Annotated in this window: 50 protein-coding genes (2 of these 50 cut by a window edge); 19 read left to right on the top strand and 31 right to left on the bottom strand. The window is 62.3% G+C overall.

What is annotated here, in order from left to right; all coding sequences use genetic code 11:
* Positions 1-378 carry the 5' portion of a calcium-binding protein gene (locus MHY87_RS16770; protein WP_239353715.1) on the bottom strand. Its footprint begins 1389 nt before the window's first position, so only the first 378 of its 1767 coding nucleotides appear in the window; it begins with the start codon at positions 376-378; the stop codon falls past the left edge of the window.
* Positions 379-717: 339 nt separating this feature from the next.
* Here MHY87_RS16770 and MHY87_RS16765 point away from each other — a divergent pair, with 339 nt between their 5' ends.
* On the top strand, positions 718-2091 hold the full coding sequence (locus MHY87_RS16765; RefSeq protein ID WP_239353714.1) for a calcium-binding protein: 1374 nt from the start codon (positions 718-720) through the stop codon (positions 2089-2091).
* Between the two features lie 64 nt (positions 2092-2155).
* On the opposite strand, the gene MHY87_RS16760 is transcribed toward MHY87_RS16765, so the two are convergent.
* Positions 2156-4063, bottom strand: a complete 1908-nt coding sequence (locus MHY87_RS16760; protein ID WP_239353713.1) for a calcium-binding protein — start codon at positions 4061-4063, stop codon at positions 2156-2158.
* A 207-nt stretch (positions 4064-4270) separates the two neighbouring features.
* On the opposite strand from MHY87_RS16760, the gene uvrA reads away from it, so the two are divergent.
* Positions 4271-7237 (top strand): excinuclease ABC subunit UvrA, encoded by a 2967-nt coding sequence (uvrA, locus tag MHY87_RS16755; RefSeq protein ID WP_239353712.1) that lies wholly within the window; start codon positions 4271-4273, stop codon positions 7235-7237.
* Positions 7238-7258: 21 nt separating this feature from the next.
* Here uvrA and MHY87_RS16750 read toward each other — a convergent pair whose 3' ends face one another.
* On the bottom strand, positions 7259-8335 hold the full coding sequence (locus MHY87_RS16750) for a nitronate monooxygenase family protein (RefSeq protein WP_239353711.1): 1077 nt from the start codon (positions 8333-8335) through the stop codon (positions 7259-7261).
* Positions 8336-8533: 198 nt separating this feature from the next.
* Between MHY87_RS16750 and MHY87_RS16745 the strand changes: the two genes are divergently transcribed.
* Positions 8534-9343, top strand: a complete 810-nt coding sequence (locus MHY87_RS16745) for a class I SAM-dependent methyltransferase (RefSeq protein WP_239353710.1) — start codon at positions 8534-8536, stop codon at positions 9341-9343.
* 17 nt (positions 9344-9360) lie between these two features.
* On the opposite strand, the gene MHY87_RS16740 is transcribed toward MHY87_RS16745, so the two are convergent.
* Positions 9361-10227 carry a GGDEF domain-containing protein gene (locus MHY87_RS16740; protein ID WP_239353709.1) on the bottom strand — a complete coding sequence of 289 codons (867 nt, stop codon included), beginning with the start codon at positions 10225-10227 and terminating at the stop codon, positions 9361-9363.
* Between the two features lie 499 nt (positions 10228-10726).
* Between MHY87_RS16740 and MHY87_RS16735 the strand changes: the two genes are divergently transcribed.
* From MHY87_RS16735 to MHY87_RS16720, 4 genes are all read left to right on the top strand, one after another.
* The gene (locus MHY87_RS16735) at positions 10727-11278 is read left to right on the top strand and encodes a DUF2231 domain-containing protein (protein ID WP_239353708.1); all 552 of its coding nucleotides are present in this window, start codon (positions 10727-10729) and stop codon (positions 11276-11278) included.
* Between the two features lie 47 nt (positions 11279-11325).
* Positions 11326-11607, top strand: a complete 282-nt coding sequence (locus MHY87_RS16730) for a porin (RefSeq protein ID WP_239353707.1) — start codon at positions 11326-11328, stop codon at positions 11605-11607.
* Between the two features lie 158 nt (positions 11608-11765).
* Entirely contained in the window at positions 11766-12650 is an 885-nt protein-coding gene (locus tag MHY87_RS16725) for a calcium-binding protein (protein ID WP_239353706.1), read from the top strand.
* A gap of 365 nt (positions 12651-13015) precedes the next feature.
* Positions 13016-13171 carry a DUF1127 domain-containing protein gene (locus MHY87_RS16720; RefSeq protein ID WP_239353705.1) on the top strand — a complete coding sequence of 52 codons (156 nt, stop codon included), beginning with the start codon at positions 13016-13018 and terminating at the stop codon, positions 13169-13171.
* Between the two features lie 124 nt (positions 13172-13295).
* Here MHY87_RS16720 and MHY87_RS16715 read toward each other — a convergent pair whose 3' ends face one another.
* Positions 13296-14054: a glucose 1-dehydrogenase gene (locus MHY87_RS16715; RefSeq protein WP_239353704.1), complete on the bottom strand. Its 759-nt coding sequence runs from the start codon at positions 14052-14054 to the stop codon at positions 13296-13298.
* A 216-nt stretch (positions 14055-14270) separates the two neighbouring features.
* Here MHY87_RS16715 and trmFO point away from each other — a divergent pair, with 216 nt between their 5' ends.
* Positions 14271-15689 carry a methylenetetrahydrofolate--tRNA-(uracil(54)-C(5))-methyltransferase (FADH(2)-oxidizing) TrmFO gene (gene trmFO, locus MHY87_RS16710; protein ID WP_239353703.1) on the top strand — a complete coding sequence of 473 codons (1419 nt, stop codon included), beginning with the start codon at positions 14271-14273 and terminating at the stop codon, positions 15687-15689.
* Between the two features lie 211 nt (positions 15690-15900).
* On the opposite strand, the gene MHY87_RS16705 is transcribed toward trmFO, so the two are convergent.
* The 5 genes from MHY87_RS16705 to yajC form a co-directional block, all read right to left on the bottom strand.
* Positions 15901-16743 carry a phytoene/squalene synthase family protein gene (locus MHY87_RS16705; RefSeq protein ID WP_239353702.1) on the bottom strand — a complete coding sequence of 281 codons (843 nt, stop codon included), beginning with the start codon at positions 16741-16743 and terminating at the stop codon, positions 15901-15903.
* Between the two features lies 1 nt (position 16744).
* On the bottom strand, positions 16745-17131 hold the full coding sequence (locus MHY87_RS16700) for an Mth938-like domain-containing protein (RefSeq protein WP_239353701.1): 387 nt from the start codon (positions 17129-17131) through the stop codon (positions 16745-16747).
* Between the two features lie 4 nt (positions 17132-17135).
* Positions 17136-18074: a protein translocase subunit SecF gene (gene secF, locus MHY87_RS16695; protein WP_239353700.1), complete on the bottom strand. Its 939-nt coding sequence runs from the start codon at positions 18072-18074 to the stop codon at positions 17136-17138.
* A gap of 12 nt (positions 18075-18086) precedes the next feature.
* Complete coding sequence (gene secD / locus MHY87_RS16690) at positions 18087-19694, bottom strand: protein translocase subunit SecD (protein ID WP_239353699.1); 1608 nt, start codon at positions 19692-19694, stop codon at positions 18087-18089.
* 90 nt (positions 19695-19784) lie between these two features.
* Positions 19785-20120: a preprotein translocase subunit YajC gene (yajC, locus tag MHY87_RS16685; protein ID WP_239353698.1), complete on the bottom strand. Its 336-nt coding sequence runs from the start codon at positions 20118-20120 to the stop codon at positions 19785-19787.
* A 224-nt stretch (positions 20121-20344) separates the two neighbouring features.
* On the opposite strand from yajC, the gene MHY87_RS16680 reads away from it, so the two are divergent.
* The gene (locus MHY87_RS16680) at positions 20345-21220 is read left to right on the top strand and encodes an ATP-binding protein (RefSeq protein ID WP_239353697.1); all 876 of its coding nucleotides are present in this window, start codon (positions 20345-20347) and stop codon (positions 21218-21220) included.
* Positions 21221-21318: 98 nt separating this feature from the next.
* Here MHY87_RS16680 and MHY87_RS16675 read toward each other — a convergent pair whose 3' ends face one another.
* The 14 genes from MHY87_RS16675 to MHY87_RS16610 form a co-directional block, all read right to left on the bottom strand.
* A complete protein-coding gene (locus MHY87_RS16675) occupies positions 21319-22344 on the bottom strand; it encodes a peptidoglycan DD-metalloendopeptidase family protein (RefSeq protein ID WP_370644969.1) in 1026 nt (341 codons plus the stop codon).
* A gap of 124 nt (positions 22345-22468) precedes the next feature.
* On the bottom strand, positions 22469-23149 hold the full coding sequence (locus MHY87_RS16670) for a protein-L-isoaspartate O-methyltransferase (protein ID WP_239353695.1): 681 nt from the start codon (positions 23147-23149) through the stop codon (positions 22469-22471).
* A gap of 10 nt (positions 23150-23159) precedes the next feature.
* A complete protein-coding gene (gene surE / locus MHY87_RS16665; RefSeq protein ID WP_239353694.1) occupies positions 23160-23921 on the bottom strand; it encodes a 5'/3'-nucleotidase SurE in 762 nt (253 codons plus the stop codon).
* A 1-nt stretch (position 23922) separates the two neighbouring features.
* Positions 23923-25284, bottom strand: coding sequence for a serine--tRNA ligase (gene serS / locus MHY87_RS16660; RefSeq protein WP_239353693.1), 1362 nt, complete (start codon positions 25282-25284; stop codon positions 23923-23925).
* A 105-nt stretch (positions 25285-25389) separates the two neighbouring features.
* Positions 25390-26196, bottom strand: a complete 807-nt coding sequence (gene tatC / locus MHY87_RS16655) for a twin-arginine translocase subunit TatC (RefSeq protein WP_239353692.1) — start codon at positions 26194-26196, stop codon at positions 25390-25392.
* Positions 26196-26726: a Sec-independent protein translocase protein TatB gene (gene tatB / locus MHY87_RS16650; protein ID WP_239353691.1), complete on the bottom strand. Its 531-nt coding sequence runs from the start codon at positions 26724-26726 to the stop codon at positions 26196-26198. The genes tatC and tatB overlap by 1 nt, the downstream gene beginning before the upstream one ends.
* Positions 26727-26786: 60 nt before the next feature.
* Positions 26787-27035 (bottom strand): twin-arginine translocase TatA/TatE family subunit, encoded by a 249-nt coding sequence (locus MHY87_RS16645; RefSeq protein ID WP_239353690.1) that lies wholly within the window; start codon positions 27033-27035, stop codon positions 26787-26789.
* Positions 27036-27092: 57 nt separating this feature from the next.
* Positions 27093-28217 carry an ABC transporter ATP-binding protein gene (locus MHY87_RS16640; protein ID WP_239353689.1) on the bottom strand — a complete coding sequence of 375 codons (1125 nt, stop codon included), beginning with the start codon at positions 28215-28217 and terminating at the stop codon, positions 27093-27095.
* Entirely contained in the window at positions 28214-28948 is a 735-nt protein-coding gene (gene scpB, locus MHY87_RS16635; protein ID WP_239353688.1) for an SMC-Scp complex subunit ScpB, read from the bottom strand. Before scpB ends, MHY87_RS16640 begins: the two co-directional genes overlap by 4 nt.
* Positions 28945-29754, bottom strand: a complete 810-nt coding sequence (locus tag MHY87_RS16630; protein WP_239353687.1) for a ScpA family protein — start codon at positions 29752-29754, stop codon at positions 28945-28947. The genes scpB and MHY87_RS16630 overlap by 4 nt, the downstream gene beginning before the upstream one ends.
* 39 nt (positions 29755-29793) lie before the next feature.
* A complete protein-coding gene (gene nagZ, locus MHY87_RS16625; protein ID WP_239353686.1) occupies positions 29794-30813 on the bottom strand; it encodes a beta-N-acetylhexosaminidase in 1020 nt (339 codons plus the stop codon).
* 71 nt (positions 30814-30884) lie between these two features.
* Positions 30885-32366 carry an SPOR domain-containing protein gene (locus tag MHY87_RS16620; protein ID WP_239353685.1) on the bottom strand — a complete coding sequence of 494 codons (1482 nt, stop codon included), beginning with the start codon at positions 32364-32366 and terminating at the stop codon, positions 30885-30887.
* 107 nt (positions 32367-32473) lie between these two features.
* The gene (gene argS / locus MHY87_RS16615) at positions 32474-34234 is read right to left on the bottom strand and encodes an arginine--tRNA ligase (RefSeq protein ID WP_239353684.1); all 1761 of its coding nucleotides are present in this window, start codon (positions 34232-34234) and stop codon (positions 32474-32476) included.
* Between the two features lie 47 nt (positions 34235-34281).
* Positions 34282-35490, bottom strand: coding sequence for a deoxyguanosinetriphosphate triphosphohydrolase (locus MHY87_RS16610; RefSeq protein WP_239353683.1), 1209 nt, complete (start codon positions 35488-35490; stop codon positions 34282-34284).
* A gap of 95 nt (positions 35491-35585) precedes the next feature.
* Between MHY87_RS16610 and erpA the strand changes: the two genes are divergently transcribed.
* Both erpA and MHY87_RS16600 read left to right on the top strand, forming a co-directional pair.
* Positions 35586-35912, top strand: coding sequence for an iron-sulfur cluster insertion protein ErpA (erpA, locus tag MHY87_RS16605; protein ID WP_239353682.1), 327 nt, complete (start codon positions 35586-35588; stop codon positions 35910-35912).
* An 88-nt stretch (positions 35913-36000) separates the two neighbouring features.
* Positions 36001-37851, top strand: a complete 1851-nt coding sequence (locus tag MHY87_RS16600; RefSeq protein ID WP_239353681.1) for a hypothetical protein — start codon at positions 36001-36003, stop codon at positions 37849-37851.
* Between the two features lie 211 nt (positions 37852-38062).
* Here MHY87_RS16600 and MHY87_RS16595 read toward each other — a convergent pair whose 3' ends face one another.
* The gene (locus MHY87_RS16595) at positions 38063-40366 is read right to left on the bottom strand and encodes an NADP-dependent malic enzyme (RefSeq protein WP_239353680.1); all 2304 of its coding nucleotides are present in this window, start codon (positions 40364-40366) and stop codon (positions 38063-38065) included.
* Between the two features lie 177 nt (positions 40367-40543).
* The gene (gene aspS, locus MHY87_RS16590; RefSeq protein WP_239353749.1) at positions 40544-42352 is read right to left on the bottom strand and encodes an aspartate--tRNA ligase; all 1809 of its coding nucleotides are present in this window, start codon (positions 42350-42352) and stop codon (positions 40544-40546) included.
* 858 nt (positions 42353-43210) lie between these two features.
* Here aspS and MHY87_RS16585 point away from each other — a divergent pair.
* Entirely contained in the window at positions 43211-43597 is a 387-nt protein-coding gene (locus tag MHY87_RS16585; protein ID WP_239353679.1) for a hypothetical protein, read from the top strand.
* Positions 43598-43641: 44 nt separating this feature from the next.
* Positions 43642-44796 (top strand): ribonuclease D, encoded by a 1155-nt coding sequence (gene rnd, locus MHY87_RS16580; protein WP_239353678.1) that lies wholly within the window; start codon positions 43642-43644, stop codon positions 44794-44796.
* A gap of 6 nt (positions 44797-44802) precedes the next feature.
* On the opposite strand, the gene ppx is transcribed toward rnd, so the two are convergent.
* The 5 genes from ppx to MHY87_RS16555 all read right to left on the bottom strand — a co-directional run bounded on the left by ppx (position 44803) and on the right by MHY87_RS16555 (position 50998).
* Positions 44803-46326 carry an exopolyphosphatase gene (gene ppx, locus MHY87_RS16575; RefSeq protein ID WP_239353677.1) on the bottom strand — a complete coding sequence of 508 codons (1524 nt, stop codon included), beginning with the start codon at positions 46324-46326 and terminating at the stop codon, positions 44803-44805.
* Between the two features lies 1 nt (position 46327).
* The gene (locus MHY87_RS16570) at positions 46328-48547 is read right to left on the bottom strand and encodes an RNA degradosome polyphosphate kinase (protein ID WP_370644975.1); all 2220 of its coding nucleotides are present in this window, start codon (positions 48545-48547) and stop codon (positions 46328-46330) included.
* A 95-nt stretch (positions 48548-48642) separates the two neighbouring features.
* Positions 48643-49335 carry a DnaA ATPase domain-containing protein gene (locus tag MHY87_RS16565; RefSeq protein WP_239353675.1) on the bottom strand — a complete coding sequence of 231 codons (693 nt, stop codon included), beginning with the start codon at positions 49333-49335 and terminating at the stop codon, positions 48643-48645.
* Positions 49328-50440, bottom strand: a complete 1113-nt coding sequence (locus tag MHY87_RS16560) for an AI-2E family transporter (protein WP_239353674.1) — start codon at positions 50438-50440, stop codon at positions 49328-49330. Before MHY87_RS16560 ends, MHY87_RS16565 begins: the two co-directional genes overlap by 8 nt.
* A gap of 27 nt (positions 50441-50467) precedes the next feature.
* Positions 50468-50998 carry a CDP-alcohol phosphatidyltransferase family protein gene (locus MHY87_RS16555; protein ID WP_239353673.1) on the bottom strand — a complete coding sequence of 177 codons (531 nt, stop codon included), beginning with the start codon at positions 50996-50998 and terminating at the stop codon, positions 50468-50470.
* A 366-nt stretch (positions 50999-51364) separates the two neighbouring features.
* Between MHY87_RS16555 and MHY87_RS16550 the strand changes: the two genes are divergently transcribed.
* From MHY87_RS16550 to purM, 6 genes are all read left to right on the top strand, one after another.
* Complete coding sequence (locus tag MHY87_RS16550) at positions 51365-52846, top strand: sulfatase-like hydrolase/transferase (protein ID WP_239353672.1); 1482 nt, start codon at positions 51365-51367, stop codon at positions 52844-52846.
* On the top strand, positions 52833-53042 hold the full coding sequence (locus tag MHY87_RS16545) for a hypothetical protein (protein ID WP_239353671.1): 210 nt from the start codon (positions 52833-52835) through the stop codon (positions 53040-53042). The genes MHY87_RS16550 and MHY87_RS16545 overlap by 14 nt, the downstream gene beginning before the upstream one ends.
* 372 nt (positions 53043-53414) lie before the next feature.
* Positions 53415-54914 carry a hypothetical protein gene (locus tag MHY87_RS16540; protein ID WP_239353670.1) on the top strand — a complete coding sequence of 500 codons (1500 nt, stop codon included), beginning with the start codon at positions 53415-53417 and terminating at the stop codon, positions 54912-54914.
* Positions 54907-55122 (top strand): hypothetical protein, encoded by a 216-nt coding sequence (locus MHY87_RS16535; RefSeq protein WP_239353667.1) that lies wholly within the window; start codon positions 54907-54909, stop codon positions 55120-55122. The genes MHY87_RS16540 and MHY87_RS16535 overlap by 8 nt, the downstream gene beginning before the upstream one ends.
* A complete protein-coding gene (locus tag MHY87_RS16530; RefSeq protein WP_239353666.1) occupies positions 55119-56531 on the top strand; it encodes a class I SAM-dependent methyltransferase in 1413 nt (470 codons plus the stop codon). Before MHY87_RS16535 ends, MHY87_RS16530 begins: the two co-directional genes overlap by 4 nt.
* 156 nt (positions 56532-56687) lie before the next feature.
* Positions 56688-57671, top strand: partial view of a phosphoribosylformylglycinamidine cyclo-ligase gene (purM, locus tag MHY87_RS16525; RefSeq protein ID WP_239353662.1) — the 5' portion only. It continues 93 nt past the right edge of the window; only the first 984 of its 1077 coding nucleotides appear in the window; the start codon lies at positions 56688-56690; its stop codon lies off the right edge, out of view.

The raw sequence follows: 57671 nt of genomic DNA, 5'->3' as shown, positions 1-57671 counted from the left end.
GTTGATGGATGCAACCGTGAAGCCGCCATTCTTGAGAGCCGTCACCTGGGGAAGCGTCTGGCCGGCATCGCCGGAATTGATCTTGAATGCAGTGCCGGCAGGATTGCCCTCTACGTCGAAGATCCGGGCATAGACGCCGTTCTTGGCGCCCTTCTGCTCCCAGACCACCACGAAGCGGCCGTCGTTGAGGCTGGCCGCCTTGAAATTGAGCTTCTCCTCAGCGGAACCGGCGCCGATGACAACCGGCCCACCCTTGTTCGTTCCATCCGCATTGAAGAACTGAGCCGTCGGAGTATTACCTGCACCATTCCAGACAGTTACGAAGGTTCCGTTTGCCAGTCCGGTCAAAGCCTCGCCGCGACCATTACTTAAGGTCATGCCCATAATTCAGCCCCAAAACGTTATAAAGTTTATGGGTTGTTAGTTTCAGCCCGCCCGCAAAGCAACTGGAATCTTTAGCTTAGCCATAAGCTGACCAGGCAAAGCTTTGGCTTCCATCATCATGCCCTGCTCATTCACCTGAGGTCGTGGGGCCAGGGGCCGGACATAACCCACGGAGAGACCTGTGCATATTATATCCCCGCGCATCGCTGCCTGAGCCATTTTGCGCAAGGCAATGGAGGGCGCGCGTTACGCGGCAAGACGCCCAAGTCCCGCAATCACTAATTGTCTATTACGAAATAACGTGACATTGTCGGCGTAGGTTTGGAGGAATGCATGACCACCTATCGCATCACGACAAAGAAGAAGGCCCTTAAGGGGAGCCTCACGGACGATACTTTCTTTGGCTCGAAATTTGCTGACATTTTCGACGGCCGAGCCGGTGACGATTATATCTTCAGCGCCGAAGGCAATGACAACCTGACCGGCGGCGACGGCAACGACACCATCTATTCCGGCATCGGGGCGGATAAGGTGCTTGGCGGCCGGGGCAAGGACGTCGTTTACGGCGGCCTCGGCAACGACAGGCTCTATGGCGGCGACCAGAATGACATTCTCTATGGCGAGGATGGCAACGATACCCTCTATGGCGACGCCGGTCACGATAGCCTTTACGGCGACTTGGGCAACGACAAGCTCTATGGCGGCGCCAATGATGATTATCTCTCGGGAGGCTTCGGCAACGACCGTCTGGACGGCGGCACGGGCGACGATGAACTCTCCGGTGGATACGGCAACGACCGGCTGGACGGCGGTGCAGGCGACGACAATCTGTACGGGGCGAACGGCACTGACTACCTGTCAGGCGGAGCGGGCGACGATACCATCGATGGCCGTGAATCCGGCGCCAGCACACTAGGTGCACCGGGCAAGGACAAGTTGCTGGGCGGTGACGGCAATGACAGGATTTATGCCGACGATGGCGACTACGCCCTCGGTGGCAAAGGCGTGGATACGCTCAGCCTCTCGATTACTTCAATCACGGTTGACCTAGCAAAATATACGCTCAACTTCTCGAAGATCACCGGGCAGAAGGCAGCCGATATCGGTTATGCCGGCATCAAGGCCGGGCAATTCGAGAAGGTTAACCTTTCTGTCTATGACATGGATACCGGAAGCGCCATCACGGGCTCGAAGGGTAACGATACCATCTATGCCAGCGGCAGTTCCGGCGTGGTCAATGGCGGTGCCGGCAACGACAAACTCTCCGCATCTGGCTATTTTTATGGTGATCCTGCCGCCGTGATCACCCTCAATGGCGGTGCTGGGGATGACAAGCTGAGCGGCTCAGGAAAAGTAACCCTCATTGGCGGCAAGGGCGACGATCAGTTTATCCTTTCTCCTTCTGCAAGAACCACGATCGCGGACTTCTCGGGCAAAGACTACTTCCTCGTTAGCCTTGGGGACTTTGAGTACTTCGACTACGTTCAGGACAAGTACGTGACCCCCGTTTTCGATCTGAAGAGCTTCCTCGTGGTCGGAACGGACCCGAAGGCCACCACAACCATGTCGCAGTTCCTCTACGACACGGATGACGGCAAGCTCTATTACGATGCCGACGGCACCGGAGCGGAGTACGACCTCCAACTCGTGACGACCTTGGCCAACAAGGCCGCGCTGAAAGCCTCTCACTTCGTTTTCGTGGATTAAGACAACCTCCACTACGCAAAGGCCCGCCATCCGGCGGGCCTTTTCTTGTGGCAGGATGCCGGATTTAGATAACGATGAAGTCGCCGGCGGTCAGGCTCAAGCCTGCCTTGAGCTGAGCGAACTTGATCATGCCGGCCTTTTTGCCCGAACCGTCGGCGTCGTATGAGAGCGCGCCGGTCTTGTCGTTGTAGATCACGAAGTCGTTCTTATCCCCGGCCTTGGTGCCGATCTTGAAGAACGCCTTGTTGAGCTTGCCCGTCTTCTTCAGCGACTTGAAGATCGCGTTCTCCAGGCGGATCGTGTCGTCGCGCACCGAAAAATCCTTGATCGTGTCGACATTCGCTTTCTTGTTCAAAGCTGTGTTGAACACGAAACTGTCTTTGCCCTTACCGCCATAGAGCACATCGTTGCCGAGCCCTCCATTAAGGACGTCGTTGCCAGCCTGCCCCTTGATCGTGTTCTTGGCCGCGTTGCCGGCGATGGCGTTGCTCAGGCGATTACCTGAGAGGTTGATCGCACCCGAGCCGATGCCCGTGAGCTTCTCCACATAGTTGCTGAGCGTGTAGCTAACGCTGGAATAGACCAGGTCGGAGCCGTCGCGGCTGGAAGTCTCGATCACTCGGTCGGACTTGTCATCGACGTAATAAACGTCGTTGCCGCTGCTGCCGGTCATGGAATCGGCGCCACTACCGCCATCCAGCGTATCATTGCCCCGATTACCGACAATCTCGTTGCTTGAAGCATTCCCGGTCAAACTGAGCGATGCGGAACCATCTGCAGAGAGGTTCTCCATAGCATCTGAAAGAGTGAAATTGATCGACGAGAAGATGGCATCCTTGCCGGACGTATCGAGAACAACATCGGCAACGTTGTCTACGTAGTAGGTATCGTTACCGTTGCCGCCGTTGAGTGTGTCTGCCCCAGCTCCCCCGATAAGAGTATTATTTCCGCCATTTCCGAGAATGACATTGTCCAGATGGTTGCCGGTTCCCGCGATATGATCATTGCCGGTCAGGACAAGTTTTTCGACGTGAGTACGCAGAGTGAAACTTACGGAAGACAGCACCTCGTCAGAGCCTTCGCCGTCGTGCTCGATGACAATGTCGTCCATATTGTCGACAATGTAGACGTCATCGCCACGGCGCCCTTCCATGACGTCCGCGCCCGACAGACCATTGAGGATATTCCTGGCCTCATTTCCCTGGAGCCTGTTGACGGCGGCATTGCCGGTCGCATTGATGGTGTCCGTGCCGAGAAGCGTGATGTTCTCGACATTCACGAGAGTCTGAAGGCTGAAGGTGATGGACGCGATGATCGTGTCCGAGCCTTGATTGGCCTCCTCCACAATGATGTCACCCAGGTAATCTTCGTCGAGATGATAGGTATCGTTACCCTCTCCACCCTTCAGCGTGTCGACACCCGGCATGCCCCATAAGACGTCATCGCCGCGCCCGCCGTCCAGGATGTTGTTGCCTTCATTGCCGACAAGGATGTTGTCGTAGTCATTGCCGGTCGCATTGATGTGGCCGGCACCGGCGACAAGCGACAAGTTTTCGAGATGGTCCCCCAATGTGTAGCTGATTGCCGAGAAGACCTTGTCCCATCCTTCGTTCTCGGCTTCGACAATCACATCACCCACATTGTCGATGTAATAGGTATCCATGCCCTCGCCGCCGACCATGCTGTCGGCATCGATCCCGCCCATGAGGATGTCCGCGCCGAGCCCGCCGATCAAGGTGTCGGAGCCGCTGCCTCCGTTCAGCGTGTCGACGCCGCTCGCCCCATCCAGAAAGTCGTTGCCTCCTCTTCCATCGAGCAAGTTATATCCGGCATTGCCGGTAATCCTATTGCCGAAGAAGTTGCCGATAACGTTGCCGCCGGCTCCAACGTGGCCGCTGTCAGAAAGCTTAAATGCTCCGTCCTCGCCGGCTTCGTATGTGTAGGTATCGGTTATCGGATCATAGACAGGCATGGGGCCTCTGGTGCATTGACTGTTACTTCATAACATTAAATGCGATCCTTTAAGGCGGCCATTCCCCATTGCCCACCGTACCCTTTTTGTTCTAGGATTTCACACCTGGAATCATCCGCCGCATTGCATCGGCGGGTAGGACATCACATATCCCGGAACCGGCCGTTTATGGCCGCTTTCCCCTCATATAAGGCTTGAAGCTAGGCCATGGCTAAACTCGACGATCTGTTCAACCGCGCCAAGGCGGGAGACCCGAATGCGCGCGTGATCTCCGTGCGTGGCGCGCGGGAGCACAACCTCAAGAACGTCGACCTGATGGTGCCCAGGGACCAGTTCGTGGTGTTCACGGGCCTGTCCGGCTCAGGCAAATCCTCGCTCGCCTTCGACACGATCTACGCCGAGGGGCAGCGCCGCTATGTGGAATCCCTGTCGGCCTATGCCCGCCAGTTCCTGGAGATGATGCAGAAGCCGGACGTGGACCAGATCGACGGCCTCTCGCCCGCCATCTCCATCGAGCAGAAGACCACTTCGAAGAACCCGCGCTCGACGGTCGGCACCGTCACCGAGATCTACGACTACATGCGCCTGCTCTGGGCGCGCGTCGGCATTCCCTATTCCCCCGCCACGGGCCTTCCCATCGAAAGCCAGACCGTGAGCCAGATGGTGGACAGGGTGCTGGAGCTTCCCGAGAAGACCCGCCTTTACCTGCTGGCTCCCGTGGTGCGCGGCCGCAAGGGCGAGTACCGCAAGGAGATCGCCGAGTTCCAGAAGAAGGGCTTCCAGCGCCTGAAGATCGACGGCGAGTATTACGCCATCGACGAGGCCCCTGCCCTCGACAAGAAGTTCAAGCACGACATCGACGTGGTGGTGGACCGCATCGTGGTGCGCGCCGACATCGCCGCGCGCCTGTCGGAATCCTTCGAGACCGCGCTCGAGCTGACGGACGGCATCGCCGTCATCGAATACGCCGACGAGAAGGACGAGAAGGGCAAGCCCAAACGCATCGTCTTCTCCTCCAAGTTCGCCTGCCCGGTTTCCGGTTTCACGATCCCCGAGATCGAGCCGCGCCTGTTCTCGTTCAACAACCCCTTCGGCGCCTGCCCCACCTGCGGCGGCATCGGTCATGAAATGCGCATCGACGAGGCGCTCGTGGTGGACGAGACGCTGTCGCTCAAGCGCGGCGCGATCATGCCCTGGGCAAAGTCTTCCTCGCCTTATTACGGCCAGACGCTGGAAGCCATCACCCGTCACTACAAGTCGTCTATGACGAAGCCCTGGGCCGAGTTGTCCGACGAAGTGCGGGAGGCGATCCTCTACGGTACGGAGAAGGCGATACGCTTCGCCTATGACGACGGCATGCGCGCCTATGAGGTCCGCAAGCCTTTCGAGGGCGTGATCCCGAACCTGGAGCGGCGCTATACGGAAACCGAGAGCGATTGGGCGCGCGAGGAAATCGGCCGCTTCATGAGCGAGACGCCGTGCGAGGAATGCGGCGGCAAGCGCCTTAAAGCCGAAGCCCTCGCGGTGAAAATCGCGGGCTCCGACATCGGCGACGCCACCGCGCTTTCCGTGAAGGATGCCCATGAGTGGTTCGGCGGCCTGTCGAAGAAGCTCAACAAGAAGCAGAACGACATCGCAGGCCGCATTCTGAAGGAAATTCGCGACCGCCTCACCTTCCTTGTCGATGTGGGCCTGGAATACCTGACGCTCTCCCGCGCCTCCGGCACCCTGTCGGGCGGCGAGAGCCAACGTATCCGCCTTGCCTCGCAGATCGGCTCCGGCCTCACCGGCGTTCTCTACGTGCTCGATGAGCCGTCAATCGGCCTGCACCAGCGCGACAACGAGCGCCTGCTCGGCACCCTCAAGCGCCTGCGCGATCTCGGCAACACGGTGATCGTGGTGGAGCATGACGAGGATGCGATCCTCCAGGCCGATTACGTGTTCGATATCGGTCCGGGCGCGGGCATCCACGGCGGCAAAATCGTCGCCGAAGGCACGCCCGACGAAGTGATGAAGAACCCGAAATCGCTCACCGGCAAGTATCTCACGGGCGAAATGTCCGTGCGGGTTCCGACGCAGCGTCGCAAGCGCGATCCGAAGCGCATGCTGAAGGTGGTCGGCGCGAAGGGCAACAACCTGAAGAACGTGAAGGCGGACATTCCGCTCGGTACCTTCACCTGCATCACCGGCGTGTCCGGCGGCGGCAAGTCCACGCTCGTCATCGACACGCTCTACAAGGCGGTGGCGCGCAAGCTCAACGGCGCGCTGGAGCACCCTGCCCCGCATGACCGCATCGAGGGCCTGGAGCATCTCGACAAGGTCATCGACATCGATCAATCGCCCATCGGCCGCACGCCGCGTTCGAACCCGGCCACGTATGTCGGCGCCTTCACGCCGATCCGCGAATGGTTCGCCGGTCTCCCCGAAGCAAAAGCACGCGGTTATCAGGCGGGCCGCTTCTCCTTCAACGTGAAGGGCGGACGCTGCGAGGCCTGCTCTGGCGACGGCGTGATCAAGATCGAGATGCACTTCCTGCCCGACGTCTACGTCACCTGCGATGTCTGTAAGGGCAAGCGCTACGACCGCGAGACGCTGGAAGTGAAGTACCGCGACAAATCCATCGCCGACGTGCTCGACATGACGGTGGAGGAAGCCCGTGAGCTGTTCAAGGCCGTGCCTTCGATCCGCGAGAAGATGCAGACGCTCGCCCGCGTCGGCCTCGACTACGTGCATGTGGGCCAGCAGGCCACCACCCTCTCGGGTGGCGAGGCGCAGCGTGTGAAGCTCTCGAAGGAGCTGTCGAAGCGCGCCACGGGCCGCACGCTCTACATCCTGGACGAGCCCACCACGGGCCTGCACTTCCACGACGTCGCCAAGCTCCTCGAAGTGCTGCACGAGCTGGTGGACCAGGGCAACACGGTGGTGGTGATCGAGCACAATCTCGAAGTCATCAAGACCGCCGACTGGGTCATCGACATGGGCCCCGAAGGCGGCAACGGCGGCGGCCAGATCGTCGCCGAGGGCACGCCCGAGGACATCGCCAAGTCCAAGGAAAGCCACACCGGCCGTTTCCTCAAGGAAGTGCTGGAGCGCAGGCCCTTGAAGAAGGAAGCCCCCGCGAAGGAGGCGTCGAAAAAGCCGAAGAAGGTGACAAGGCAGGAAGCGGCTGAGTAAGGCGGCGAGAGCTGCCTTACATCATGCCGAACGCGCTCCGAGTTTATCGAGAGCGTCCTGCGCCAACCGCTTCGTGAGTTCCCCCGCAGGCATCTCACGGCTCAGGCGCGCAGCCTGGCCCGACCAGAGGGGCATGAAATCGCCTGAGCCCTGAGGCTCGGATTTCTGCCGCAGCGGCGCAAGAGCGCCGCCCGCGAGCGGAAACGCAGGTGCGTCCGCCGCGATGGGTCCAGCCTCGCGCATGATGCGGTTGACGACGCCTCGCGCGGGGCGCCCGGTGAAGACATTCGTCAGTGCCGTTGTCTCGGCCTCAGTGCTTTTGAGCGCCTGCCTGTGAACCGGGGAGATCGTGGCTTCCGGCGTGAAGAGATACGCGGTTCCCATCTGCACGGCCGAGGCGCCCAAGGTGATCGCCGCAGCGATGCCGCGTGCATCGGATATTCCGCCGGCCGCAATCACGGGCACCTTCACCGCATCGACCACCTGCGGCACCAGCGCCATGGTGCCGACCTGCGTCGAGAGATCGTCGGTCAGGAAGATACCGCGATGGCCGCCTGCCTCGAAGCCTTGCGCGATGATTGCGTCGCATCCCTCCCCTTCGAGCCAGCGCGCCTCAGCGACCGTGGTTGCGGAGGACCAAACCTTTGCACCCGTATTCTTCACGCGCTTCAGCAGGCGTTGCTCCGGCAATCCGAAATGGAAACTCACGGCCTCCGGCCTGAACTCCTCCACGATCTCCAAAAAAGTCTCGTCGAAAGGCGCGCGCGATGAGGGCGGTGTCGGCATGTCCGGGTCGAGCCCGAATTCGAGATAATAAGTCTTCAACCGCTGCTTCCACGCCGCTTCCCGAGTCTCGTCGAAAACCGGCGCGCGATGGCAGAAGAAATTGACGTTGATGGGCTTAGAAGTCCCGCGCCGAATCTTGGACAATTCCTCGCGCGCCTTCTCCGGGCTCAGCAGAGCGCAAGGCAGGGAACCGAGACCGCCGGCTTCCGAGACGGCAATGACCATATCGGACAGGTTCGCTCCGGCCATCGGCGCCTGGACGATGGGGCATTCGATCTTCAGAAGATCGAGAATTCTCCGATCCTTCCACATACTCTCGCCCCTCCCGTCATGGACGAACTGCGCTCGCGCAACGTCACGAGCGGAAACAAACAACATCTTCTAGCACGGCACTCTAAGCGGTCTTCAATGCCTCTGCGAGCCACATCAGGACGCTAGACTACCCTTTTGAGACTATTGCCTCCCCTTTCCATCGGCATGATCATGCCCGCTTTCGCGGTGGAGGGAAACATGAGCGCCACCGATGCTACCTTTGCCGGCTCGATCCCTATCATCTACGAGCAGCACCTCGGCACGCTTCTCTTTCAACCCTTTGCTGAGGACCTTGCGGCGCGGCTGAGGGATGTCGCCTCCGGCAGGATCCTGGAGACGGCCGCGGGCACGGGTATCGTTACGCGCGCACTCGCCAGGAATCTTCCGTCCGATGTCGAGATCGTCGCGACCGACCTCAATCAGGCGATGCTCGACCTGGCGCAGACCAAGCTGCAAGCTCCCAACGTGACTTGGCGACAGACGGATGCGCAGACGCTTCCCTTCGAGGACAGTTCCTTCGATGCGGTGGTGTGCCAGTTCGGCGTGATGTTCTTCCCTGACAAGCAAGCGGCCTTCCGGGAGGCGCTGCGCGTGCTCAAGCCGGGTGGCCGTTTCCTGTTCAATGTCTGGGACAGACTGGATGCGAACCAGGTCAGCAAGACCGTTTCCGACCAAGCCATCGCCATGTTTCCCGATGATCCGCCACGTTTCTTTGAACGCACGCCCTTCGGCTATTTCGACACGGATCGCCTCTTGGGAGAACTCGAAAGCGCAGGTTTCGAGAACATCGACATCGAGCCGGTCGACAAGGTGAGCAGCGCTCCCAAAGCCGCCAGCGCAGCCATGGGCCTCACTCAGGGAACGCCCCTTCGCGGCGAACTCGAGGCACGCGCTCCCGGACGCCTCGACGAGATTACGGAGAAAGTCGCTCAGGCTCTCGCCAAGCGTTTCGGCGACGGCAAGATCGAGAACCGCATGCGCGCCATCGTCGTGACGGCGCAACGTTGATGCTGCGGCCACGCTCTTCAGATTTGCTGGGGAGCAATCAGCGAGCGGGCTGAGATGACCACATTCCGTCCGTGATCCTTCGCACGATAGAGCGCGAGGTCCGCCTCCTGGAGCAGCGCCTCGATGGTTGCCTGTCTGGAGGTCGAGCATCCCACACTGACGGTCACCTGGGCATGAGGGCCGAGCAGGGTCTTGCCGGCTTTGGAGAGAGCCGATCTCACTGCTTCCGCCAAGTCCGTCGCATCTTCCATGCCCATAGGCAGAATGGCTGCGAATTCCTCGCCACCCAACCGGCCGAAGGATTGCGGTGGCAGATGCTCGCCGAGGATCTGCCCGAAGGCCCGGAGGACTTTGTCCCCCGCCTCGTGGCCATAGCCGTCATTGATGCTCTTGAACCTGTCGAGATCGAAGACGAGGCAGCTGACTGCCCTGCCTTCCACATCCTGGAGCAGTTGGGCTGCATGCTGCATGAAGGCGCGCCTATTAGGGATGCCTGTCAAAGGATCGATGAAGGCGGCCCGCTTGTAGCCGAGCTCCACGCTTTCCTTGGCCATGGACAGGAAAATGAAGGCGAGTGTCGGGGCAAAGACCACCAGGAAAAGCGCCATTTCGGATGACCAGCGCTGAGCCATTGCATCAATCCAGGCAATGGAGGTGAGCGAAAAGCCGAGCCAGGCCCGCATTATGTTCAAGATCGCGAGCAGAACCAGAAGAAAGACGGCAACCCGCTGAGAGGCGAGCCGCTGCGGCGCGTGCCGCCAGAGTTCCCATGCGCACAGCAGCGCATAGATTCCGGTCGTCAGCGAGAACAGGATCAGCCGGTATGCCAGGTCGTCCGCGATAAAAGGATAGGCCGCGCACCAGACCAGTACGCCAGTCATCATGAGCGGGACGAACGCTTTTCGAGCGTTGAAGTCTCTGCAGCCGGCGTAAAGGGCTACATAGGACGACAGCCCGAGGGCATTGCCTACAAGCAGTGCCCAGTAGGTCCCACTGAAGTGGCCTAAATTCGCGACCACGAATCCGCTCGCGAGAAGGCAGAAGGCCACTCCCCACAGGGATAGCGCTCGGACCTTCCTGTTCAATGTCCAGGTAAACAGCAACAACGAGCCGAGAACAACCGCAAGCAAGACAAAGGCAACGCTAAGGGTGGCTGGGTCTAGGGTCATTGGATCGGTTGCAAGATTCGGCTTGGCTGTTGCAGAAGAAAAAAGGGCCTGCAAGGCCATTACCCTAGGGAACTCAATCAGAGCTATCTTCGATTGTCCTTCGCTTGTCCAGTCCCGAGCCGGACAAAACCTAGTCTATGCAACTGGAAGACGCGCAGGAACGAAGTCCCTAACGCAGCATTTTCCTAAGTGTTGCTTCACAGGGAGAGCCCCCATGGGCCGATATCACCGTCACGGTGTCGAGAGCACGGCATCGATTGCCGGGCACCCGCTCCACCATATGCTGATCGCCTTTCCGATTGCTTTCCTGATCGGGGCTTTTGCGACTGACATTGCATTTGTCAGCACCGGCACTCCGTTCTGGGCCGAAGCTTCCTACTGGCTTCTGATGGGAGGCATCATCACGGCCCTCGTTGCCGCCGTGCCGGGCTTCATTGATTTCATGACGATTGACCGGGTGCGCAACCTCTGGATCTCATGGGCGCACATGGTCGCAAACCTAGTGATTGTAGGCATTGCCCTCGTCAATGTCAGTGTCCGCTGGGACAACCCTGCTGCCGGTACCCAAGGCTGGGGCCTCTGGCTGTCAGGCTTGCAGACCCTCTTGCTGCTCTTCAGCGGCTGGCTAGGCGGGGAAATGGCCTATCGCTACGGCGTCGGAGCGATCCAGGACGACAGCCCCGAGGTCGAGCAGTTCCATGTAGAGGTCGAGCGCATGGATACTGCCGACGCCTACAACCGGAGCAGCGGCACGAATTCCCGTTAGATTGCGTCTCCTTTGCTTCATGGCTCCCAGCAGCTAGACTGGGAGCCATGAAGCATCTCGGACTCATCTTCTGGGCACTCGCGCTCCCCATGGGCGCCGCGCAGGCGGCTTCGTCCTGCCCTCCCGGCTTCGCCATGCTTCAGAGCTCGGATACCTGCGTGCGCATCGGCGGCCGGGTTCGCGCCGAGACCATCCTTCGCTCGACGGACAGCCGCAAGAAGGACAACTTCACGAACCAGGCCAGCGGGCGTGTTCAGCTGGATATTCGAAAGCAGACCGAATATGGCCCTGCCCGCGCGTTCATCAGGGTGCAAGGGTTGTCCCGCTGAAGCTTCGCATTTGCTCCATGCGAGAGAAAAGCTGTCGCTTTACACTTCGGTAACCAAGCATCGACGCTGACGAAAACCTGTCGAAGCTGTGCAGCTTAAGTTCAGCTTCACTCCTTCACCCTAAGGTTATCAGGTTACTCAGTGGGGATGCGCCGCAAATGGCAATTTTTCAAGCGTTCAATGCCGCCGGTGTTGGTTTCGACATGTCGAGCACCAGCCCGTCCGGATGGTCGTTCGTAGGGGTCAATCCCTATATCGAGACAGTCAACACTTACGATGACGGAGAGGTCGCCGTCTTTGATGTGAACGGCAGCAGCTTGATCGACCGCTACACCGCCTGGTATTCCAGCAACGGCTACGACATCGTCATCCACGATCTGCTGTATGAGAATTTCGAAGCCGATGTCCTGCTGATCAAGGATCTGAATCTCTACACCAATGTCGATGAGCTCGAAGGCTACGACTGGTACATGGTGCTCAATGCCGGGCACGATACTTTCTACGGCAACGATTACGCAGACCTGATCCGGGGCGGCAAAGGCAACGACCTGATCTATTCCTACGGCGGCAATGACACTCTTTTCGGCGATGCCGGAAACGACAAGATCTACGGCCTCAATGGGGACGACGATCTCTATGGCGGCACGGGCCGCGACGTGCTGAGCGGCGGCAACGGAAGCGATTACTTGAGCGGCGGGCTCGACAGCGACACCCTCACGGGCGGTGCTGGACGCGATTACTTCGTCTTCGACGCCACCCCGTCGCGAAACAATGTCGACACGATCAAGGACTTCAAGCCCGTCGACGACACGATCATGCTCGACAACAAGATCTTCACGAGGCTCGGCCCGGACGGCTGGCTCTCCGGCGCTGCGTTCCGGGTCGGCAAGGCCGCCGCGGATTCGACGGATCGCATCATCTACAACAAAGGCACGGGAGCCCTGCTTTACGATGCCGACGGCAAGGGCGGCGTCGCGGCCATCAAGATCGCCCAGCTCCAGGCAGGGCTGGCCATCACGAAGGCTGACTTCTACGTCCTGTAAAGTCGGCCAGCACCTCAGGACAAAAGCCCCGGTTTTGCTGGGGCTTTTTCCATTTCAGCGTCATGGCCGGGCTTGACCCGGCCATCCACGCCTTCGACCGCGTAAGATGTGGATCCCCGGAACAAGTCCGGGGATGACGGCTGAGCCAGTTTAAGCCACGGCATATGCCTCTGATTGCCCAATCGGAAGGCATTCCCGAGGCTCAGGCTCCGTTAACGTCACATTAGGGCGCTATGCTACTAAAGCATAACAGACCTACATTATTACCACTCCTCTTTCGCAGCGCTCACCCTTATATGCTGCATTGCACACAGCAAGAACAAAGGCCGCCGGTCACAGGGGCCGGCTAACTGAAGGAGTTTCCAATGTTCGTGTCCTACGTCCTCTCTAAAGTCCGCGCCTACATGCGTTATCGCGATACCGTCCGTGAGCTGTCCCTGCTTTCGGACCGCGAGCTCGACGATCTCGGCATCTCCCGCTTCCAGATCGAGAGCATCGCTCGCGAGCATGCTGTCGCCTAAGAATTAGCTGCACTGCAGCATAAGGTTCTCGCCCGCCTCAAGCGGGCGTTTTCTTTTTCAGGGCCCTGTTTTCCGGTGCCTCTAGAATGTGCCTCCCTGCCGAAACGGAAGGCAGGTCAAGAGCCTACCTGCCGCCCGTCACCGGCAAAACGGCCCCGGTGATATAGGATGCGGCGTCCGACATCAGGAACAGCACCGCCTCAGCAATCTCCTGAGGCTCGCCGATCCGCTTCATGGGAATGAAGGGCAACAGGCGCTGCAGACGGCCCGCATCCTGGGTGCTGCGCTCATGGATGTCGGTTCGCGTCATGCCCGGCGACACAGCATTGACCCGCACGCCCTCGGTCGCAAGTTCCCGCGCCAGTCCGATAGTCAGCGAGTCGATGGCTCCCTTCGAGGCCGCATACCAGACATATTCGTTGGGGCTGCCGAGCACGGCCGCCACGGACGAGATGTTGACGATGGAGCCGCCCTGCCCGCCCCGGCTCTGCGACAAGCGCCGCGCCGCTTCGCGCGCCACGAAGATGGCACCCGTGACATTGATGTCGATGCAGGCGCGGATCGTCTCGGCCGAGGTTTCCGCGAGCTTGCCCGACTTGCCCGTGATGCCCGCATTGTTCACCACATGGGAGAGAGGCCCGAGCCGCTCCTCCACCTCATCGAACAGGCGCAGCACGTCCTCTTCCGCTGCAACATCGCCCTGAAAGGCCAAAGCCTCCACGCCTGCAGCGCGGCAAATCTCGACGACCTCGTCCGCAGCCGCGCTCTCGGAGCGGTATGTGATGGCCAGATCATAGCCGCGCGAGGCGGCAAGCTGCGCGATCGAAGCCCCTATGCCCCGGCTGCCGCCTGTAATAAGGACCACGGGCCGCTTCGTTTGCATGGCGCACCTTTTCCAGAAAACACAGGCCCAGCTTGACCAGCGCCCCCATGGGAGTCAACAAGCTCCCGAAGCATCGGACCCAAAAGTGGATTGCACTTTTGGGACTTAATCCGATGCTCCAGTCTTTAAACGGCGCATCGCCTGACGCGAAAAAACGGAGCCACTTTTTGCTAGCGCGGCCCGCTTGGGCCCGCGCGATGTGCTAGGAGAATGACCATGAGCAAGATCGAACCCATTCACGTCATCGGCGGCGGCCTCGCAGGCTCCGAAGCCACCTGGCAGATTGCGCAGGCCGGTGTTCCTGTCATCCTCCACGAGATGCGCCCCGTGCGCGGCACCGACGCGCACAAGACGCAAGGTCTTGCCGAGCTCGTCTGCTCCAACTCCTTCCGCTCGGACGATGCCGATACTAACGCCGTCGGACTGCTGCATCAGGAGATGCGCACGCTGGGCTCGCTCATCATGGCGAAGGGCGACGCCAACCAGGTGCCCGCAGGCGGCGCGCTGGCTGTCGACCGCGACGGCTTTTCCGATGCGGTGACGGCGGCGCTCGAAGCGCATCCGCTCGTCACCATCGAGCGCGGCGAGATTGGTGGCCTTCCGCCGGAGGAATGGTCCTCCGTCATCGTCGCCACCGGCCCCCTCACCTCGCCGGCACTGGCCGAAGCGATCCTCGGGCTCACGGGCGAGACGTCGCTCGCCTTCTTCGACGCCATCGCGCCCATCGTCTATCGCGAGTCCATCAACATGGACGTGGCGTGGTTCCAGTCGCGCTACGACAAGGTCGGCCCCGGCGGCACGGGCAAGGATTACATCAACTGCCCCATGACGAAGGAGCAGTACGACGCCTTCATCGATGCGCTGATCGCAGGCGACAAGACCGAGTTCAAGGAGTGGGAGGCGAACACGCCCTACTTCGACGGCTGCCTGCCCATCGAGGTCATGGCCGAGCGTGGCCGCGAGACCCTGCGCCACGGCCCCATGAAGCCCGTCGGCCTCACCAATCCGCGCAATCCGGAAGTGAAGCCCTATGCCATCGTGCAGCTGCGCCAGGACAATGCGCTCGGCACCCTGTTCAATATGGTGGGCTTCCAGACCAAGCTGAAATACGGCGCGCAGGGCGACATCATCCGCATGATCCCTGGCCTCGAGAACGCCGAGTTCGCGCGTCTGGGCGGCATTCACCGCAACACCTATCTCAACTCTCCCAAGCTCCTCGATCCGACGCTGCGCCTGAAGGCGATGCCGCGCCTGCGCTTCGCGGGCCAGATCACCGGATGCGAGGGCTATGTGGAAAGCGCCGCAGTCGGCCTCATGACAGGCCGCTTCGCTGCAGCCGAGCGTCTCGGCCGCCCGATCCAACCGCTGCCGCACACCACGGCGCTCGGCGCGCTCATCAACCACATCACCGGCGGCCACATCGAGACCATCGATGAAGGTCCACGCTCGTTCCAGCCCATGAACGTGAACTTCGGCCTCTTCCCGCCGCTCGATGCATCGCCGAAATCGGAAGACGGCAAGCGCCTGCGCGGCTCGGCCAAGGCGATGGCGAAGAAGAAGATGCTGACGGATCGCGCGCGCGTCGATCTCGCGGCGTGGCTGTCTGCGGCGAACATGCCGGCGGCTGCGGAGTAGTTTACACTCGTCATCCCGGACGCCATGAGGCGATCCGGGATCGTTATCAGAACAGAGCCCCTGAACCTCCACTGTCATTCCCGCGAGGGCGGGAACCCATAAACACCATGGGCGCTGATTGAAGCGGGTATGTCCCGCTGTGCTTTTCTCTTTCCATCGTGGTTATGGATCCCCGCCTTCGCGGGGATGACACTGAGGGCCGCGCCCGTTCCTAAAACGGCCCGCGCCAGAGTCCCCAAATCTTACGCCATTGCGGGAGGTCGACCGGCGTGTGCAGCGGGTCGTAATCGCGCTTCTCCATCGCCTTCAGGTAAGGCTCCACCAATGCCAGCGGACGGAAGGCAGGCTCCGCCGCTGACGGGATCGTGGAACGCAATGTCCGTACCTGAGCGAGATGGCGGCGTGCGACGGCGCGCATGTCGGCGAGCGCATTTTTAAGCCCAGGCCCACCGCGCCCGGTCACGATGTCATCGCGCACCACGCCGTGATGGGCCAGAATATCGACAGGCATGTAGAGCTGGCCTTGCCGTGCGTGGATCGGGAAGGCGCGAAGCAATCCTGTGACGGCATAGGCCACGCCCGCATGGCCTGCGGCATCCGCCGTGCCGGGGTCCTTGCCGTCGTTGAGGATGATGCTGGAGAGCTGGATCAGGCTAGAGGAGGTCTCTCCGCAATAGCCTTCCAGATCGTTCAAGCTCGGCATGGGATCGTCGTAGAGATCGAACATGCGTGCATCGATCAGATCGACGAAGGATTGCCGGGGCAGACGGAACTTGACGATGGTATCGTCGAGCGCGGCAGCGATGGGATTGGCCCGCACGTCGCCCCTCGCCTCGCCCTGCAGTGCATCGCGCCACCATTGCAGGCGGATCTCGCCCAGCATCGGCTCACGCACGGATTCACGCACGCGCGCGATCTCGAAATTAAAGGCGTAGAGCGCGTGGAGATAAGGCCGCTTGTCAGCGGGCGCGAGAAGGCTCGCGAAATAGCGGTCGGGATCGGCCTCGCGCACAAGCTCGGCGCAATGATCGAAGTTGGATGGATTTTCAGCCATTCTACGCGACGGCAATGAGGGCAGCGGCAACCTTGCGGTTTTCCGCCAGCAGGATGTTGTAGGTGCGCGCGGCAGCCCCCGTCTGCATCACGTCAAGGCCGATACCGGCTTCGCGGAAGCGTTCGCGCAGGCTTGCCGGAATGGCGGCCACATCCACGCCCGTGCCGATGAGCAGCAGTTCTATCTCATCGGCTTCCGCAAAGATCGGCTCCAACACCGCGTCGGTCAGCCCCTTGATGGAGCTGATGGGCCAAGCCTTGATGCCTGACGGCAGCGCGAGGATCGAGCCACGATGGGACATGTCCGCGAAGCGAAAGCCGCCATTGCCGTAGGCATCGATCGGAAAGCGTCCGGGGACGAAACCGTCATACAGGCGGCCATCGCTCATGGTTTTACTCCGCGGCTGCGGCCTTGCCCTCCGGCACCTTCACGGTCTCGGATCCGCGCAGGCCGATATAGATCAGCATGGGCGAGGAGATGCAGATGGCCGAATACGTACAGATCACCACTCCGTAGAGCATGACCTGGGCGAAGCCCTGGATCGCCTGACCGCCGAAGAGCACGAGAGCCAGAAGCGACAAAGCCGTGGTCGCCGCCGTCATGATCGTGCGGGACATGGTGTGGTTGATCGACAGGTTCAGCAGCTCTTCCGCCGGCATGGTCTTGTAGCGGCGCATGAGTTCGCGGGTACGGTCGAACACCACCACGGTTTCGTTGAGCGAGTAGCCCACGATGGTGAGGATCGCCGCAATCGAGGTCATGTTGAACTCGTGACGGGTAATCACGAAGAAGCCGATGGTGAGCACGATGTCGTGGAGCGTACCGATAATCGAGGCCACCGCCAGCTCACGCTCGAAGCGGAACCAGAGATAGAACAGAACCGCGAGCACCGAGAGAACGATGCCGATGGTGCCGGACTGGACAAGCTCGCCCGACACGCGCGGACCCACCGTCTCGACGCGGCGGAAATCGTACTCGTTGCTGAAGGTGTCGCGCGCCTTCTGCACCACGCCTGCCTGAGCGGCTTCGCCACCGGGCTGCGTGGGGAAGCGCAGCGAGACCTCGCCCACTGTCCCGAATTCCTGCACCTCGACCTCGCCGAAGCCGAAGCCTTCGGCGGTCTGGCGGATCTGGGCGACGTTGGCCTGGCCGGACTTGGCCTGAATCTCCATGAGCGTACCGCCCGTGAAGTCGATGCCGAAGTTCAGACCCATGGTCATGAGCATGATCGCTGTGGCGATGGAAATCAGCGCCGACAGCGGGAACGAGAAGCGCCGGAAGCGCATGAAGTCGAAATGGGAGTTTTCGGGCCAGAGGCGAATGAGGCGCACGATACTAACTCCTTAGAACGGAAGGACTTTGGGACGCATCCACTGATACCAGAGCGCAATCATCATGCGCGTCAGGGTAACGGCGGTGATCACCGTCGTGAGGATGCCGAGAATGAACACGACCGCGAAGCCGCGAACGGGACCGGAGCCGAGGAAGAACAGGATCACGGCGGCAATGGCCATGGTGCTGTTCGAGTCCACGATGGTCGCAAACGCCCGGTCGAAACCGGCCTGAACGCCGGAGACGATGGAACGGCCCGACTTCACTTCTTCGCGGATGCGCTCGTAGATCAGCACGTTCGAGTCCACAGCCGTGCCGATGGTGAGCACGATGCCTGCGATACCGGGAAGCGTCAGCGTGGCTTCCAGCACCGACATGAGGCCGAAGATCAGGCCCACATGGACGAGCAGCGCGATGTTGGCGATGAGGCCGAACACGCCGTAGGTGGCGAACATGAAGATGATGACGAAGATGCCGGCCACATAGGTCGCCATCTTGCCCGCCTCGATGGAGTCGCGGCCGAGGCCGGGGCCGACAGTGCGCTCTTCGACGATGGTGAGCTTGGCGGGCAGCGCGCCGGAGCGCAGCAGCACGGCGAGGTTATTCACCTGCTCGATGGTGAAGCTGCCCGAGATCTGTCCCGAGCCGCCGGTGATGGGCGACTGGATCGTGGGCGCGGAGATCACCTCGTTGTCCAGAACGATGGCGAGCTGGCGGCCCAGGTTTTCCGTCGTCGCCTGACCGAAGCGCTGCGCGCCGCGGATGTTGAAGCGGAAGTTCACGATGGGCTGGTTGGTCTGTGAATCGAACGCGGCCTGAGCATCCGTCAGGTCGCCGCCTTCGGCGATCACGCGGCGCTCGACGGGAACACGCTGGCCGCCTGCATCGCGCATGGGCAGCTGATCCACGTCCGTGGCGCCAGCCTGAGCCAGCAGACGGAATTCGAGATTACCCGTCTCGCCCAGAAGCGTCTTGAGCTGTTGCGGGTCCTGAAGGCCGGGAACCTGGACGAGAACGCGGTCCGCGCCCTGACGCTGGATGCTCGGCTCCGTGGTGCCGGTGGCGTCGATACGGCGGCGGATGACTTCGATGGATTGATCGACGGCGCGGCGGACGCGCTCGTTGATGCCCGCATCCGTCAGGGTCAGCGAGATCGCGCCGTCGGGCGTCTCGTTGATGACCATGTTGGCATTGCCGGTCTGGCCGAGAACGGCATTGCCGGTGGGCTGAGCCAGTTGCCGCAGAGCAGGCATCAGGCGCTCGCGGTCGGCTGCGTTCGGCACGCGGATCTGCACGCCGCGCTGGATCGTCTGAATGCCGTTCTGCGAGGCGACGCGGGTATCGCGCAGGATGCGGCGCACGTCGTCGCGCATGAGCGTGACCTGACCGCGCACGAGATCGGCTTCGTCCACCTGGAGGAGGACGTGAGAACCGCCCTGCAGGTCGAGGCCGAGCACGATGGCGCGCGAAGGCACGAGCCAGGACGGCACCCAGCTCGGAACGGAGGCCAGATAAGCCTTGCGCTGCTCAGGCGACATCGCGCTCGGCACCGCCAGCAGCAGGCCGATGATGATGATCGCCATGGTGGTGATGATCTTCGACTTCGAGAAGCGCAGCATCGTCCGCTCAACCTTTCTCAAACACTTGCCGCACATGGAATGCGGCGAACCGGCCCTCAAGGGCTCTCGCCCGAGGGCCGGTCGTTATTTTTAAGCCTTCACCGGCTCGCTCTTGGTGCGAACCTCGGAGATCATGGCGCGAGCCACTTTCACCTTCACGTTGTCCGAGATCTCGACCTCGACGTCGGCCGAATCCTCGAGCACCTTCGTGACCTTGCCGATGATGCCGCCGGAGGTGACGACCACGTCGCCGCGACGCACGTTCTTGATCATCTCCTGGTGAGCCTTCACCCGGCGCTGCTGGGGACGAATGATCAGGAACCACATGATCACGAAGATCAGGATGAACGGGACGAACTGGATGATGGCATCCATGCCGCCACCGGTACCGGTGGTCGCTTGAGCGAAAGCGGGTGAAATGAACAAGCGGCTCTCCATGGATAAAGGCGCGTGGCAGGCGCTCTCTTAAGGCCCACCCGCGCCAGACGGGATTAGAAGTGGGCGGACTATACCCATCGACTCCGCGAAATCAATGAAGTTAGAGGCCTTTCCCAAGGCTCCTTCAGGCCCAAAGGCCGCTCTTTAATGGACCGGAGGCCGAAAAATGCGCTAAGCACGGCTTCATCACCGTTTCTTGAAGCCGGATGCCCATGCCCGCAGACCTCACCTCCCCCGAATCCATGGCCCTGCTGAAGCGCATTGCCGACGCCCTGGAGCGCCTTGCCCCTGCGGGCGACACACAAGCCGACTTCGCGGCGGCGGATGCCTTCGTCTGGTATGCGGCGGGCCGCCGCCTTGCCCCCGTTCCGAAGGTGAACCGGGTCGAGATGAACCTTCTTCGAGGCATCGACCGGGTCCGCGACCAGCTCGCCGAGAATACGAGCCGCTTCGCCAGGGGGCTGCCTGCCAACAACGCCCTGCTCTGGGGCGCCAGGGGCATGGGCAAGTCGTCCTTGGTGAAGGCGGTTCATGCGGAGATCAACGCGACGAAGCCAGCCGACGCCCGTCCCCTGAAGCTCATCGAGATCCATCGTGAGGATATTGAGACCCTGCCCGACCTCATGGGTCTTCTGCGCTCGGACCCGCACCGTTTCATCGTCTTCTGCGACGATCTTTCGTTCGATGCGGACGATACCTCCTACAAGTCCCTGAAGGCTGTGCTGGAAGGCGGCATCGAGGGCCGCCCGGACAACGTGATCTTCTACGCCACGTCGAACCGCCGCCACCTGCTTCCTCGCGACATGATGGATAACGAGCGCTCGACCGCCATCAATCCGGGCGAGGCCATTGAGGAGAAGGTGTCGCTTTCCGACCGCTTCGGCCTCTGGCTCGGCTTCCACAAATGCAGCCAGGACGAATATCTCGACATAATCTTCGGCTATGTGGACCATCTCGGCCTCAAGGCCGACCGCGATACCATCCGCGCCGAAGCTCTCGAATGGGCCACGACCCGCGGCGCGCGTTCAGGCCGCACGGCCTGGCAGTTCATTCAGGATCTGGCGGGGCGGTTGGGGAAAGCGATCTGACAATCGCAAAACGACAAAAGGACGGTGGCTGAGCTCCACCGTCCCCTTGCCTGATCAGCCTCGGGTCTCGAAAGCCAATCTGAACTTGTCCTGCGAACTTAGTCCGCGAGATGCTTCATCGGGTCGACCGGGGTCGCGCCCTTGCGGATCTCGAAGTGGAGCTGCGGCGAGGTCACGTTGCCGGTCTGGCCGGACGTAGCGATCACCTGTCCGCGCTTCACCTGCTCGCCACGCTTCACGCTGAGCGCGCTGTTATGGGCGTAGGCCGAGACGTAACCATTCTCGTGACGGACGAGGATGAGGTTGCCGTAGCCCTTCACCTCACTGCCTGCGTAAGTCACGGTGCCGGCCTCGGCGGCCTTCACGGGCGTGCCTTCGGGAACGGCGATGTTGATGCCTTCGTTGCCGCCATTGGCGCCGAAGCCTGCGATGACGCGGCCACGGGCCGGCCAGCGGAAGTCGCCGCTGGAAAGGCTTGCCGTCTGCTCGGGCTCGGCCACGGGGGCCTTCGCCTCAGGCTGGACAGGCTGCGGAGCGGGAGCCGGAGCGACCGGCTGCGGCGCGACCGGAGCGGGCTTCATCGGCTGGGGCTCAATGGCCGCAACTTTCTGAGGCTCGAGAGGACGGGCGGGCGTCACGAGCGGCTCATTGACGGCGGAGGCAACCTGCTGCGGAGCGGGCTTGGGCTGAAGCGGAGCCTCAGACTGCATGCCGGGACGGACGCGGCTGGGGGTCAGTTGCTCGCCGGTTGCCACCTTGGTCTGGTCGACGAAGCGGACTTTCGGCTGCGCGGGAGCGGGAGCCGCCGCCATGGGGCGCGGCTGCTGGACCGGAGCGGAGACGGGAGCCGATGCCATGCGCGAAGGCTGGGACAGGGGCTGAGCCTGAACCGGGGGAAGAGCCTGCGCCTGAACGGACGGAGTCGGAGCCGCTGCATAAGAGGGAGAAGGCTGAGAAGCCGTGGGTGTGCCGGGAGCAACGCGCTCACTGTTGGCAAAGGGGTTGGAGAACGGGTTCTCGGCAAACCGCGAGCTTTCACCGCTACAAGCGGCAGCCATAGAGCCGATCAATCCCACCAGAGCGATCCGCGACACCGTAGACCAATGCCCGGAACCAACACGCATACGCATAACTCAAATACCCCAACCGCACGCAACTCGATGGGGCCATTAAAACCCTGTTCAGGTTAAGCAACGGTTGACGCCAAGAAAAATGTCGTAACCGTGTCGCGAAAATTTTTCGATTCGATCAGAGTGTCGCCGCAATGCCGGGAACGAGCCGGGTCATGCGCAAAGGCGCGCCCAGGCTCTGGCTGATCTCGCCGTCAGGCTGCCGGTCGATCTGAACGAGACGTGGCCCGTCCGCATGGGGCAGCGCCCCCACGAGCCGTCCGCCGGGTCCGAGCAGGGACAGCAGCGATTGCGGAATATCAGGGCAGGTGCCGTTGAGCAGGATCCGGTCGAACCGTTCGCGCACGCGCACCGCAAGCCCGTCGCCGACCTCCAGCCTTACCTTGCCTGCTTCGACGATCTTGAGATGCTGCGCGGCGCTCTCTGCCAGGGTGTTGAAGCGCTCGACCGTCGTCACCTCCGCGCCGAGATGCGCGAGGAGCGCCGTCACATAGCCGGTGCCGGTGCCCACTTCGAGAACGCGCTGGCCCGGCTCGACATGGAGCGCAAGCAGCATCATCGCCACCGTGCCCGGCGTGGTCATGGTTTGCCCGCAAGGGAGAGGCAGGGCGATGTCCCTGCGCGCGAGATCGCGGAAACGGCGCGGAGCGAACACATCGCGCGGCACGAGTTCCATGGCGCGCAGCAGCGGCGTGTTGCGGATGCCTTTGGCGAGCAGGGAGAGAAGGAACGACGCGACGTCGATGGCCTCCTGCTCGTTGCGTCCTCCCGCTTCTGAGTAGAAAGGCTCCCGTCTCATCGCACCTTCCTCAATCGAAGGCCTGCGCGTAGCGCGTGAGCGTGGGCTCGTCGGTCATGTCGATGCGCAGCGGCGTGACGGAGATGCGCTTGTTGGCGAGCGCCCAAAGATCGGTGCCGTTGCCGGGCGTGAATGGCCCGCGCTCGAATGCGATCCAGTAATAAGGATTGCCGCGCCCGTCGAAACGCGCGTCGAGACGCAACAATTCCTGTGTACGCTGCCCCTGGTTCACCACCGATGTGCCCTGCACGTCTTCCGGCTCGCAATCGGGGAAGTTTATGTTGACGAGGATGCCCTTGTCGATGCCCGCGTCCAGGATCTTACGGATGACCTTCGGGCCGTGATGCTCGGCGCAATGCCATTTGAGCTTATCGCGGCTTCCGGGGCCATAGGCCTGCGACAGCGCGATGGAGGGAATGCCGAGTAGCGTGCCCTCGATAGCGCCAGCAACGGTGCCGGAATAGGTCACGTCCTCTGCCGCGTTCTGCCCGCGATTGACGCCGGACAGAACGAGGTCAGGCTTGTGCTCGCGCATCAATTCGCGAACGCCCATGATCACGCAATCGGTCGGCGTGCCCTTCACTGCGAAATGCCGGTCGGAGACTTCGCGCAGACGCAGCGGATCGTTGAGCGAGAGCGAATGGGCCACGCCGCTCTGATCCGTCTCGGGCGCCACGACCCACACATCGTCGGAGAGCTGGCGCGCGATGGCCTCCAGGGTCTTCAACCCCGGAGCATGGATACCGTCGTCGTTGGTGCACAGAATGCGCATCTTATGCCTGACGCTCGATGCGGGTGACGCCGCCCATATAGGGCTGCAGCACGGCGGGCACGGAGACGCTGCCGTCCGCATTCTGGTAGTTCTCCAGAACGGCGACGAGCGTGCGTCCGACCGCAAGGCCCGAACCGTTGAGCGTATGCACGAAACGCGGCGACTTCTCGGAGGCAGAGCGGTAACGCGCGTTCATGCGGCGCGCCTGGAAATCCGAGCAGACCGAGCAGCTCGAAATCTCGCGATACATCCCCTGCCCTGGCAGCCACACCTCGATGTCGTAGGTCTTGGTCGAAGCAAAGCCCATGTCGCCCGTGCAGAGCGTCATGGTACGGAACGGCAGCTCCAGCTTCTTCAGCACATTCTCCGCGCAGGTGAGCATGCGCTCATGCTCGTCGGCGGAGGTTTCCGGCGTCGTGATCGAGACGAGCTCGCATTTCACGAACTGATGCTGGCGGATCATGCCGCGCGTGTCGCGGCCGGCGGAACCAGCCTCCGCACGGAAGCTCGGGGTGAGTGCGGTGAAGCGCAGGGGCAGCTCTTCCTCCGAGAGGATTTGCTCACGCACGAGATTGGTGAGTGTCACTTCCGCCGTGGGGATCATGCCGTAGCGGCTGTCCTTGATGAGCTTATCGACAGCCTCGCGCGATTGGCCTTCGAACGCAGCGGCGACAGCCTGCTCGAGGGAGTTGCCGGGGAAGGCCCAGAACTGATCGTCCTCGAATTTCGGCAGCTGCGCCGTGCCGAACATGGTCTCGTCGCGCACCAGCAGCGGCGGATTCACTTCCGTGTAGCCGTGCTCATTGATGTGCAGGTCGATCATGAACTGGCCGAGCGCGCGCTCAAGACGGGCAAGTCCGCCTTTCAGCACCACGAAGCGCGAACCGGACAACTTGGCGGCGGCCTCGAAATCCATGAGGCCGAGAGCCTCGCCGATCTCGAAATGCTGCTTGGCGCTGTTCATCGTCGGCGGCGTGCCGAAGCGGTGGCGCTCCACGTTGCCGGTCTCGTCACCGCCGACAGGCACGTCGTCCTTCGGAATGTTCGGAATGGAACTCAGCGCATCGAAGAGAGCCTTCTCGGCGAAGCGCTCGGCTTCTTCCAGAGCCGGCATCGTTTCCTTGATGCTGGCGACCTCGGCCATCAGTTCCTGCGCGCGAGCCTCGTCCTTCTTGGCCTTAGCCTGGCCGATCTCCTTGGACATGGCGTTGCGGCGCTCGGTGGCAGCCTGCAGCGCGGAAATCGCGCTTTTGCGGGCATCGTCGAGGGCGATCAGCTTCGCAGACAGAGGCTCCATGCCCCGGTTCAGGAGGCCTTTGTCGAAAGCCGCGGGGTTTTCGCGGATGGAACGGATGTCGTGCATGGGACTGACTCGGGTCTGCTGGAGTGAAGCGCCCTGCCCTTAGCACAGACCGCCCTTTAGATCATGCCAAGGATATAGCGGCCTTATGGAGCGGCTTTAAGAGCCCTATCCTTCAGCCGCACGCGCGGCCTCGGCTTCCGCGCGCTTCTTCTCGACCATACGGACGGAGAAGATGGACGCCTCGTAAAGAAGCAAGGTGGGGACCGCAAGGGCGAACTGGCTGATCACGTCCGGGGGTGTCAGAACCGCCGCGATGATGAAGACGACCACGATGGCATAGCGCCGCTTGCTCTTCAGGAACTCCGAATCGATGATCCCGGCCCGGGCCAGCAGGGTCAGGATCACCGGCAGCTGGAAGCATATGCCGAAGGCGAAGATCAGGGTCATGATCAGCGATAGGTATTCGCTGACCTTGGGCAGGAACTCGATGGCCGGCGCGTTGTCGGTCGCAAGCTGCTGCATGCCGACAGAGAAGCGCATGAGCAGCGGCATGGCCACGAAATACACGCAGGCCGCGCCGATGGCGAAGAGAACCGGCGTCGCGACGAGATAAGGCAGGAAGGCCCGCCGCTCATTCTTGTAGAGCCCCGGTGCCACGAACTTGTAGATCTGAGCGGCGATTACCGGGAAAGCCAAAAAGCCCGCGCCGAAGGCCGCGACCTGAATCTGCGTGAACAGATATTCGAGGCCGTGCGTATAGACGAGATGCGCCTTCTCGGGTGAGCCAACCGCGAAAACATAGGGCCAGACGAGAATATTGTAGATGTACTTCGCGCCGGCGAAGCAGATGAAGAACATGATCACAAACGCGATCAATGCCTTGATCAGGCGCGAGCGCAGTTCTGTCAGGTGCGCGATCAGAGGCGCGCGCGATGCCTCGACCTCATCCTCTTCAATGGGGGCGGTGGTCATCAGGCCTTCACGTCCGATTTTTCAGGGGCTTCCGCAACGGCGGCAGCATTTTTCTGGGTTTCGATCTCCGCCTCGCGGCGCAGGGATTCGGCAATGGCCTCAGCCGGATCGTCCATCGGTGGAGGCGGCAGCTCGACCAGTGGATCGGCAGGCGCCGGCTCACGTCCTTCCACGACGGCCTGGATCGAGGCATCGCCCATCGGCTGCGGAACAGGTGTTTCAAGCGCGCCCGTCACCGGCTTCTCGACGGCGGTCTTCAACTCGTCCCGAATGGTCTGGATGGGGTTGAAGCCCGTGCTGTTCAGATCGGAAACGGAATCGTTCACGCCCTGAAGCTGCTTCTTCACCTCGTCGAGCTCGGCCTCGCGCATGGCCTCGTTGAACTGGCCCTGGAACTCCGCCGCCATGCGGCGAAGCTTGCCCGTGACTTGTCCAACCGTCCGCAGGGCGCGCGGCAGGTCTTTTGGGCCAATCACGATCAACGCAACGGCGCCGATCACCATGACCTCACCCCAGCTCATGTCCAACATGCTGTGGCCTCGACCCTGCCTTTACTCACCGCAGCCACGAGCGTGGCTGCCCTCAAGAACTCAACCGACCTTGTGGTCCGTCGTCGCGGCGTTCGTCTGAGCGCCCGTCGCGCCAGCCTGATGGTCGATCGTGCGGACCGGCTCCGAAGGCTGCGCGGGCTTTGCCGTCTCGTCCTCGGCCATGCCCTTCTTGAAGGCTTTGATGCCCTTGGCGACATCGCCCATCATGTCGGAGATTTTGCCGCGCCCGAACAATAGGACAACGATCAGACCCACAACGATCCAGTGCCAAATACTTGCGCCACCCATGGCAATCCTCCTGCGCCTCGACAAGGCGCGAACTCGAATTATGAACTCGCGGTCAACCTATGCGTCGGCCGCGGCGAAAACAAGGACATCCTTTGGTTCAACATCGATGCCCACATCCTGCCCCTCTTTCACGTCAACGGGATCGTGAACGCGGGCCTGAAGCGGCCTGTCGAGGCCTTGAACATCGATATGCACCAAATCGACCTCGCCGAGAAAGCGACGTGACACCACACGTCCCGGCAGGCAGAAGCCCGCAGGCTTGAGCTTTACGCCCTGCGGCCGCACGCAGACGACAGCCGGGCCATCCTCCAGGGCGGGCGCGGGGAACACGCCCACCGGGCAGCTCACCTGCCCGTTGCGGACGGTGCCTTCGATCTCGTTGAAGTCGCAGAAGAACCGTGCAGCGAAAAGATTCACCGGCCTGCGGTAGATCTCCTCGGCAGTCCCCTGCTGAATGATTGTGCCGGCGCGCATCAGGACGATGCGATCCGCGATCCGCATGGCCTCTTCAGGGTCATGCGTGACCACGATGGTCGTCGCGCCGGTTTCCCTCAGGATTGCGACGGTCTCGTCCCGGATCGCATCGCGCATGCGGCGGTCGAGATTGGAGAACGGTTCGTCCATGAGCAGCACGCCGGGACGGGGCGCGATGGAGCGCGCCAGCGCCACCCGCTGCTGTTCGCCGCCGGAGAGCGTATGGGGAAATTCGTTGGCGTAATGCTCAAGCCCCACACGGGAGAGCGCCCGACGTGCAGCGATGTCAGCCTCGGAGGCAGAAAGGTCCTTGAGCCCGAACATCACGTTCTGCAGCACTGTCATATGCGGAAACAGCGCGTAATCCTGGAACATCAGGCCGATGCCCCGGCGCTCCGGCTCCACGAAGCTCTTTGCACTGCTGACTTCGCGGCCATCCATCATCACGCGGCCGGAAGTGGGAGCCTCGACCCCCGCCGCGATCCGCAGCAGCGTGGTCTTGCCGCAACCCGAATGGCCGAGAAGGCAGACAAGCTCGCCCGGCTCGACCGTCAGCGACACGCCTTTGAGCGCCTCAGTGGAATTGTAGGTCTGGACGATATTCTCGAAGGAGAGCTGGGCCGGGATCGACGCGCCCGCCGTGCCACGCTGTCCCCACCGGGGCAGACGGAAGCGGTCGCGCGCGGACACGGCGGGTTTGTCGCTCATTCCTCGCCGGTCTCGCCCGTCTCGGTCTTGTGCATGTCGAGGGGCTCCTGGAACAGGTCATCCTGGTCCAGCGGATCCTCGTCCTCGCGCAGAGCCTCCGCGTCGGAGGGCACCGGCACGGACATGTCGGAGGGCACGCGGCCCTCGATGAAGCCTGCGCCTTTCAGCTCTTCGAGACCTGGCAGATCCTCGATGGCGTCCAGGCCGAAATGATCGAGGAAAGCAGGCGAAGTACCGTAGGTGACGGGACGGCCCGGCGCCTTGCGGCGGCCGCGCAGGCGGATCCAGCCGGTTTCCAGCAGCAGGTCCAGCGTGCCCTTGGAGGTGGCGACGCCGCGAATTTCCTCGATCTCCGCACGGGTCACCGGCTGGTGATAGGCGATGATCGACAGGGTTTCCATGGCGGCGCGCGAGAGCTTGCGCTGCTCCACCACATCGCGAGCGAGCACGAAGGAAAGATCGCTCGCCGTGCGGAAGGCCCATTTGCCCGCAACCCGAACGAGGTTCACCCCACGCAGCGCGTAAAGCTCCTGAAGGTCCTCCAGAATCTTCTGGATATCCGCGCCTTCCGGCAAGCGGCCCGCCAATTCCTCGGGGCTCAGCGGCTCGGCGGAGGCGAACAGAAGCGCCTCGGCGATGCGGATCGCCTCGCCGTGATCGGGCACGCGGCTCTCGACGGAGGCCTCTTCCAGAGCCTCGACGTCTTCGATTTCGTCGATTTCATTCATCATGATTGGGCTCCTGTTTCGGCCTGGTCGGCGGACTTGACCCAGACCGGAGCGAAGGCTTCGTCCTGCCTGACCGTGAGCTTGCCCTCGCGGACCATTTCCAGGGTCGCGGACAAGGCAGAGGCCAGAACGGTCGGCCGCATGGCGGGCTCGACCATGAATTCCACGAGATAGGTATCGAGCGTGACCCAGTCGCTGCTCAGGTGCCCCACGAGCCGCTCAAGCGCCTCGCGGGCATCGATCAGCGACCAGACATTGCGCTTGTGGAGCGAAACCTTGCTGTTGAATTTCAGCTGCCTCTGCTGCGCATAGGCCTTGAGCAGGTCGTAGAGGCTGGCCTCGTAGCGGGCGTCCCGGTGGATGACCACCGGCTCCGGCGCGCCACGAGCGAAGATGTCGCGACCCAAGACCGAGCGTTCGCCCAGCTTCTTGGCGACTTCGCGGATCGCCTCCAGGCGGCGCAGGCGCAGGGCCAGAGCCGTGGCGAGATCCTCGGCACTCGGCTCCTCGCCCTTCGGCGGCTCGGGCAGCAGCAGACGGGACTTGAGATAGGCGAGCCAGGCCGCCATCACGAGATAATCGGCCGCCAGCTCCAGGCGCATGCGGCGCGCTTCTTCGATGAAGGCGATGTACTGCTCGGCGAGCGCCAGGATGGAAATGCGGTGCAGGTCCACCTTCTGGCGGCGGGCCAGCTCCAGGAGAAGGTCGAGCGGGCCTTCGAACCCGTCCACGTCGACGAGGAGCGCAGGCTCGCCTTCACCGCGCTCGGCGGCGGGCTCGACATCCTCGAAGGGTAAGGGCTTGGCCATGGATCTACTCAACTGAAGCGGGGTGCGACCTTGGGGCGCTTATGCGATCATCGCAAGAGCGGCGTCGAGTCTTGCACGCGCATCCACAGGATCGAGGGGTTCCGGCTCGTGCCGGATACGGGAAAGCGCGGCCTCTGCTCTCGTAAGGGCAAGGCCCTCAAGAAGCGGCGCGGCTTCCGCCACTTCCGTCATTTCATCCATCTGGCCGTTGCAATGCAGGGCCATGTCGCAGCCTGCCGCAAAGGCAGCCTCGGTCTTCTCCCGGAAGGTGCCCGACAGCGCCTTCATCGAAAGGTCGTCCGTCATGAGAAGCCCGTCATAGCCGATATGATTGCGGATGATGTCCTGCACGACGCTGGGAGATGTCGTGGCAGGCCGCTCGGGATCGATGGCCGTGTAGACCACATGCGCCGTCATCGCGAGAGGCATGTCGGTCATCATGCGGAAAGGCGCGAAATCGTGACGCTCCAGCTCCTCGCGAGACGCCTCGACCACGGGCAGCGCCAGATGGCTGTCAGCCCCTGCCCGTCCGTGGCCGGGAATATGCTTGACCACCGGCAGGACGCCGCCCGCCATGAGACCCTCGGCGGCGGCGCGACCCAGCACGGCCACCTTTTCGGGCGTCTTGCCATAGGCCCGGTCGCCGATCACGTCATGTGCTCCCGGTGACGGCACGTCGAGCACAGGTAGGCAATCCACGGTCACGCCGACGGAACGCAGGTCATGGGCGATCAGGCGCGCGCCGAGACGGGCAAGCTCCCGCTGGACAAGCGGATCGTTGGCGTGAAGGGCGCCATAGGTGGCGCCGGAGGGATATTTCGGCCAATGCGGTGGGCCCATGCGCTGAACCCGGCCGCCTTCCTGATCGATCAGGATCGGAGCCTCCTCGCGCCCGACAGCTTCGCGCAAGGAGGCGCAAAGCGCCCTCACCTGCTCAGGCGTATCGACGTTGCGGCGGAACAGAATGAATCCCCAGGGAGCCGCCTCTTTGAAGAAGGCAACCTCGTCGGGGGTCAGCTCATGGCCGGAGCAGCCAGCAATAAAGGCGCGGGTTTTCATGCCCGCGCCTTACGGCCCTTGAGTACAAGGGTCAAGAAGTCTTGTCGGCCAAGCCGCCTCAGTTCGCCGCCTCAGTTCTTGGCGACGAAGCACTGGCCGCCCTGGCCCTGCAGCTTGGAGCAGAGGGAGGAGGCCTCTTCCCGAGACAGGGGGCCGACCCGGACGCGGTAGATGGTGTTGCCGTTCACCTCGGCCTTGCGGATCAGGGAGGGCATGCCTTCGAGATCCGGGTACTTGCGCTGGTAGCCGGAGAAAGCCGTTTCCGCCGCCGTCTCCGAATTGGCGAGACCCAGCTGAACGGCATAGCCGCCAGCCAGAGCTGTGGTGTCCGCAGCCGTTGCGGCAGGAGCAGCGACGGGAACCGGCTGAGCCGAGGCCACCCGTTGCGGGGCAGGAGCAGCGGCAGGCGTCTCGACAGGAACGGCTGCAACCGGTGCCGGCTTCGGCGCGGGAGCCGGAGTGGCAGGCGCGGCTACAGGCGCGGCAGGAGCAGGCCTGGGCTGAGCCGAGGCCGTCTGAACCGCCGCAGGCTGAGCAGCCGCCGGAAGGGTCATGGCGGCAACCTGGGCAGGAGCGGAATGAGCGTTGGCGGACTCAGGCGCGCCGGCCACGGAGCCGTCGGGACGGATCGTGACGGTGCGAACCTTGCGAGGCTCGCCGAGGTTCAGGCTGTTGGAAGCACCGCGAGCATGAGGAGCTGCACCCGGAACAGTCGTGCCGGTTGCATCGGCAACAGCGGAGCCGCCATTGGAACGCACGGCCTGCTGCACGTCGACCGGCTGCTCCTCGCGGTTCACGACCTTGGTGTCGGTGTTCTGAGAGCGCTCGTAGATCTGCTTGTTCTGGTTCGGAATTTCGACCCCGCCCGGGTTCTGCGGCTGAACCTTCACCGGTTCCGTCGTTGCCTGGACGAGAACGGGCGTGCCGTTTCCTGAAACGCTCGAAGAGCCGCTGAACAGATACGTACCGCCGCCACCGATCACGACGGCGCCGAGAACGACGCCGGCGGCGATCAGGCCCTTGCGGGATTTCGGCTTCTCGACAGCCGGATAATCGAGGCGCTCGGGCTGGCCGTAACCGCCTCCGGCGTAATTGTCCGCGCCGTCATCGTAATACTCGTCGGCATAATCGCCCTGCTCGTAGGCATCCTGACTGTAGGACGCCTGCTGGGGCTGAGCCTGCTGCTGATAGCCATAAGCCTGAGCATTGCTGCGGGGGGCGGCAGGCTGGGCATAGCTGCCTAGGTCGAGATCGGGAACCTCGAACCCCGCGTGACGCGCCTGAGCCGGAGCCTGGCGAGAGACGGGCGTCATAGTGTCGCGTGCCGCAAAAAGATCGTCGATCGCAGAGGCCTGCGGACGCGGCCTTACCGCGTCATCATTGGCCAAAATGGCCTGAAAAGGGTCGTCTTGGCCCACGATCCGAGCCAATTCGGCCAAGGGATCGCTACGCGTTGCGGCGGCGGGCTGGACCTGAGGGGAGCCCGCCTGGGCAAGCTGACGCTCGATCTCAGACAGATCGACGTCAAAACGGGGCTTCACTGATTCGCTCATGCGCCGGTCCTCCAGTTACGCGACAGGAGCCCAACGCTCCGCCGGCAAGACGTGACAGCATCCGGCGCAGACTTTTTCCCTAAACGGTTGATCCGCTTGAGAAAACGTTAGCGCATTTCATCGGGTGCCGTGACGCCCAGGATTGCGAGGCCAGATGCCAGCACACCCTTCAGGGCATGCACGAGCGCGAGCCTCGCTTTTGTTGAATCTTTATCAGTTAGATTAACAAAGCGTAATTGCGGCAAGTCTTTGCCCTTATTCCAGAGACTGTGGAAGGCGCTGGCGAGGTCGTAGAGGTAGAACGCGACCCGGTGGGGCTCGTGAGCCTCTGCAGCCGCCTCGACCATGCGCGGGAACTGGGCAATGCGGTGAATGAGATCGGTCTCCGCCTCGTCCGTGAGGATCGACAGATCGGCCTTCTCAAGCTGAGCCGCAGAAAAGTCCTCGCCCGGATAAGCCTCAGACGCCTGACGGAAGATCGAGGCGCTTCGGGCGTGCGCGTATTGCACATAGAAGACGGGGTTGTCCTTGGACTGCTCCACGACCTTGGCGAGGTCGAAATCCAGCGTCGCATCGTTCTTGCGGAAGATCATCATGAAGCGGGTCGCATCTCGGCCCACCTCGTCCACCACGTCGCGCAGGGTCACGAAGTCGCCGGAACGCTTGGACATCTTCACCGGCTCACCGCCGCGCAGAAGCTTGACCAATTGGCAGAGCTTTACATCCAGGTCGCCCTTGCTGTCGGTGACGGCTTTCGTCGCCGCTTGCATGCGCTTTACGTAGCCGCCGTGATCCGCACCCCATACGTCGATCATGGAGGCGAAGCCGCGCTCGTACTTGGAGCGGTGATAGGCGATGTCGGAGGCGAAATAGGTGTAGGAGCCGTCGGACTTCAGCAGCGGACGATCAACCTCGTCGCCGAACGCGGTGGCGCGGAACAGCAGTTGCTCGCGATCTTCCCAGTCCTCGTCCTTCTGGCCCTTGGGCGGCGGCAGGCGGCCCATATAGACGAGGTCGCGGCTGCGCATATCCTCGATCAGCTTCTTCACTTTATCCTCTGCGCCGAGCTGCAGGGAACGCTCAGAGAAGAACACGTCGTGATGGATGTTGAGCACCGCGAGATCGGCGCGGATCATGTCCATCATCGCGTTGATGGAGGCCTCGCGCACAAGCGGCAGCCACTCGGCTTCCGGCTTGCTCAGGAGGCTGTCGCCGTGCTCCTTGGCGAGCTTCTCACCGACAGGTTTCAGGTAATCGCCGGGATAAAGCCCTTCCGGAATCTCGCCGATGTTATGGCCGAGCGCCTCCTTGTAACGGAGGTAAGCCGAGCGGGCGAGCACATCGACCTGCGCACCCGCATCGTTGATGTAGTATTCGCGGCTCACCTTGTAGCCCGCGAAGTCGAGAAGACCGGCAAGCGCATCGCCGAACACCGCGCCACGGCAATGGCCCACATGCATCGGGCCGGTCGGGTTGGCCGAGACGTATTCCACGTTGACGGGCTGGCCCGCGCCCTGCCCGCTCCGGCCGAAGCCGGTAGCATCCACCACGGCGGCGCGCAGCACCTCGTGCATCACTTCGGGAGCAAGGCGGATGTTGATGAAGCCGGGGCCCGCGATCTCGACCTTGGTGACGCGCGGATCGTTCTGGAGATCGGCCACGAGCAGCTCGGCGAGAGCGCGCGGGTTCATGCGCGCTTCCTTGGAGAGCACCATGGCGGCGTTGGTGGCGAGATCGCCATGGGACGGATCGCGCGGCGGCTCGACCACGACACGGCTCACGTCCAGCCCCGATGGAATCTTACCCTCGCCGGCTAGACGGCCAAGCGCATCGGCAACCCGCTTCTCAAACAACCCGAAAATGTTCATGGTACTTTGTCTCTGAAGAGCCTGCGGCCCTGAATGCTGTGCTGCGCCTAGCGCAGGTCCGGCGTTACGTCAAACAAACGTCGGTGTTCGAGGATCGCATAACGGTCCGTCATGCCCGCGATGTAATCCGCCACCCGGCGGGCGAGACGCGGCTCGTCGTCCCTCGGCAAATCCGCCTGCCATTCCTCCGGCATCAGCTCCGGTTCGGCTGTGAAGCGGCGGAAGAGGTCGCCCAGGATGGCATCGGCCTGGGCTCGGACCCGCATCACCTCCGAGTGACGGTACATGTGGGCATAGAGGAAGCGCTTGATCGCGGCATCCGCATCCCGCATTTCCTTGGAGAAGCAGATCACCGTCTCGGACGCCTTGCGAATATCCTCGGCGGCCTGAGGGTTCAGCGCCGCGATCCGCCGGTCGCCCTCTCTCACCACGTCCTCCACGAAGCGGGTGATGACCCGGCGGGTCAGTTCGTGGATGCGCCTGGAGAGGTCGAGGCTCGGCCAGCGGCTGTCGATCTCGGTCAGGATCTCGTTGAGGAGCGGCACCTCGCGCAGGTCGTCGATCTTGAACAGCCCTGCTCTCAGGCCATCGTCGATATCGTGAGCGTCATAGGCAATGTCATCGGCAATCGCCGCGGCCTGGGCCTCGCCGCTGGCGAAGGTGGCAAGCTCAAGGTTCTGGATGGCGTTGTATTCCAGGATCGCGAGCGGGACGCCGCGCTCGGCATAGCGCAGGGTCGGCTTGCCATCGGGTTCGAGGAGCGGGCCGTTATGCTTGACCAGCCCTTCGAGGGTCTCCCAGGTCAGGTTGAGCCCATCGTAATCGGGATAGCGTCGCTCCAGGCGTGTGACGACCCGCAAGGCCTGGGCGTTGTGATCGAAGCCACCGAAGGCCGCCATGCATTCTTCGAGCGTATCCTCGCCCGTATGGCCGAACGGCGTGTGACCAAGGTCGTGGGAGAGCGCCAGGGCCTCCGCCAGATCCTCGTCCAGGCCAAGCGAACGGGCCAGGGCTCGGGCGATCTGGCTCACCTCGATAGTATGGGTCAGGCGCGTCCGGAAATGGTCACCCTCGTGATAGACGAACACCTGCGTCTTATGCTTGAGCCTTCGGAAGGCCGAGGAATGGATGATCCGGTCCCGGTCACGCTGGAAATCGCTGCGGGTGGGCGATGCCGCCTCAGGAAAAAGGCGACCACGGCTCGCCCACGGATTGCAGGCATAGGAGGCTCGCCATCTCTCGCCAAAGGGCCGCACGTGTCATTCCCGGGTTGAAGCCTTGTCAGGGCGCACTTACCTTGCTCTTAAGAGCTTGTCCAAGACTTATGTCCTTGTGAGGACCGGAAGCACCCATGGCTGGAATTTCCCTGACCGAACGCGCCGCCCGCCGCATCAACGAGATCATGGCCGCCGAGCCCCAAGGCTCGATGCTGAGAATCAGCGTCAATGGAGGCGGCTGTTCCGGGTTCCAATATGCCTTCGACGTGGACCGGACCCGGCAGGACGACGACCTGCTGATCGAGAAGGATGGGGCGACCGTGGTGGTCGATGAAGTCTCGATCCAATACATGGACGGCTCCGTGATCGATTTCGTGGACGATCTGATCGGCCAGTCCTTCAAGATCGAGAATCCTCACGCCACAGCTTCCTGTGGCTGCGGCACCTCGTTCTCCTTGTGAAACCCTGTCTCCCGCCCTAGCCTCTCACGAGATTTTTCGGCCTGAGCTTTTCTAGAGCTTCAGGCCTTTGGCTTCTTGTGGGGATAAAATGAAGCTCCTTCATCGCTCAGGCGTATGCGCGCTTGCTCTCATGGCCGGCACGGCCGCCATGCAATTCGAGCCTGCAGTTCTGCGAAACCTCGCCTTCGACAATGGCTCCCAGCAGATTACCATCGGCGCCGTGAAGGCGCCGCTATGGAGCGCGGCTTTCGCGCAGAGTGCGGACAGCTTCACCCTCGACAATGTCCGCTTCACTTGGGGTGCCTTCACCTATGAGGCGAAGCAGGTGACGTTCAGCGGCGCCTCCGTCGTCCGCCGCGAGATCGAGGGCCTGTTCTCTTCCGGCTCGGAACCCTTCGCGGATCGCCTGGCCCGGGTCAGTGCCAAGCAGGTAATCGTGCCGGAACTGAAGGTCACGCAGAAGCTCGGCAAGGGAACGCAGACGATCCTCTATCGGAATGTTTCCATCAACGATGTCGTCAACGGCAAGATCGCTTCCACAACGGCCGAGACGACGGCAATCGAGGAAACCGGTGAGAACAGCCCAACGCTCATCAGCTACGGCAAGAGCACCATCACCGATTTCGATCTGCCCTCCTTCGCGCGGGTTTACGAGGCGAAAGACGCCTCGGCTCCTCTCACGAAAATCTATGGCGCCTTCAGCATCGAAAAGATCGATGCAGCGACACGCGACGGAAAAGGCAGTGTTCAGATCGCGCGTCTCAGCGGCCGTGACGTCATGATCCGTCCCATCAAGGATTCCTGGAGCAGTACTCTCACCTTCATCGAGGAAATGTCCGGGAAGGATGAGCATTCCTCTGAGGAAAAGACACGCCTGCTGCAGAGCGTGGCCGATCTCATGAATGCTTTCGACGCCGGCCTGATCGAGGCTACCGGCTTTACGATCAAGAGCGGCGGCAAGGACAGCAACGGGACCGGCACCATCGCGCGGATGGCCTATACGGGCGCGAATGGCGCGAAGCCTGCAGAGGCGCGGATCGAAGGCGTCGAGATCGTGGACGAGGAAACCCGCCTGAAAGTCGGAGCGGTCAGCCTGACCGGCTTCTCTCTCGCGCCGACATTGAACGGGCTGAAGGCCCTCGAAGGCAAGTCGCTGGACAATCTGGACCATGCGGCGATGCGCAGCCTCATCCCGACTTTGGGAACGCTGACCATCACGGACATGGACATCGACGCACCGGCCGCGGACGACAAGCCGACCGAGCGCGTGCGTATGATCGTCGGCTCCATGGAGATCACCGCCGACAAGCCGCGCAACGGCATTCCGACGAATATCCGGTTCGATCAGCGCAATGCTTCCTTGTCCTATCCGGACAACACGACCGACGAGTTGGCCCTGCAGCTTCGCGCGCTGGGTTACAAGTCGTTCGAGACATCCTCCACTCTCGCCGCCACCTGGAACGAGGCCACGAACGAGATCGCCATCAAGGAGTTCTCGCTGGACGGAAAGGACATGGGCAGCGTGCGCATGACGGGCCTCATCGGCAATGTCAGCCCGGATCTGTTCAATCCCGACGAGGGAGCGGCCTCTGCCGCCCTGCTGAGCTCGAAGGCGAAGTCGTTGAACATCGTGGTCGAGAACCGCGGCCTCTTCGACCGCTATCTCGAGTTTGCCGCCAAGGAGCAAGGCGCCACGCCCGATGCCTTGAGGAAGCTCTATGCGGGCGCCACGCCGCTCGTGGTGTCGAGCATGATCGGCAACTCGGAAAACGCCCAAATGCTCGGCAAGGCCATCGCCCGCTTCATCGAGAAGCCTGGTAAGCTTACCATTGAGGCTCAACCGAAGAGCGCGTCCGGCTTCGGCGTCATGGACTACATGCTCGCCTCCGATCCGAAGGCGGCGCTGGAGAAGTTCAAGATCACCGCGAAGGCGGAGTGAGCGGACGTTTTGGCGGGATCTCTCCGCCGTCATCCCGGGACTGCGGAGCAGAACCCGGGATCGTCAGACGAGAGCGGCGCTCTATTCTGCGCGCGATCCCGGATCTTCGCTACGCTCCGTCCGGAATGACGGGAGAGGAAAATGCGCTCTTCTGAATCGAGATGGCCGGGACGAGCCCGGCCATGCACGACACATGAATTCATGACTGCGATCAGATCAGCGTCGGCTGATCCTGCTCGGTGGCCTGCGCTTCCACCACCGCAATCGCCGTAAGATTCACGATGCCGCGCGCCGTCACGGATGGCGTGAGGATGTGCGCGGGCTTTGCCGGGCCGATGAGGATCGGGCCGACGGGGAGCGAATCCGCCAGGATCTTCGTGAACTGGAAGGCGATGTTGGCAGCGTCCAGGTTCGGCATGATCAGCACGTTCGCCTCGCCCGTCAGGCGCGAGCCGGGGTTCACGCGGTCGCGGATCATCTGGGAGAGCGCGGCGTCCGCCTGCATCTCGCCATCGACCTCAAGCTCAGGCGCGCGGTCGTTGATGCACGCCAACGCGTTGCGCATCTTCACGGCGGAACGGGTATCGGCCGCACCGAAATCCGCATGCGAGAGCAGCGCGATCTTGGGCTCCATGCCGAAGCGGCGCACGTGGCTGGCGCAGGCAATCGCCATGTCGGCGATCTCTTCCGCGCTGGGGTCGAACTGCACATGCGTGTCGGCGAGGAAGTATGCGCCCTTCGACGTGATGACGAGGGACAGAGCCGCCATCTCGTGCACGCCGGGAGCAAGGCCGATGATGTCCTTGATGTGCTTCACGCGCGACTGGAAGCGGCCTTCGAGGCCGCAGATCAGCGCATCCGCATCGCCACGTCGAACGGCAAGCGCGCCGATCACGGTATTGTTGGTGCGAACGAGAGTCTTCGCCGCATCCGGCGTGATGCCCTTGCGGCCTGCCGCTTCCACATAAGTGGCGACGTAATCGCGATAGCGCGGATCGTCTTCCGGGTTCACGAGATCGAAATGCTTGCCGATCTCCATGGAGAGACCGAAGCGCTTGATGCGCGCTTCCACCACGTTCGGACGCCCGATCAAGATCGGCTTTGCGATCCGCTCTTCAACGATCACCTGCACCGCGCGCAGCACGCGCTCGTCCTCACCCTCAGCATAGATCACGCGCTTCGGATCGGACTTCGCCTGCGAGAAGAGCGGCTTCATGATGAAGCCGGAGCGGAACACGAAGCGGCCGAGGGACTCGGCGTAAGCCTCAAGATCCTCCAGCGGGCGCTTGGCAACGCCGGAATCCATGGCAGCCTTCGCGACAGCCGGCGCGATGCGCAGGATCAGGCGCGGATCGAACGGGCTCGGGATCAGCGACTTGCGCCCGAAGGGATGCGCCTCGCCGCCATAGGCGCGCGCCACGACTTCGGACGGGGCTTCTCGCGCAAGGCTCGCAATCGCCTTCACGGCAGCGGCCTTCATTTCCTCGTTGATGGTGGTCGCGCCCACATCGAGCGCACCGCGGAAGATGTAGGGGAAGCAGAGGACGTTGTTGACCTGGTTCGGATAATCCGAACGGCCTGTGCAGATCATCGCGTCGGGACGGGCGGCCTCCGCCTCTTCCGGCATGATCTCAGGGTAAGGATTGGCGAGCGCCATGATGAGCGGACGCGGCGCCATCTTGGCGAGCAGCTCCGGCTTCAGAATGCCGCCAGCGGACAAGCCCAGGAACACGTCCGCATCGACGATCACATCGGCGAGCGTGCGTGCATCGGTCTTCTGCGCATAGACCGACTTCCAGCGGTCCATGAGCTCGTTGCGGCCGTCATGCACGACGCCTTCGATATCCGTAACCCAGATGTTCTCACGCTTGGCGCCGAGCGACACGAGCAAATTGAGGCAAGCGAGCGCGGCTGCTCCTGCACCCGACGTGACGATCTTTACGTCCGCGATGTTCTTGCCCGCAAGCTCCAGGGCATTGGTGACGGCGGCGCCCACGATGATGGCGGTGCCGTGCTGGTCGTCGTGGAAGACCGGGATGCCCATGCGGGCCTTCAACCGCTCCTCCACCTCGAAGCATTCCGGGGCCTTGATGTCTTCGAGGTTGATGCCGCCGAAGGTGGGCTCCAAAGCCGCGATCACTTCGACGAGCTTGTCCACGTTCTTCTCGTCCACCTCGATATCGAACACGTCGATGCCGGAGAACTTCTTGAACAGGACCGCCTTGCCTTCCATCACGGGCTTGGAGGCGAGCGGGCCGATATCGCCCAGGCCGAGCACGGCGGTGCCGTTGGAGATCACGGCCACGAGGTTCTGGCGGGAGGTGAGATTGGCGGCCTGTTCCGGATCGGCGGCAATCGCCTCGCAAGGGGCGGCCACGCCGGGCGAATAGGCCAGCGCCAGGTCGCGCTGGTTGCCGAGGGGCTTGGTGGGCTGGATCTCGAGCTTACCGGGACGCGGATGCTGATGGTAGAACATCGCTCCCGATTTCAGATCCTGCGAGATGTTGTCTCCCATCTCAACGCTCCTTACCCAACCGTTTTTGTTTCTATGGCCCTTGTGAGCGCCCTAGGCCTTGGCGTCAATGTTCTTCTCCAGCAGCAGGGTGAACATCTGGCCCATGCAGGCGCTCAAAACGTTTTCGGCAGCGCCTGAGCACTGCCGAAAAGGGAAATCATCAATAAGCCGACCGGCTTATTTCTCCGGCAAATTCGTGCGGATGTGCAGCTCGCGCAGCTGCTTGGGCGTCGCCTCGGAGGGCGCGCCGAGCAGCAGGTCTTCCGCCTTCTGGTTCATGGGGAAGAGCGTGATCTCGCGCAGATTCTGCGCGCCGCAGAGCAGCATCACGATGCGGTCCACGCCAGCGGCCATGCCACCATGCGGAGGAGCGCCGTACTGGAACGCGCGGTACATGCCGCCGAAGCGGTCCATGACTTCCTGCTCGCCGTAGCCCGCGATCTCGAACGCCTTCACCATCCGGTCGGGGCGGTGGTTACGGATCGAGCCCGAAGCCATCTCGTAGCCGTTGCAGACCATGTCGTACTGGAACGCCGTGATCTTGAGGATCTTGTCCTTGTCCGACGGATTAAGCGCCATGAACTCGTCGTGGCCCATGTTGCCCATGGAGAACGGGTTGTGGGAGAAGTCGATCTTCTTCTCGTCCTCGTTCCACTCATATTGCGGGAAGTCGACGATCCAGCAGAAGGCGAACTGGTCCTTGTTGCCCAAGCCCAGCTCGTCGCCGATGCGCACGCGCGCCTTGCCGGCGAGCGAGGCGGCCTTGTCCTCGTTGCCTGCGGAGAAGAACACCGCATCGCCCGCCTTGATGCCCGCCTTCTCGCGAATGATCGCTTGGGCGGCGTCAGGGATGAACTTGGCGATCGGGCCCTTGGCGACGATCTGGCCGCCCTCTTCCTCGTAGACGATGTAGCCGAGGCCGGGAGCGCCTTCCGAGCGGGCCCAGTCGTTGAGCTTGTCGAAGAAGGAGCGCGGCTGCGAGGCTGCGCCCGTCGCCGGGATGGCGCGCACGACGCCGCCGCCCTTCACCACGTTCTTGAACGCGTTGAAGGTCACGTCCTCACGCTCGAACACCTCCGACACGTCGGCGATGATGAGCGGGTTGCGCAGATCCGGCTTGTCGGAGCCGTATTTCAGCATGGACTCGAAATACGGGATGCGCGGGAATACCTCCGTCACCGGCTTACCGTCCGCGAACTCCTTGAAGGTGTCGCGGATCACCGGCTCCATGGTCTGGAAGATGTCTTCCTGCGTGACGAAGCTCATCTCCACGTCGAGCTGGTAGAACTCGCCCGGCAGACGGTCGGCGCGCGGGTCCTCGTCGCGGAAGCAGGGGGCGATCTGGAAGTACCGGTCGAAGCCGGACATCATGATCAGCTGCTTGAACTGCTGCGGAGCCTGCGGCAGCGCGTAGAACTGTCCGGGATGGATACGCGAAGGCACGAGGAAGTCGCGCGCGCCCTCGGGCGAGGAGGCCGTCAGGATCGGCGTCGTGAACTCGAAGAAGCCGCTTTGCTGCATGCGGGCGCGCAGCGAGTTCACGATGGCGCCGCGCTTCATGATGTTGTTGTGCAGCTTCTCGCGGCGAAGGTCGAGATAGCGGTACTTGAGGCGCGTCTCTTCCGGATATTCCTGGTCGCCGAAGACCGGCATGGGCAGCTCGTCCGCCGGGCCGAGCACCTCAAGGTCGGTGATGTAGACCTCGATCATGCCGGTGGGCAGCTCTGCATTTTCGGTGCCCGCCGGGCGCTTACGCACCTTGCCGTCCACGCGGACCACCCACTCGGACCGGGCCGTCTCAGCGAGCTTGAAAGCCGGGGAATCCGGGTCGATCACGCACTGCGTCATGCCGTAATGGTCGCGCAGGTCGATGAACAGCACGCCGCCATGGTCGCGGATGCGGTGGCACCAGCCGGACAGGCGGGTGACCTGCCCGACATCGGATTCGCGGAGCGCGCCGCAGGTGTGGGAACGGTAACGGTGCATGGAGGCGGACATGAGAAAAGCCTGCTGGTTCTGAGTTACGCGCAAGATCCATGGGAGGCCGGGGAAGTCAAGGACGAAGGATGAATGAGGGGCATGTTCGGGCGCTCCCGCCCCTTTCGGGCAGGTGGCTTCCGGCTTGCGGTGGCCCAGTCCGTCGCATTCGAGAGGGAAGCGCGGGAGGCATACATGCTTCGCGAACCCGAAAGCGGAGCGCGCGAAAGGGGGGCGGGACGGGAAACCCGCCCGGGCTCGGAAAGCATCCGCCTCCCGCGCGCGGCTTGTTGAGAACCCGGCCTCGGCGCTCCGGCGCCATCAGGGACGAACCCTCAGAGACGCCTTATGCACGGCTTTGCGCGCAGCCCTGGAATCGTGTTCCAGCACTGGCGAGGCTGAGGGAGCGTGTGCGCAGCCTGCCCGGACAAGCTCAGCGCCTCTTCCTCCCCGCTCGGGCTCCTGAGGCCGACGGGTGCGAGACCGCCGGCGCATCAGAACCGCATCCGCTCTCCACGACCGACGCCTCGGGCGCGTCCCTCGGAAGAGGCGGACCCCATGCATATGGCCCAGCCTAGGCATTTTGTCAAGAACAAAAACGGAACATCGCTCTTGCAGGGACTGCTAAGGCGTCCTCCCTTTCCGCCTCTCGTCATCCCGGACGGCGCAGCCGAGCCCGGATCGCGGGCAGGATAAGGCGCAGGAAAACCTCTCCCGCCCGGGAGAGGGAACCCGCGCCATGCTCGTCATGCGATCCCGGGTTCTGCTGCGCAGCCCCGGGAGGACGGTCTGCCTGGCAGGGCCGCTCCGCCCTACCTCACCTTCAAATCCTTATTTTCAAAGGCTTTTACCCTTGCGGAACAAAGCGTGAATTCCCATATCCACTCTATGATTCAGAACCACGCAACCACCCTGCTCAAGCATGGCTCGAACGCCCCTCACGAGGAGCGGATCGAGGGGAATTGGCACGTCTATCCCTTCGATGGAGCGCTTGAGATCGACTATGTGGATCAGACCGGTAATCAGACCCGGCGCTGGGTGATCGTGCGCGAGCTGAAGGTCGGTCCCGGCAAGATGCTGCTGGGAGGCATCGACATGGCCGACGACGGCTATCGGGGCTTCCGGGTGGACCGGATCGAGCGGCTGGAAGATGCCGAAACCGGGATCGTGGTGGACCGCAATATCCTCGACTGGCTCATGAAGCGGGCCGAGCGGCAGGCAAAAGAGCGGAGGAAAGCCCTGCGCAGGGCCTAAAACCGGGTCGCCTGTACAGCCAGGTTCCGCTAAAAGACGTTTTCATGGATTTGATCACGACCACCGAGGCGCTTTCCGCCGCCTGCTCCCGCCTGAGCCAGCACCCGTTCGTCACCGTCGACACGGAGTTCCTGCGCGAGACCACCTATTATCCGAAGCTCTGCCTGATCCAGATGGCGGGGCCGGATGCCGCCGATGCCTATCTCATCGACCCGCTGGCCGAGGGGATCAGCCTGGAGCCCTTCATGGCGCTCATGGCCAACAAGGGCGTGGTGAAGGTGTTCCACTCGGCCCGGCAGGACCTGGAGATCATCTGGAACCTCGGCCGCATCGTGCCCGAGCCCCTCTTCGACACCCAGGTCGCCGCCATGGTCTGCGGCTATGGCGATTCGGTTTCCTACGAGCAGCTGGTGAACGATCTCGCCAAGGCGAAGGTCGATAAGTCCTCTCGCTTCACGGATTGGTCGCGCCGCCCCCTCACCGATGCCCAGCTCACCTATGCGCTCTCGGACGTCACCCATCTGGTGAAGGTCTACGAGGCGCTGATGACGCAGCTCGAAAAGAACGGCCGTCTCAACTGGCTCGAGGAAGAGATGTCCATCCTCACCTCGCCGGAAACCTATCAGGCCGACCCGGACAATGCCTGGCGCCGCCTCGCCGGACGCCTGCGCAAGCCGAAGGAGATCGCCGTCCTGATGGAGGTCGCCGCCTGGCGCGAGCGCGAAGCGCAGAGCCGCGACGTGCCCCGCGGGCGCATCCTCAAGGACGACGCGATGATCGACGTCGCGACCTCCGCTCCCCGTACCGTGGAAGCCCTTGGCCGCCTGCGCTCGATCCCCAACGGCTTCGAGCGCTCCCGCACGGGCGGCGAGATCCTGGAAGCCATCGAGCGCGGCATCGCCCGCGATCCGGCGAGCATTCCCATGCCCGAACGCAGCCGGGGACGCGGCAATACGGGCGCGGTCGTCGATCTCTTGAAGGTTCTGCTCAAGGCGGTCGCCGAGCAGGAAGGCGTGGCCCCGAAGATCGTCGCCACCGTCGAGGAGCTCGAGGCCATCGCCGAGAGCGACACTGCGGACGTGCCGTCGCTGCACGGCTGGCGCCGGGCCTTATTCGGTGAGAAAGCGCTGGCCCTCAAGAACGGCCAGCTCGGCCTCGTGCTGGAGCGCGGGCGAGTGAAGTTGCGCGAGATTGGATAAAACCGACTAGCCTGCGATCTCGATTACCGGCTCCATGTTGAGCAGCTTGCCGAGCGCCTTCATGCGGCCCGCGAGGCGCTCGTTGGCGAGGTCCTGCATGTGCGACGGCAATTGCAGCACCACCTGGCTGCCTCGGACGCGGAGAGGTGCTTGCGGCAGGATGCCTTCCATTGAGACGGAAACGGGATAGGCGATGCGCATGAGCGCGGCGAGAAGGCGGGCGCGCTCCAGGTAGCGCGGCCCCGCGAGCGACTTGATGCGCGATCCCACCTTGTCGGGTGAAAGACCCTCGTGCCGGAAGAAGATGGAGAGCGCGAGATAGGCGCGCCCCGGATGGTCGAGGCCCGCGAAGGCGCCGTAGGCGATGAGGTTGAGACTCTGCTCGCCGCGATAATCGGGATGCGCGCGCCAGCCGATATCCGCGAGCAGGCAGGCGGCACGGCGCAGGCGGGTTTCGTTCTCCGCCTCCGTCAGCCCGAGGCTCTTCATGAAAGCCTCGGTCCATTCGCACAGCTCCTGGCCGTGACGCGGCGAGCGGGAGCGCAAAAGGTTCAGGTCGCTTGCCGCCGCAAGAAGCGGATCGCGCTTCTGCGTCTCGGGATCGAGCTTGTCGAACAGCACGCCTTCACGCACGCCGAAGGCGGAGATCGCCACTTCCTTCGGCTCGCCGAGGCGGATGATCTCTTCCAGCACGATGGCACCGTAGGCGAGCAGCGGACGGCGTGCTTCAGAGATGCTCTCGATATCCTTGAGCGACTTGGTGTCGGCTCCCTCCACGAGTTGCAGGAAGTCGAGACCGGACTTCGGATCGAGAATGTAGCTGTGCATGATGTGGAGCGGATAATCGGTTGCTGCTTGATGCAGCCGCGCCAGCGCACGCCACGTACCACCCACCGCATAGAACGTGCGGCCATGCAGGTTCTCGAGATATTCCGGCGCACGCTCCAGAGCGGCGCGCACGATCTTCTGCGCCTTCTTCAGGGAGCCGCCGCTGACATCCTGCAGGGCGAGGCCGCCGAGGGGCATGGTCGTGCCCTGCCCCACACTCGCGCCCTTCACGTCCACCAGTTCCAGGCTGCCGCCGCCCATGTCGCCCGCGATGCCATCCGGCTCATGGAAACCGGCGACGATGCCGAGCGCCGAGTACCGCGCTTCTTCAGCGCCGGACAGCAGGCTGATGGGACGACCGCAAGCCTTGGCTGCCGCCTCCAGAAAGGCGGGACCGTTGGAAGCATCGCGCGCGGCGGCGGTGGCGAGCACAAACACGTCGGAAACCTGCATCGTGTCGCAGAGCACGCGGAAGCGGGCGAGAGCGCGCAACGCACGATCGACCGCATCATCATCGAGACGGCCCGTGGTCGCCACATGACGGCCGAGACCGCAGAGAACCTTCTCGTTGTAGATCGGCGTCAGCGCGCGGGACATGCCCTCATAGGCCACAAGGCGCACGGAGTTGGAGCCGATGTCGATGATGGCGACCGGATTGCCGATCTTGAGGCGGCCTTGGGCTTCACGGCTGATGGGGGGCATGTCAGCGCAGCCCCCGCTTGGCGAGCGCCTTCGGGCTCGACGTCTTCAGGGATTTGCCACGGCCGGAGAGGCTCGGATTCGTCATGAAGTACTTGTGCGCGTTGAACGGTTCCTCGCTCTTGGCGGGCACGATCCGCTGGCTCGTGCCGTCCGGCAGAACGGACCAGCTCTGCTCGTTGTCGAGCAGGTTGGCGAGCATGATCTGGTCCAGCACCTGCTGGTGAACCGTGGGATTGACGATGGGCAGAAGCGCCTCGACGCGCCGGTCGAGATTGCGCGTCATCAGGTCGGCGGAGGAGATGTACACATGCGCCTTGGGATTGGGCAGCCCCTGCCCGTTGCCGAAGGCATAGATGCGCGTGTGCTCCAGGAAGCGGCCGACGATGGACTTGACGCGGATGTTCTCGGACAAGCCGGGAATGCCCGGCCTCAGGCAGCAGATGCCGCGCACGATGAGATCGATCTGCACGCCGGCGGCGCTCGCATCGTAGAGCGCGTCGATGATGCCGGGATCGACCAGCGAGTTGCACTTGCCCCAGATCGCGGCGGGCCGCCCCGCCTTGGCATGGGCGATCTCCTCCTCGATGTGTTGAAGCAGCCGTTTTCTCAGCGTGAGCGGCGACACCGCCATGCGCTCCAATTCCGCAGGCTCCGCATAGCCCGTCACATAGTTGAAGATGCGCGACACGTCGCGGCCGATCACCGGATCGGCAGTGAAATAGGACAGGTCGGTATAGATGCGCGCCGTGATCGGGTGGTAATTGCCCGTGCCCACGTGGCAATAGGTGATGAGCTGACTGCCTTCGCGCCGCACCACCATCGAGAGCTTGGCGTGGGTCTTCAGCTCGATGAAGCCGAACACAACCTGAGCGCCTGCGCGTTCGAGATCGCGCGCCCAGCGAATGTTCGCCTCTTCGTCGAAGCGAGCCTTCAGCTCCACGAGAGCGGTGACGGACTTGCCGGCTTCCGCCGCTTCCGCGAGCGCTGCGACGATGGGTGAGTCCGAGGACGTGCGATAGAGCGTCTGCTTGATCGCCACCACATTGGGATCGCGCGCAGCCTGGCGCAGGAACTGCACCACCGCGTCGAAGGATTCATACGGGTGATGGACGATGATGTCCTTCTCGCGGATGGCGGCGAAGCAATCGCCGCTATGCTCGCGGATGCGCTCGGGAAAGCGCGGATTGTACGGCTTGAACTTGAGATCGGGACGTTCGAGGGCCACGAGCTGCGAGAGATCGCGCAGGCCCATCATGCCCTCGACGACGAAAACCTCGTCAGCGGAAACCTCCATCTCCTCGGCCACGAAGAGGCGCAAATCCTCCGGCATAGCGGTCTCGACCTCGAGGCGGATCACGCTGCCGCGCCGGCGCTGCTTGAGCGCGGTCTCGAACAGGCGCACCAGATCCTCGGCCTCCTCTTCCACTTCGATATCGCTGTCGCGGATCACGCGGAAAGCGCCCTGCCCCTGCACCTCGTAACCGGGGAACAGGCGGCTCGTGTAGAGCACGATCATCTGCTCCAGCGCGATGAAGCGGGCGGAACCCGTCTCGGCGAAATCCGGCAGGCGGATGAAACGCTCGCCGCGGGACGGCAGGCGGATCAGCGCGTTCAGCACCTTGCCGTCGCTCTGGCGCACGAGCTTCAGGGCGATGGAGGAACCGAGGTTCGGAATGAACGGAAACGGATGCGCCGGATCGATGGCGAGCGGCGTGAGCACGGGAAAGATGTGATTGAGGAAGTAATCCTCGAGCCAGGACGCCTCGGGTTTCGTCAGGCCCGAGCCCTCGACGAGAACAATGCCTTCCCCCTGCAAGGTCTCGCGCAGCTCCCGCCAGCGCCGCTGCTGGTCGGAGGCGAGGTTTGACACCTCAACGGAGATCTTCGCCAGCTGCTCATGAGGCGTGAGGCCATCCTGCGAGACCGTGGAGACGCCCGAGCGCACCTGACCCCGAAGGCCTGCGACGCGGACCATGAAGAACTCGTCGAGATTGTCGGCCGAGATGGAGAGGAAGCGCAGCTCCTCCAGAAGCGGATGATTGCGGTTGGAGGCTTCCTCGAGCACCCGGCGGTTGAATTGCAGCCAGGACAATTCGCGATTGATGAAGCGCTGGGGGAACCGGCGCAGCACCGCGCCATCGAGTTCGATGTCCGGCGGGGCCTTCGGCAAGGGGGCCTCGCTGACAATCTCCTCGTCTCTGAGGGCCATTGCATCGCGCATTTCGATCTCCGCCGCGTCCTTCTTCGGCGCCCGTTTTGCTCTGGGCTTCGTGACGGTTTCACGACGGTTCGACGACAATGCGGTAGGATCAGCCTTCACTCGATTTCATCCGTTTCCTGCGCGGCTCCGAGGATCTCGGCGGCAATCGCCCGCGACACCCGCCGCCCCCGGCTGAGCGCCTCCTTGTCCAGGAGCCCTACCAGTTCCGAGGCCTTGGCCAGCGATCGCTCGATCCGAAGAGAGATATAGTCGACAACGGAGGTGTCGACCACGAGTTGCCTGTCCACGAACAGCTTCACCAGCACCGCCTTGAGCAGCGCATCGTCCGGCGCGTCGAGGGTTACGCTCGGAGCCAGGCGCAGGCGCGAGAGGAGATCCGGGGTCTTGAGGCCCCAGCGGTCCGGCTGGGTTTCGCTGGTGATCAGAAGCGACGCCTTCCTCTCCCGCGCCAGGTTCAGCAGGTGGAACAGGGCCGCCTCGTCCCGCTCACCCCGGTCCATGTCCTCGATGGCGAGCGCTCCGTTGGAGACAAGATGCGGAACCTTATCGTGGGTGATCTCGCGGGCATCCACCGTCCAGGCATGGGCGTTTGTCGCCCAGATCGAAGCGAGATGGCTCTTGCCGCTGCCGGGAGGGCCGATGAGAAGCAGGATCGTATCCGGCCAATCCGGCCAGCTCTCGATGAGCCCATAGGCCTGCTCGTTGGAGGGGCTGACGAGAAAATCCTCCGCCCCGTAACGCGGATCGAGCGGCAGATCGAAGGCGAGCTGCTTGGGCGCATCAGGCATCGAGATCGGCCTTGTCCTCGACCCGAGGATGAAGGATCGCAGACCCCGTCCCGCGATAAAGGGGGCTCGCCAGATACCGGCCCAGCGCGAACCGCGCGATCACGCCCATGGCGGCGGCGAGCGGCACGGCGAGCAGCAGGCCCACGAAGCCGAACAGCACGCCGAAGGCGAGCAGCGCGAACATCAGCCAGACCGGGTGCAGCCCTACGGAATCGCCCACCAGCTTGGGCGACAGGATGTTGCCCTCTACGAACTGCCCGAACACGAAGATGCCGAGCGTGGCCGCGATCATGGTCCAGTCAGGCCAGAACTGCACGATGGCGACGCCCATGGAGATGATGAGGCCGGTGAGCGAGCCCACATAGGGGATGAAGCTCAGGAGGCCCGCCGTCATGCCGATGAGGGCCCCGAAATTGAGGCCGATCACGGTCAGCCCCACGGCATAGAAGGTGCCGAGGATGATGCAGACCAGAGCCTGCCCGCGCACGAAGCCCGCAATGGCGCGGTCGATGTCGCGGGCGATGGCGCGGATTGTCTCCCGCTGGTGGACCGGCATCCAGGAATCGATGGTCCTCACCATGCGGTCCCAGTCCACGAGCATGTAGAAGGCCACCACCGGCGTCACCACCAGCAGGGAGAAGATGCCGAGCAGCGCCTGCCCGCCGGACCAGAGCCCCTGAAGGAAGGTGGCGATCCATGCGATGCCCTGGCTGATGAGGTTGCCGACCGAGGTCTGCATTTCCGGCAACGCGCCGTTGGCGCCGAGCCGGTCGAGCAGCGGCTTCAACTGGTCGTTCGCCAGCTCCTGAAGCCTCGCCACGTAGCTCGGCACGCGTTCGACGAAAGCCCCGACCTGCTGAACCGCGAAGGGCACCAGGACCATGAGTGTCACGATGAAGACGAGAACGAAGATCACCAGGATCAGGAGGCTGGCGCCAAGGCGCCCGACCCCGATCTTCTGAAGCCGGTCGGCCAGGGGATCGAGAAGATAGGCCAGCGCGAAGCCCGCCACGAACGGCAGAAGAATACCGCGCAGCACGAACAGCAGGAGCACCGCCACGACCAGCGCAGCGACCCAGAATCCGATCTGCCGTTGGATCGTCATCGGTACTCCATACTCTAAGAACGCCTCTTAGGCCGCCATGTGCCGCAGCCAGCCCCCGAGATAGGCACCTGCGGATGCCACGGTCAAGGTGGCAACGGCCAGCATCGCGATATCCTCGAAACCGGCAAGCTCCACCCCATAGGCATTGGCCGCAAGGGCAAAGGCCGCAAAGCCGATCTGGGCCACCGTATTCAGCTTGCTTAACCAGATCGGCTTGATCTCGACCGGACGGCTCATGACCCATGACAGGAGCACGGCGGCGACGATCATCGCATCCCGCGACACCACGACGATGGCAAGCCAGCTCGGAATCGCCCCGACCACGGCGAGCGCCACATAGATCGAGACCAGCAGCGCCTTGTCGGCGATCGGGTCGATATAGGCCCCGAACTCGCTTTTCATGTCGAAATGCCGGGCTATGAAGCCGTCGACCCCATCCGAAACGCCCGCCACGACGAACAGGATAAAGGCCGCCGCCCACCGTTGCTGCATGATCATGACGATCACGATGGGGACCATGATGAGCCGGGCGATGGTGATCAGGTTCGGGATGGTCATGAGCCGATGATGCCGGGGCGCGGTTGCTCCTGCAACCTGCGACACAGGGTCCGAAGGGACAAGCCGGGCGGTGGCTGGCAGCCTCAACGGAAGGGATGATTCGCAGCAGTAACGCCGACGCACCCTCATAAAGCTCAATAAATCGGGCCTCTGCAGGCTTAAGGTTCGAACAGTCAAGATGAACCGAACTTGAGCTGTTTCCCTGCTCAGCGAATGTTTGTCACAGAGGCCTATGAAGTCTTGATGACACCTGCTTTAGGCTTTATGGGACAATGTTATATTTGCGCTGACTCGTCTGGCGCCGCAAGAAACTTTTGAGAAATCTGGGCCGGCACCATGTCACAGCAGCCTGTTGAAAAATCGGGGATGAGCAAAAGCTTGGTCGCGTCCGTTCTGCTGGCGTCGATCTCTTATTTCTGGCTCGGCAAGGCTCTCATCAATACTGTCACCGACATATCGACGTCCGACATCTTTCTCATCCTTGCCCTTTCGAGCCTCGTCATCCTCGTCCAGATCGCCGTGTTCTTCTTGGCGAGAGCGGCCGTTCAACTGCTTTTCCCGCTTTTCAGCCTTCTCAACACCTATCTTCTCTTTATCGTTCTGAGCGCCGAGATCGGCGTCATGAGTCTCTGGGCTCAAATCGGGATTTGCGCGGCAATCCTGGCGCTTTATGGGGTCGCCCTCGATATCGTGCTGCGCGCCGGGCGCATGCAGCGATGGCTCGTCCTTGGCGTGCCGGTCCTGGCCGCTCTGTTCACGGGCATCTCGGCATGGCCCCTCCTCGTCGATAGCGGCGCAGACAACACCGCCACACCGGCCAACATCAGGACCGTAGAGTTCAAGAACAAGCCGAACCTCTATTTCCTGTCCTTCGACGCCATGGTTCCGGTGAGCCTTTCCAGCAAGTTCATCGGCGTCCCCAATCCGCCCTATCTCGATGTCCTGAAAAAACACGGCGCGAACTTCATCGCGAACAACTTCTCGGATGCAGTACCGACCAAGCGCGCGCTCGCGAATATCCTGACCCTATCTCCCGTTGCCCAGAGAGACGTGGAGGCTGACCGCATCATCACAGGCAGGGTTCCAAGCGCGCTTGGATACATCCTCAGCGCTAATGGCTATAAGACCCATTTCACATTCGATACGGGATTTTTCGGGTCGGCCAAAGGGCAGTATCTGACGAGCTACAATCTCTACCGCCCCCATTCCGCCTGCCAATTCCTGGCGGACAACGCCCGTCAATACGGCTTTTTCGGCTATTGCCCTCTCAGGGATCTCAAGATCTTCGATGGCGTCATCAACGCAGTCCGGGAGCGGTCCTTTTTAGACTTCGCCTATGGCTTGATCGAGACCATCGCACGGGACAAGAATTCCGGGCCCCATTTCTATATGCAGCACATCCTTTACCCGAGCCACACGCTGCCTTTGTTCGCGGGTTCGGCCAAGGACAATGACAATTACAAGGCGTATTTCGAGAGGCGCTCGGCCATCGCGGCGAAAGCGATGGACAGGATGCTCACCGAAATCCGGAAATCCGATCCAACTGCGATTGTTTTCCTTTACGGCGACCACGGAGCCTTTGTTTCCCGGCCGGTGCAATTCGACAAGGACAGGCAGTTCTTCGTGCAGGATCGCTACGGTACTCTGGGAGCCGTGATCAACGCAGAACAATGCGAGCCTTATCTGACGCCGCCCGAAGGGCAGCGTTTCCAAACAAATGCCAGGATCGTGACCGGTCTGGTCCGGTGCCTCGCAGGCGGCGAGAGCCCCTTCATCAACGAAGTCGACTTCGGCGTCATACGCCAGATCAATGAAAACGAGAGGTTTGAGAACTATGTCTACGAATAAAACAGCCCGGCATCTGGCCGCCCTGGCCGGCATCCTTCTGATCGCCCAGGCTCAGTCGGCGCAGGCTTATGTCGATCCCGGCTCCGCCAGCATCATCGTCACCGCTATCCTCGGCGCATTTGCGGCTGTCGGCTATACGGCCCGCCTTTACGTCGCCAAGGTCAAGAACCTCTTCAAGAAAGACAAGCAGGCCTGACGATCGAAGAAGCACGTTGCGCTCCCGATCATCGGATCGGCCAGCGACCCCGCCCACTGATTCTCGGAATATGTGGAGCGCAACCTCATCGCCTGCTTCGCCTTGGGATTCCGCCAGCGGACCCGAAGGACGTTCTGACGCATGGAGAGCTTGCCGAGCCCTCAAGCTTGGCGCCATAACGCATTGATAAGCTGGCTCTTTTACTCCGCTCGGACTTAGCCGACAAAGCACCGCCTCGATGGCGCAGAGCCTTGAAATCATTCATTTCTCGGCGTTGCATGCAACAACATTGGCATTTTGCTTGACACACCAGACGCCATCCGCAAGATGCGCGCCGATTTTGGGGCGCACAATATGTTCAGGCGACAGATTATGAGCAAGGGCATAAATCAGCGCCTGATTTCCCCTGTTCTTTTAGCGTCTATCTCATACTTCTGGTTGTTCAATGCCCTCCTGAACACCCATGCAGAAGTATCCAGATCCGATATTCTCCTTACTATCGGCCTTACAACTCTCGTCCTGGCGGCGCAAACGACGGTCCTGATCTTTGCAAAAGGTGTCGTTCGGATCGTTTTCCCAGCGTTTGCTTTGATCAACACCTATTTGCTCTATATCGTGCTTAGCGCAGATATTGGGGCGATGAGCGTGTGGGCGCAGATCGGCATCTGCGCCGCGATCCTGGCTCTCTACTGGGTGATCTTCGATATCGTGCTTCGCGCCGGCTCGATGAGACGATGGCTCGTTCTCGGGGCGCCGGTGGTGGTTGCCCTGTTTATCGGCATCTCGTCCTTGTCGCTGCTTGCCGGCGAGGAGGACACTGAGCAGACCGTGCCGGCCAACATCAAAACCGTAGAATTCAAGAGCAAGCCGAACCTCTATTTCCTGTCCTTCGACGCGATGGTTCCGGAGAGCCTGGCGATCAAATTCCTCGGCGTTCCGAGCCCGCCTTACATTGGCGTTTTGAAGAAGCACAAAGCCAACTTCATCCGAAACAATTTCGCGGATGCCGTTCCGACGAAGCGTTCACTTGCGAATGTTCTCAACATGGGTCCTACGGTCCTTGAAGAACCGCACACCACCCAAGCCATAACAGGCGCAGCCCCGAGCGCACTTCGTCATATTCTCGCGGCCAACGGCTACACGACCCACTTCACCTTTGAGAGCGGCTTCTTCGGACCATCCAAGGGAAAATACCTGACGAGCTATAATCTCTATCGCCCCTATTCGGCCTGCCGCTTCCTCACGGACGATGCGCGTCGCTACGGTTTCTTCGGCTACTGCTCGATCCGCGACCTTAAGGAATCCGACGGCCCCACGACCGGCGGCAATGACCTCTCTTTTCTCGACTACACCTACAACTTGATCGAGACCATTGCGAGAGACAGGAATTCAGGCCCTCACTTCTATATGCAGCACGTCCTTTATCCGAGCCACACGCTGTCTGTATTCGCAGGTTCAGTGAAGGATCATGCCAATTACAGAGCTTATTTCGAGCAGCGCTCGGATATCGCGGCGAAAGCGATGGACAGGATGCTCACCGAAATCCGGAAATCCGATCCAACTGCGATCGTTTTCATCTATGGCGATCATGGGACCTGGGTATCCCGCAAAATTTCGTTCGCCAAGGACAAGGAATTCTTCGTGCAAGATCGCCATGGCACTCTGGGAGCCGTGATCAACGCAGAACAATGCGAGCCTTACCTGACGCCGCCCGAAGGGCAGCGTTTCCAGACCAATGGGAGGATCGTGGCCAGCCTGGTCCGGTGCCTCGCAGGCGGCGAGAGCCCCTTCATCAACGAAGTCGACTTCGGCGTCATCCCCCCTCCACAAGTCAAGACGTACGAGAGGTTTGAGGACTATGTCTATGAATAAAACACACCGGCATCTGGCCGTTCTGGCCGGCATTCTTCTGGTCGCGCAGGCCCAGTCGGCGCAGGCTTATGTCGATCCCGGCTCCGCCAGCATCATCGTCACCGCTATCCTCGGCGCATTTGCGGCTGTCGGCTATACGGCCCGCCTCTACGTCGCTAAGGTCAAAAACTTCTTCAAGAAAGATAAGAAGGCCGGTGACATTCAATGAAGCACGTTGCGCTCCCGATCAACGGATCGTTCCGCGATCCCGCCAACCGCGTTTACGAGCATGAAGGGCGTATCCTTCGTGGCGTGACGAGCGCTGCGCTCGAGAACTTCAAGGCCCTCGAGCAATCCGCCTTCTTCAAGGATTACGTGGAGCGCGGCCTCATTGTCCGGACAACTCTCGCCGATCCGGCAGACGAAGCGGCCAAGGGCATCCTCGCCCAGGGCTGGGCGGGCGTTCTGGCGCACGAGCGCGTGCCCCTGATCTCCTACCCTTATGAGTGGACCTTCTCCATGCTGAAGGACGCTGCCCTGCTGCAGCTCGACCTTCTGGAGAGCGGCATCAAGGAAGGCTGGACGATCAAGGATTCGACGCCGTTCAACATCCAGTTCGTCGGCGCGAAGCCCGTCTTCATCGACATCCCCTCCTTCGAGCCCCGCGAGCAGGGCGAGCATTGGGCTGCCTACCGTCAGTTCTGCATGCTCTTCCTCTACCCGCTGATGCTCAAGGCCCATCTCGGCCTCGACTTCCAGCCCGTGCTGCGCTCCAACCTGGACGGCCTCACCCCCAGCGAGGCCTCGCGCTACTTCAAGGGCACGAAGCGGTTCAAGAAGGGCGTAACCAGCCACATCACGGTTCCGGCCATGATCGAAGGCCGCGTCGAGAGCAGCGAGAAGGACCGGGCTCCCGCCAAGAAGCGCGACAGCCTCAAGCAGTCCGACGCCATGGTGCTGGGTCTCGTGCAGAGCATGAAGCGGCTCGTGCAGTCACTGCAATCCCCCATCCGGCACACGGAATGGTCGGAATACGCCAACACCCATTCCTACGAGCAGCAGGCCTTCGAGGCGAAGCTCGCCTTTGTCCGCAATGCCGCGAAAACCAGCCATTGGGGCACCGCTTGGGACATCGGCGGCAACACGGGCACCTTCTCGAAGATCTGCGCGGAATATTCCGACCGGGTGATCACCGTCGACGGCGACCACGATGCGGTGGAGAAGCTCTATCTCGGTGAGAAGGGCAACGCCGCTGGCAAGATCCTACCGCTCTACATGAACCTCGCCAACCCTTCCCCGAACCAGGGATGGGCGGGCACGGAGCGCCTGGGCTTCACCGACCGCAACAGCCCCGATTTCGTGGTCTGCCTGGCGCTGATCCACCACATCAGCCTCTCGGCCAATGTGCCGATTCCGCTCTTCCTGGAATGGCTGCGCTCGCTTGACGCGAAGCTCGTGATCGAGTTCGTGGACCGGCCCGACGAGATGGTGCAGAAGCTGCTTCTGAACAAGAAAGAAAAGTATCCTGACTACAACATGGATGCTTTCGAGCGTGAGCTGAACGCCCGCTTCCGGATCATCGAGAGCCAGGACCTGAAGGGCGGCCACCGCAGGATCTATTTCTGCGAGCCCAAATAAGCCTCAAGCAAGCGCAAATCTCTCACTGCACAGGAGCCGGTACCTCACCGGCTCCTGTTTCATTTTGAGCCTCATACCGGCTCTCAAAGTGCCGCCTCCCCCTTGCTTCCGGCCCTCTCTCGCCTTACTCCCCTGAGCCAACACGGGGATGTGCCCATGACCGAGAAGTCCGAGAAGCAGACGAACGGCCTGACCTATGCCCAAGCGGGCGTCGACATCGACGCGGGCAATGCCATGGTCGACCAGATCAAGCCCCTGGTGCGCTCCACCCGCCGCCCCGGCGCGGATGCGGAGATCGGCGGCTTCGGCGGCCTCTTCGACCTGAAGGCCGCAGGCTTCAAGGACCCCATCCTGGTCGCCGCCAATGACGGCGTGGGCACCAAGGTGAAGATCGCCATCGATACAGGCATCCATGACACGATCGGCATCGACCTCGTGGCCATGTGCGTGAACGACATCATCGTGCAGGGCGCGGAGCCCCTCTTCTTCCTCGACTATTTCGCCACCGGAAAGCTCTCCCCCGAGGTCGGCGTCCACATCGTCAAGGGCATCGCCGAGGGTTGCCTCCAGGCGGGCTGCGCGCTGATCGGCGGCGAGACGGCGGAAATGCCGGGCCTCTACGCCAAAGGCGATTACGACCTCGCGGGCTTCGCGGTGGGTGCGGCCGAGCGCGGCACGCTGCTCCCCAAAGACGTGAAGGTGGGCGACGTGCTGATCGGCCTGCCCTCCTCCGGCGTCCACTCCAACGGCTTCTCGCTGGTGCGCCGCATCGTGGAGCATTCCGGCCTCAGCTGGGATGCGCCCGCACCGTTTGCTTCCGGTAAGACGCTGGCCCAGGCGCTTCTCGAGCCGACCCGCATCTACGTGAAGGCTCTGCTCCAGGCGCTGAAGGGCGGCGACGGCATCAACGCGCTCTGCCACATCACCGGCGGCGGCTTCCCCGACAACATTCCGCGCGTGCTGCCCGACGGTGTCGGCGTGCGCCTCGATCTGAACGCCATCGATGCCCCGCCCGTGTTCGGCTGGCTCGCCAAGACCGGCGGCGTGGCGGAAGCGGAGATGCTGCGCACCTTCAACTGCGGCATCGGCATGATCGTGGTCGCATCCGCCGACAAGGCGGACGCGGTGATCGAGCGCCTG

It is taken from the genome of Microvirga sp. ACRRW (assembly GCF_022346925.1).
In the GTDB taxonomy this organism is placed as follows: Bacteria; Pseudomonadota; Alphaproteobacteria; order Rhizobiales; family Beijerinckiaceae; genus Microvirga.
Note: the sequence above shows the minus strand (reverse complement) of the source record. Positions and strands in the feature narration are given on the sequence as shown.

What these genes read in the sequence shown, in the direction of transcription:
- MHY87_RS16765 (WP_239353714.1), top strand. Translation starts at nt 718, where the DNA reads ATGACCACCTATCGCATCACGACAAAGAAGAAGGCCCTTAAGGGGAGC.
- MHY87_RS16760 (WP_239353713.1), bottom strand. Translation starts at nt 4,063, where the DNA reads ATGCCTGTCTATGATCCGATAACCGATACCTACACATACGAAGCCGGC.
- uvrA (WP_239353712.1), top strand. Translation starts at nt 4,271, where the DNA reads ATGGCTAAACTCGACGATCTGTTCAACCGCGCCAAGGCGGGAGACCCG.
- MHY87_RS16750 (WP_239353711.1), bottom strand. Translation starts at nt 8,335, where the DNA reads ATGTGGAAGGATCGGAGAATTCTCGATCTTCTGAAGATCGAATGCCCC.
- MHY87_RS16745 (WP_239353710.1), top strand. Translation starts at nt 8,534, where the DNA reads ATGAGCGCCACCGATGCTACCTTTGCCGGCTCGATCCCTATCATCTAC.
- MHY87_RS16740 (WP_239353709.1), bottom strand. Translation starts at nt 10,227, where the DNA reads ATGATGACTGGCGTACTGGTCTGGTGCGCGGCCTATCCTTTTATCGCG.
- MHY87_RS16735 (WP_239353708.1), top strand. Translation starts at nt 10,727, where the DNA reads ATGGGCCGATATCACCGTCACGGTGTCGAGAGCACGGCATCGATTGCC.
- MHY87_RS16730 (WP_239353707.1), top strand. Translation starts at nt 11,326, where the DNA reads ATGAAGCATCTCGGACTCATCTTCTGGGCACTCGCGCTCCCCATGGGC.
- MHY87_RS16725 (WP_239353706.1), top strand. Translation starts at nt 11,766, where the DNA reads ATGGCAATTTTTCAAGCGTTCAATGCCGCCGGTGTTGGTTTCGACATG.
- MHY87_RS16720 (WP_239353705.1), top strand. Translation starts at nt 13,016, where the DNA reads ATGTTCGTGTCCTACGTCCTCTCTAAAGTCCGCGCCTACATGCGTTAT.
- MHY87_RS16715 (WP_239353704.1), bottom strand. Translation starts at nt 14,054, where the DNA reads ATGCAAACGAAGCGGCCCGTGGTCCTTATTACAGGCGGCAGCCGGGGC.
- trmFO (WP_239353703.1), top strand. Translation starts at nt 14,271, where the DNA reads ATGAGCAAGATCGAACCCATTCACGTCATCGGCGGCGGCCTCGCAGGC.
- MHY87_RS16705 (WP_239353702.1), bottom strand. Translation starts at nt 16,743, where the DNA reads ATGGCTGAAAATCCATCCAACTTCGATCATTGCGCCGAGCTTGTGCGC.
- MHY87_RS16700 (WP_239353701.1), bottom strand. Translation starts at nt 17,131, where the DNA reads ATGAGCGATGGCCGCCTGTATGACGGTTTCGTCCCCGGACGCTTTCCG.
- secD (WP_239353699.1), bottom strand. Translation starts at nt 19,694, where the DNA reads ATGCTGCGCTTCTCGAAGTCGAAGATCATCACCACCATGGCGATCATC.
- MHY87_RS16680 (WP_239353697.1), top strand. Translation starts at nt 20,345, where the DNA reads ATGCCCGCAGACCTCACCTCCCCCGAATCCATGGCCCTGCTGAAGCGC.
- MHY87_RS16675 (WP_370644969.1), bottom strand. Translation starts at nt 22,344, where the DNA reads ATGCGTGTTGGTTCCGGGCATTGGTCTACGGTGTCGCGGATCGCTCTG.
- MHY87_RS16670 (WP_239353695.1), bottom strand. Translation starts at nt 23,149, where the DNA reads ATGAGACGGGAGCCTTTCTACTCAGAAGCGGGAGGACGCAACGAGCAG.
- surE (WP_239353694.1), bottom strand. Translation starts at nt 23,921, where the DNA reads ATGCGCATTCTGTGCACCAACGACGACGGTATCCATGCTCCGGGGTTG.
- serS (WP_239353693.1), bottom strand. Translation starts at nt 25,284, where the DNA reads ATGCACGACATCCGTTCCATCCGCGAAAACCCCGCGGCTTTCGACAAA.
- tatC (WP_239353692.1), bottom strand. Translation starts at nt 26,196, where the DNA reads ATGACCACCGCCCCCATTGAAGAGGATGAGGTCGAGGCATCGCGCGCG.
- tatB (WP_239353691.1), bottom strand. Translation starts at nt 26,726, where the DNA reads ATGTTGGACATGAGCTGGGGTGAGGTCATGGTGATCGGCGCCGTTGCG.
- MHY87_RS16645 (WP_239353690.1), bottom strand. Translation starts at nt 27,035, where the DNA reads ATGGGTGGCGCAAGTATTTGGCACTGGATCGTTGTGGGTCTGATCGTT.
- MHY87_RS16640 (WP_239353689.1), bottom strand. Translation starts at nt 28,217, where the DNA reads ATGAGCGACAAACCCGCCGTGTCCGCGCGCGACCGCTTCCGTCTGCCC.
- scpB (WP_239353688.1), bottom strand. Translation starts at nt 28,948, where the DNA reads ATGATGAATGAAATCGACGAAATCGAAGACGTCGAGGCTCTGGAAGAG.
- MHY87_RS16630 (WP_239353687.1), bottom strand. Translation starts at nt 29,754, where the DNA reads ATGGCCAAGCCCTTACCCTTCGAGGATGTCGAGCCCGCCGCCGAGCGC.
- nagZ (WP_239353686.1), bottom strand. Translation starts at nt 30,813, where the DNA reads ATGAAAACCCGCGCCTTTATTGCTGGCTGCTCCGGCCATGAGCTGACC.
- MHY87_RS16620 (WP_239353685.1), bottom strand. Translation starts at nt 32,366, where the DNA reads ATGAGCGAATCAGTGAAGCCCCGTTTTGACGTCGATCTGTCTGAGATC.
- argS (WP_239353684.1), bottom strand. Translation starts at nt 34,234, where the DNA reads ATGAACATTTTCGGGTTGTTTGAGAAGCGGGTTGCCGATGCGCTTGGC.
- erpA (WP_239353682.1), top strand. Translation starts at nt 35,586, where the DNA reads ATGGCTGGAATTTCCCTGACCGAACGCGCCGCCCGCCGCATCAACGAG.
- MHY87_RS16600 (WP_239353681.1), top strand. Translation starts at nt 36,001, where the DNA reads ATGAAGCTCCTTCATCGCTCAGGCGTATGCGCGCTTGCTCTCATGGCC.
- MHY87_RS16595 (WP_239353680.1), bottom strand. Translation starts at nt 40,366, where the DNA reads ATGGGAGACAACATCTCGCAGGATCTGAAATCGGGAGCGATGTTCTAC.
- aspS (WP_239353749.1), bottom strand. Translation starts at nt 42,352, where the DNA reads ATGCACCGTTACCGTTCCCACACCTGCGGCGCGCTCCGCGAATCCGAT.
- rnd (WP_239353678.1), top strand. Translation starts at nt 43,642, where the DNA reads ATGGATTTGATCACGACCACCGAGGCGCTTTCCGCCGCCTGCTCCCGC.
- ppx (WP_239353677.1), bottom strand. Translation starts at nt 46,326, where the DNA reads ATGCCCCCCATCAGCCGTGAAGCCCAAGGCCGCCTCAAGATCGGCAAT.
- MHY87_RS16570 (WP_370644975.1), bottom strand. Translation starts at nt 48,547, where the DNA reads ATGCGCGATGCAATGGCCCTCAGAGACGAGGAGATTGTCAGCGAGGCC.
- MHY87_RS16565 (WP_239353675.1), bottom strand. Translation starts at nt 49,335, where the DNA reads ATGCCTGATGCGCCCAAGCAGCTCGCCTTCGATCTGCCGCTCGATCCG.
- MHY87_RS16560 (WP_239353674.1), bottom strand. Translation starts at nt 50,440, where the DNA reads ATGACGATCCAACGGCAGATCGGATTCTGGGTCGCTGCGCTGGTCGTG.
- MHY87_RS16555 (WP_239353673.1), bottom strand. Translation starts at nt 50,998, where the DNA reads ATGACCATCCCGAACCTGATCACCATCGCCCGGCTCATCATGGTCCCC.
- MHY87_RS16550 (WP_239353672.1), top strand. Translation starts at nt 51,365, where the DNA reads ATGAGCAAAAGCTTGGTCGCGTCCGTTCTGCTGGCGTCGATCTCTTAT.
- MHY87_RS16545 (WP_239353671.1), top strand. Translation starts at nt 52,833, where the DNA reads ATGTCTACGAATAAAACAGCCCGGCATCTGGCCGCCCTGGCCGGCATC.
- MHY87_RS16540 (WP_239353670.1), top strand. Translation starts at nt 53,415, where the DNA reads ATGAGCAAGGGCATAAATCAGCGCCTGATTTCCCCTGTTCTTTTAGCG.
- MHY87_RS16535 (WP_239353667.1), top strand. Translation starts at nt 54,907, where the DNA reads ATGAATAAAACACACCGGCATCTGGCCGTTCTGGCCGGCATTCTTCTG.
- MHY87_RS16530 (WP_239353666.1), top strand. Translation starts at nt 55,119, where the DNA reads ATGAAGCACGTTGCGCTCCCGATCAACGGATCGTTCCGCGATCCCGCC.